The following is a 57,671-nucleotide window of genomic DNA, read 5'->3' as shown; positions in this document are numbered from 1 at the left end:
GCCATGTTCGCCCCCATGACCAGGAACACGTCGGCGTGGTCCAGGTCGTCGTAGCTGCCGGGCGGTCCGTCGGCGCCGAGGGACTGTTTGTAGCCGGTGCCGGCGCTGGCCATGCACAGCCGGGAGTTGGACTCCACCCATTTGGTGCCCAGGTAGCCCTTGGCCAGTTTGGTGGCCAGGTACTGCGCCTCCAGGCTCATCTGCCCGGACAGGTACAGCGCGATGGCGTCCGGGCCGTGCTCGTCGCGGATGGCGCGCAGTCGGGCCGCGGCGGCGCTGATCGCGGTGTTCAGCCCGACGGGGGTGCGCTCGTCGTCGCGGGACACCCGTAGTTCAGCGGTGGTTTGCCGGCCGCCGGATGCCAGCATGTCGGCGGTGGTCGCGCCCTTGGTGCACAGCCGCCCCCGGTTGGCCGGGTGATCGGCGCGTCCCGTGGAGCTCACGACGCGGCCGTCGGCGACCCGCAGGGTCAGGCCGCAGCCCACCCCGCAGTACCCGCACACCGTGTCGACGTCCACGTGTTCACGGTGGCCAGTGGGTGTTTCACGGTGCGCCCGTCGGTGTTACGGGCAGATGACCAGGTGCGCGCCGGCCGAGGCGGGTGGCGGTGAGATCGTTTCAGTCCCGCGGGTCCCAGTCCAGGTAGAGGGCGTCCCCGGCGTCAGAGCCGTCTTCGAAGCCGCCGTCCTCGTCGAACAGGCCGTCCTCCTCGAACAGGGCGTCCTCGCCGGGTCGGCTCGTCGGTTCGTGCAAGGTGGATCCGACCAGTTGCCGCACCGCGATGGCGGCCGGGTCCGGCATCGGCAGGCCTTCGACGTGTGCCAGCCGCTCAGCGGACAGGTAGGCCAGCCGGACGGCCTGGATGACCAGCACCCGGCGCAGACCCTCGGAGACCTCGCCGCGCTCGCGGGCCACCGCCGCCAGCCGCGAGATGTTCTCGGCGCGGCGGGCGATGCGAATATCGGGGTGCCCGCGCTCCTTGCGGACTTCGCTGTCGAGGATCGGCCGGCGCAGCGACGGCGGCAACTCGACGGGTTCGGCGCGCGGCGGGATCTTCTCGTTGAGGATCGCGCCGAACCGGGAGCCTTCGATGGCCTGCGCGTACGCGGTGTGCTCGCAGGCGTCCAGCCGGGCCCGAGCGGCGGCGAAGCCCGGGTGGCCGCGGCCCACACCCTCCAGGTCCCACAGCGGCCACACCTGCACCTCGGCGACCTCGAAGGGATCCAGGATGCGCATCGCCACCACGTCGGTGCGCTGGTTGGTGAGATGGCGGCCGATCCGCACGCTGAGCCGCTCATTGGTCTGCCCGACGTAAATCGGTTCGCCGTCATAGTCGTAGAACGCGTAGACACCCCACTGCGCGCCCGCCCACTTGCGGCCGGCAGCGTCCTTGGCTTCCACGAACTTTCGCAGGCGGCTGCGGAACCGGCGGACGTCGTCGGCGGGCAGCTCGCTCTTCCGCGGCCGCGACGGCGCGGGGTTGATCGAGGCGGCGCCTTTACTGGACACGGGCGGTGAGTTCCTCCGGCGCCGTCAACTCACCGCGCAACAGCGGCATCAAGTAGTTGTCGCCCAGCCAGCGCACCACCGGGACGGCGACCGCGTCGCCGAACCCGAACAGCGCCTGGTTGTTTCGCGCGCCGGACAGCGTGTAGCCGTCGGCGCCCATCAGCCGCGCGTACTCCAGCGGGGTCATCCACCGCACCTGCAGCCGATTGTTGCCGAGGCGCACCACGGCCTGCTTCGAGGAACCGCCGCGGGCGGTGCGCAGGCAACCGGAGATGTCGTCGGGGCGCACCTCCCAGACCGCGACCCCGCCGCGGGTGCGTCGGTAGGCGGTGCGGAACTTGACCCCGCGGGAATGGCGCAGCCGGTCGACGCGGTCGGCCTGAATGGGCGAGAGCGAGGCGGCGAAGGCGGCGGTGCGCTCGGCGTCCCACCACCGGGGGTCGGCCGCGCTCATCTGTTCGACGCAGTCGCCGAGGCCGTCGGTGCGCGGGGCCGGCGGGTCGGGCAGCGCCGCCCGGTGGGTGCGCAGACTCGGGTCGCCGAACACCCACTGCAGGTAGTCCGGCCGTAACGGCCCGCCCTCGTCGGCGACGTCCGGGGGCGGGTTGAGCGCTCCGACGACGAACAGCCGCGGCCGGGACTGCGGCAGGAAGCGGCGGGCGTCCAGGGCGAGCACGTCCACCGAGTAGCCGAGGGTGTTGAACGCGGTGATCGCGGCGGCCAGATCGTCACCACCGTGCGAGGTCGCCAGCCCGGTGACGTTCTCCAGCACGATCACCGGCGGCCGGTTGCCCCCCAACTGGTCCATCAGGGCGACGAAATGCCAGAACGTGCCGGACTCGCGGCCGGCCAGCCCGGCCCGGCCACCGGCCAGCGACAGGTCGGTGCACGGTGAGGATGCCCAGGCCAGCGCCGCGTCGACGGGTAAATCCGCCGCGTCGACGGCGGCGATGTCGCCGAGGGTGAAGGTGTGGTCGTCGGTCTCGCCGAAGTGGCCGAGGTACATATCGCGCTTGTCGGCCTCGTAGTCATTGGCCCAGGCGATCCGGAACCCGGACTGCTGCAATCCGATGCGGGCCAGCCCGATGCCGGCGAAGAACTCGATGGCCTTGGGCCTGGGCCGAGCCTCGCGCAGCGACGTCACTTTCCCCACGGAGAAAGACACTAACTTCCGCGACCGACAGATCCGGAGCGCAACGCGGCCGGACGCCCGTTTGCGCTGGGTAGGCTCGCGAAGGTGGCCGAATCCTGGGCGTCCAGCGAGCACACCCGCCGCGCCATGCAGGGCAATCGCAGCCGGGACACCGCCCCGGAGCTGGCGGTGCGCCGCCGGGTGCACGCGATGGGACTGCGCTATCGGGTCAACGCCCGCCCGCTGCCGCAGCTGCGCCGCACCGCCGATCTGGTCTTCCCCCGACGCAAGGTGGCGGTGTTCATCGACGGCTGTTTCTGGCACGGATGTCCCGAACACCATCGACGGCCGACCGCCAACTCCGAGTACTGGACGGCCAAGGTGGCCCGTAACAAGGCCCGCGACAGCGCCACCGACGAGGCGCTCACCGCGGCCGGGTGGACGGTGCTGCGGTTCTGGGCGCACCAACCGCCCGAGCAGGTCGCCGACGCGGTGCGCGCGACCGTGACCGGCGCGCCGCGCGGACCCGATCCGACGATCAACACGGCGCCGGTGGACTAGATTCGCCAACCATGTGCACCCGAGTGCTGTGGCCCGACGCCAACGGATCCGTTCTGACCGGACGCAATATGGACTTCCGGTTCGATCTGCAAACCAACCTGTGGGCGCTGCCCCGCGGAGTCAAGCGCGACGACGGCGTGGCGGGCGAGCTCAGCTGGTCCGCCAAGTACGGCAGCGTGGTGGCCACCGCGATGGACATCTTCTCGGCCGACGGCATCAACGAGGCCGGCCTGTCCGGGCACATCCTGTGGCTGGCGGAGTCGAACTACGGCGCGCGCGACGAATCCCGTCCGGTGCTGTCCCAGGCGGTCTGGCTGCAGTACATCCTGGACAACTTCGCCACGGTGGCCGAGGCGGTGGACTGGATGAACCAGACCCAGGTTCAGATCGCGCCGATGGTCGACCCCACCTCCGGCGTGGAACCCGCGTTGCACCTGGCGCTGGATGACGCCACCGGCGACTCGGCGATCATCGAGTACATCGACGGCAAACTGAACGCGCACCACGACCGCAGCTACACCGTGATGACCAACTCGCCGCCGTTCGACCAGCAGTTGGAGCTGCTCAAGGGCTACGAGGGATTCGGCGGCGACAAGCCGATCCCGGGGTCGACGGTGGCGTCGGACCGGTTCGTCCGGGCCGCCCACTACGCCGCCCGGCTGCCGGAGCCCAGCACCCAGTTGCAGGGCATCGCCGCGATCCTGTCGGTGATGCGCAACGCCGCGCAACCCTTTCGCACCCCGGATGAGGGCAAACCCGATGCCTCGCAGACCATTTGGCAGGTGGTCGCCGACCTCACCAACAAGCGCTACGTCTACGAGTCGACGACGCGGCCCAATATCGTCTGGGTGGACCTGACCGACCTGGACTTGCGCGAAGGCGCCCCGCAGCTCAAGCTCGACCTGCAGAGCAAGCTGGCGCTGCAGGGCGGCATCGCCGGCAACGTCAGCAGCCAGTTCGCCGACAGCGGACCGCTGAACCTGCTGACGATCCCGGTGATGAACGAGTTGCTGGCCGCGGCGAAGAAGAAGTCCTAGCGAGAAACGGATGGGCAATTGTGCCCATATCCACCGCTCGGCGACGCTCATAGGCTCACCGGCATGACTTCCCGACGAGCTTTGACCCCGCTGTTCCTGCTGGCGCCGGCCGTCGCCGCCTGCTCGTTCTCCGTGTCCTCCGGCGGTCCGGACTACGAGAAGTTGGAGTCCGCCATCGCCGACGAGCTGAATGCGAGCTACGAGCCGATCGGCCGCCAGGTCGACAGCGTCGATTGCCCGCGGTTGAAGGACACACCGAAGTCCGGCGACACCTTCATCTGCAAGGCGGATCTGTCCGGCAACCCGGTCCGCGTGCAAGTGACCGTCACCGACGATAAGAACAACGTCGATTTCGCCACCATGGACACCGCATACGACCTGTCCAACCTGTCGCAGCAGCTGGCCAAGGAAATCTCCGCCGACCGCGGCTTCGCGGTCACCGTCACCTGCGGCGAGGGCGTGAAGGTGGTCGAGGCCGGCAAGTCCTTCGAGTGCACCGCCGCCGATCGGCGCGGCGACACCCGGCCGGTGAAGGTGACAGCGGGCGGCGTGGACACCTCCGACCGCTGGGAACTGGTCGGCGTGGACGACGAGTAACGCAGCGGGGGTCGATCCCGCTGCGATACCGTGCCTGCCCATGGCAGGCGTGATCGGGAGAACGCAGCTCCGCGATCGCCTGGGGCGGCATTGGGACGGCGCGCGCAACGGGGCCGGGCGGGTCCTGGTCCTGATCGGAGATCCCGGTATCGGCAAATCCAGCATGCTCAACTGGCTGGGCGCCCGCGCCGGCCGGGCGGCCCGCACGGTCTCGTGCCGGGGCGGTGAGTTCGCCGCTCCGATGTCCACCGCAGCCGACGTCCTCGCCGCTTTGTCCGGGCCGAATGAAGCGAAATCGCTTGCCGCCGAAGTTGATCCGCTGTTGGCCGGTGAAACATTGCGCCGCGCCCTCGAGCAACACGGTCCCGTCGCGCTGCTCATCGACGACATTCACGACGCCGATCCGACCAGCCGTACGGCACTCAATCTGGCGTTGCGTCGCGCCGAGACGACCGACGCGCTGACCGTCATCACCGGGCGGCGGGTCACGGCCACAACGACATTCTCCGAAGGATTCGCCATCGAGGAGATGCGCGGGCTCGACGAGGACTCGGCGATCCGGTTGCTGCGAGGCGCGGCCACCGCGCCGATCACCCCGGAGATTACCCGCCACCTGCTGGACCTCGCCGACGGGAACCCGCTGGCATTGATCAACCTGCCCAAGGTGCTGACCCCGGACGAGTTGTCCGGAGCCCGTCCGCTACCCGATGAGATCCCGCTGAGCTCCGACCTGCGCGCCGTCTTCACCCAGCAGCTCCCGCCGCAGGGTTGCCCGCCGAGAGATCTGCTGAATCTGGCCGCCGTCACCGCCGACGGAGATTGGGCCGTACTGGCCGCCCTACGGCCCGCCGCCGCGGAAGCGCTGCCGGTCTTGGAGCACGACGGGTTGGCGCGGCTCCATCGCGGCCGGCTGCAACTGCAGCATCCGCTGCTGCGCAGCGCGCTGATCGCCGTCATGCCCGCGCCCCAACAACGTGAACTGGACCTGGAACTGGCTGACTGCCCATTGCTGTCCGACGATGTGCGCCTGTTGCATCGGGCCCGCGGCGTCATCGGGCCCGACGAGTCGCTCGTCGACGAGCTGACCGAAACTGCGCGGCTGACCCGAAAGCGCGGAGGCACCGACGCGGCCGCGCTGATCCTGGACCGCGCCGTCGACCTCACCGCCGATGTCGCCCGTCGGCACAGCCTGTTGTTGGAGGCCGCCCAGCTGCTCAGCTCGGCCGGTGATGCCCCTGGCGCCCGTCGCCGCCTGGAGGACTTGCTCGCCGAACCGGAGGCGCGGGATCTGCACGTGTCCGCCATCTTGACCCTGGCCACCCTGGAAGCCACCAACGGCGCGCCCGGGGCAGGGTGGAATCGTTTGCATCAGGCGCTTGAGACGGCGCCGCCGGACGCCCTGGGCGCGGTGTACGCCCGGATGTGTCTGCCGCTCGGCATGCTCGGGTTGGTCACCGTCATCGCCGACAGCGCCGACACCGCGGTTTCGCTGAGCAAACCCGACACTCGCGAATGGGGCGTGGCGCGGGTGATCAATGCCCATGCGGTCAGCGCCCAGGACGAATCCCGGGCCCAACAGCTGGTCGACGAGTTGTCCGGGGGTCCGGACCTCGTCGATCTCGTCGAGTTCGATCCGATGATCGGCCTGCACATCGGTCGGGCGCTCGCCATCGGCGAGCGCTACGACACGGCCGTGGACACCCTCACCGCGCTGGCCGGCCGGCTGCACGGCGAGGGCGCGCGGTCATCGCTGGCGATGACCCTCGGCGCGCTCGGCGAAACATGGATTCGCGCTTCACGTTTCGACGAAGCGCTGAGCTGCCTCGATGAGGCGATCGCATTGAGCATGTCCACCGGCCAGCGGGCGTTCGCGCCGTTTTGGCTGTCGCTGCGCGCCCGGATCCGGGCGGTTCGCGGCGACGACGAGGCGGCCACCGATGATCTCGAGCTGGGGTTCGCGATCTCCGACGAGCAGTCGACGGTCGGGGCGCGTTACTTCCTGCTCGCCAACGCCGGATTCGCGGCGTTGACGGCGCAACGCTACGACGACGCGATCACCGCGTTGGAGGAGTTGTGGAGTTTCGAGCAGATCGGCGGACTGCTGTCTCCGCAACTCGCACGCTGGCACGCCGACCTGGTCGAGGCGTACGTGGCGGTCGGTCGGCCCACCGAGGCAGAGCCCGTCGCCGAGCACCTGGTCGCGGTGGCCGCGACCGGGTCGGCCAGCCGGTGGACCACCGCGACGGCGTTGCGCGCCCAATCGTTGCTGCATCCGGACCCGGACCAGGCCCGGGCGCTGTTGGACCGCGCGCTGAGCGTCTATCACCCGGCGATCGATGGGTTCGACTACGCCCGGACCCTACTGCTGAAGTCGCAGTCCGACGGCTGCGGCGCCACCGCCGCCGCAGCCCGGCATGCGTTCCGGCGGCTCGGCGCCGCGCCGTGGGCGGCCAGGCTTGATCCCGCGGCGGCGGTCGACGGGATGGGGGCGCTGACCGATGCGGAACGCCGCATCCTGGAGCAGGTGGCCAACGGACTGACCAATCGACAGATCGCGAAACGGCTGGGCGTCAGCACCAAGACGGTGGCGAATCACCTGTACCACGCGTATCGCAAGCTGGGCGTCGGATCGCGCACCGAGGCAGCGCGTTTCGTGCTGCTCGGAGAAACACCCGGGCGGAAATAGGAGCGACCGCGCACAGCGTGGCTGCGCGCGGTCGCGGAAGTCGGGATGGGTGGTTAGCGAGCGGTGTGGTGCCGGTGGAACAACCGGAACGGCACCCAGCGGAGGTCGAGCAGCATGGTCATCACCTCGAATCGAGCTAACGCTTCGAGCCTTTTCGGCTCCTGTGATTACCAAAGCTAAACCCCGTCATTAAGGGGTTGACGTATTGAATTTTAATTTATCGCTAAGACTCTGCCGCGTGTCGCCGCGACGACCGGCATAGCCACACGGCGGAGTCGGCCGGCAGCGCCGTCGACTCCCCCGTCGCCGACCCGAGAGCCCCGGTGGTCGAGGACAGCAGCACCTTCGACGACGACGGCAACGACACCGGATGATCCGAGGTGTTCACCCAACACTGCAGGTCACCGCGGGAAAACGCCAGGACGTCCGGCGGCGACGGCAACCACTGCAGCGCCCCAGCGGCCAACCAGTGCTCCCGACGCGACGCCAGCGCGGCCCGGTACAACGCCAGAAACGATTCCGGGTCATCGCGTTGCGCGGCCACCGAGTGCGCGCCCCAATGCGGGGGCTGCGGCAACCAGGTCGCCACCGGCGCCGGGGAAAACCCGTACGGCGCGGCGTGTCCGGACCACGGCAACGGCACCCGGCAACCGTCGCGGCCCACGTCGGCGAAGCCGGATTGGACGAACGTCGGGTCCTGGCGAGCCTCGTCGGGCAGCTCCTCGACCTCCTCCAGACCGAGTTCCTCGCCCTGATAGATGTAGGCGGTGCCGGGCAGCGCCAGCTGCAGCAGCGCGCAGGCCCGGGCGCGGCGCCGGCCCAACTCGTGGTCGGCCTGCTCCTGCGCCCAGCGCCGACGCTCCCAGTCGGCGCCGACCAGGTGCGGCGGCTGGGAGCGGGCGTACCGGGTGACGGTGCGGGTGACGTCGTGGTTGGACAGCACCCAGGTCGGTGGGGCGCCGACGCCGGCCGCCGCGGCCATCGCGTCGTCGAGCACCGCCCGCAGGCTCGACGCCCGCCACGGCGCGCGCAGGAAGTCGAATTGGAACGCGGTGTGCAATTCGTCGGGCCGCAGGTAGCGGGCCAGCCGGTCGTTGTCGGCGACCCACGCCTCGGCGATGAACACCCGTTCGGGCAGGTACTCGCCGGCCACCGCGCGCCAGCCCCGGTAGATGGCGTGCACTCCGTCCTGGTCCCAGGCCGGATGCGCCGCGCCGTCCAGCATCGCCGGGTCGCCCTCGGCGTCGGCTTCTGGCGCCTGATCGGGCAGCCCGGGGGCCTTGACCAGGCCGTGGGCCACATCGATCCGGAACCCATCCACCCCGCGGTCGAACCAGAACCGCAGCACCCGCTCGAATTCGGCGCGCACCTGCGGGTGTTCCCAGTTCAGGTCCGGCTGGGCGGGGGCGAACAGGTGCAGGTACCAGCTGCCGTCGGCGACCCGGCTCCAGGCCGGCCCGCCGAACACGCTCTGCCAACCATTCGGTGGCTGCGACCCGTCGGGACCCCGGCCGGGCCGGAAGTGGTAGCGCTCCCGGGCGCCGGGCGCGTCGGCCAGCGCCGCGGCGAACCAGCGGTGCGCTTCGGAGGTGTGGTTGGGGACGATGTCGAGAATCACCTTGAGTCCGGCGTGGTGCGCGGCGGCCAGAAACTCCTGGGCCTGCTCCAGGGTTCCGTAATCCGGCTCGATGCCGCAGTAATCGGCCACGTCGTAGCCGGCGTCGGCCATCGGCGACGGGTACCACGGGTTGATCCACAGCGCGTCGACGCCGAGGTCGGCCAGGTACGGCAGCCGCGCGGTCAGCCCGGCGATGTCGCCGACGCCGTCGCCGTTGCCGTCGGCGAAGCTGCGGATGTACACCTGATAGACGACCGCGTGCTGCCACCAGCTCATCGGGTCGACACCCGCCGCATCGCCTCCGGGGTCAGGTCGGCCAGGCTGCGGTAGCCGTCGACGGCCATGATGAGGTCCGTCTCGGCCAGCAGGGAGCGCAGCACGTGCACCACGCCGGCGGTGCCGCCGAGGGCCAGGCCGTACACGTAGGGCCGCCCGATGCCCACCGCGGTGGCGCCCAGCGCGAGCGCCTTGACGACGTCGGCGCCGCTGCGGATCCCGGAGTCGAACAGCACCGGCACGTCGCCGGCGGCCTCGCGGACCGCGGGCAGGCAATCCAGCGCGGGCAGTCCGCCGTTGGCCTGCCGGCCGCCGTGGTTGCTGCAGTAGATGGCGTCGGCGCCGTAGTCGATGGCGCGCCGGGCGTCGTCGGGGTGGCAGATGCCCTTGAGGATCAGCGGAAGTTTGGTCAGCTCACGCAGCCACACCAGGTCGTCCCAGGTCAGCGATCGCCCGAAGATGGACGCCCAGAACGGGACCGCGTCGCGCTGGCTGCTGCCCTCGGTGAATCCGGACTTCTCCCGGAACACCGGGTCGGTGGTGTAGTTGATCAGGCAGTGGCCGCGCAGTTGCGGGAAGTTCGCGGTGCGCAGGTCCCGCGGCCGCCAACCCGGGAGCCAGGTGTCCAGGGTGACGACGATGCCGGCGTAGCCGGCCGCCTCCGCGCGGCGCACCAGGCTTTCGGCGATGTCCCGGTCGGTCGGGCAGTAGAGCTGGAAAAAGCCTGGGGTTTCGGTGAATTCGGCGGCGACGGTCTCCAGCGGGTCCTCGGCCAGGGTGGACACGCACATCGGCACACCGGTCTTATCTGCGGCGCGGACGGCCTCCACATCGCCGTGGCCGTCCGGCGCGCACAATCCGGTCACTCCGATGGGGGCCAGGAAAACCGGCGCCGCCCAACGGGTTCCGAACAACTCGACCGACAGGTCGCGTTCGGTGGCGCCGACGAGCATCCGCGGCATCAGCCCCCACCCGGCGAACGCGGCGACATTGGCGTCCTGGGTGCGCTCATCTCCGGCGCCGCAGGCCACGTAGTTCCACACCGACGGTGGCATCGCACTCGACGCCCGGGCCTCCAACTCGGGGTAGGTCATCGGCAGTTCGGGCAACACCCCGGTGAGGCCCTGAAAATAGATCTCGTACTGGTACGCGCCGAAATTGATTGTCACCCATGCTCCCGAGTCAGCGGTCGGATCCACCCTACGTGCGTGCGCGCTACCGGGCGGGGTCCTTGCCCACCGCGACCGGACCGCTCGCCGGCGGGCCGAACAACTGCCCGCGCAGGCCGCCGCCCGCGGTGCGGACCGCCACCAGCAGCCAGGTGCCCAGCAGCACGACGTAGCACCCGACGGCGGCGACCTCGAACGCCGGCAGCCCGGTGTGCGCCGCAAGCTGGGTGGTGCCGGTGACGAAGGTGCCGACCGGGAAGGTCAGGCTCCACCAAGTCAGCGCGAACGGCATTCCGCGGCGCATGGTGCGCACCGTCAGAGACAGCGCCAGCGCGATCCACAGCACCGCGAATCCCCACACCGGGACGCCGAAGAGCACCCCGAACACCGCCATGCCCTGGGCCAGTTCCGGCGACACCACCGCGCCGGCCTGGGCGCCCAGCAGCCCGGCCACCGTGATGGACTGCCCCAGCGGTCCGAGCACGATCCACAGCGTCGGGATCCGGGCGCTGCCGGAGGTGCCGTAGAGCACCAGCCGGCTCCAGATCATGGTGATGATGATCAAGGAGGTCACCAGCGACAGCCCGAACATCGCGTAGCAGCCGTAGAGCATCGTTTCCCGGCCGGTTCCGGGCGCCATGTGCGGGATCAGCAGCGCGCCGCCTGCCGCGGACACCATCGGCGGGACGACGGGCATCAGCCAGCCGCCGAACGCCGCGTCCGGAGTCACGTTGAGCTGGGTGAACATCAGGTACGGGATGCTCACCGCGGTGAACAACCCGCCGATGAGCCCGGCCGTCCACAGCACCCAGGCCAGGTCGATCGCGACCCGCTCGCCGATCAGGTCCGGGCCGACCAGGATCGCGCCGGCGGCCACGGTGCTCAGCGCCATCGGCGCGGCGCCGTAGAAGTGCGCCATCTGCGGGTTGCGGGCGTGGGTGCGGGCGACGGTGGGGTGCCGCAACCAGTGCAGACCCACCACCAGGATCAGCACCACCAGGATCACCGCGGAGATCACCCAGACCACGTCGACGAAGGTCTCCAGGCCGGGGATCCGGACCGGCAGGATCGCCCCCGCGGTCGCCACGATCCCGGTGCCCATCACCAGCGCGAACCAGTTGGGGCCGATCCGTCCGAGCACCTCGACACCGGGCGTCACGGGCGACGGCGTCGCCGGCGCGGGATCATCAGCTGCCATGATCCACCGGAGGCTACTCCGGGCGGGGGTTATCCCCCGGATGATTGTCGGGATAACGCCGTACCGCCGCCGCTCACGCGTCCCTACCGTGGAGGCATGGCTGTCGTCACCGAAACCCGCCCCCGCACCACCATCCGGTTGCCCGCGCAGCTGGGGATCGTCCCGACCGCGTCGATGATCACCGGCGCCGCGCTGGCCCTGGTCTGGTTCTGGATTCCACTGGGGCTCATGGTCATTGCCGTCTCATCGATCCCGTCGGTGATCGGCACGCTGCTGGCCGGCGTCGCGTTCGTCTACGTGATCCGCTGGGTGGATCGGGTCGAGCGGGCGCGCAGCGAGGCGGTGTTCGGTCTCGGCATCCCGGCCGGGTTGCGGCCGCGGACCGACCGGGACGGGTTCGCCGGCTGGGCGCACCAACTGTGGCTGGACCTGTCCAGCGCGTGGTTCTGGAAGGCCTTCGCGCACCACTACCTGCGGATGGGCTACGACATGCTCGCGGTGGGCGTCGCGTTCGCGCTGACCACCTTCGCGTTCCTGGCGCCCGCCGCGGCGATCGCGGTGAGTGGCAGCGACCCGGCCGTCGGGCTGTGGTTCCTGCCGATCTGGCTGGCCTGGTTGCTGGCGCTGGTCGCGCTGGTCCTGGCGGTGGCGATCCTGGTCTACGCGCCGGCGCTGGACATCCGCATCGACCGCCGGCTGTTGGCGCCGTCGGACACCGAAGAATTGCAGCATCGGGTGCACGCGTTGTCGGCCGCCCGGGCGGGCGCGGTGTCCTCGGCCGAAACCGAGCGGTACCGAATCGAACGCGACCTGCATGACAGCGTGCAACCGCGGCTGGTCGCGCTGGCCATGACGATCGGGCTGGCCCAGACCAAGCTGGACACCGATCCCCCGGCCGCGAAGGTGCTCATCGCCGAGGCGCACGAGGACGCGAAGCTGGCGCTGGCCGAATTACGCGACGTGGTGCGCGGCATCGCCCCGACGATTCTGGCCGACCGCGGCCTGGACGCCGCGCTGTCCGCGGTCGCGCAGCGCGCCCAGAGCTCCGGGGTGCCGACCCACCTCGATGTCGACCTGCCCCGGCGGCTGCCCGCCGAGACCGAGGCCGTCGCCTACTTCGTGGTGGCCGAGGCGCTGACCAATGTGGTCCGGCACGCGAAGGCCACCCGGGCGGTAATGACCCTGCGGCTCGACGAGCTCGCCCACCGATTGCATGTGTCGATCTACGACGACGGCCGCGGCGGCGCGGGCGCCCGGGAGGATCCGGACAGCACCGGGCTGCGGGGCCTGGCCGAGCGGGTGCGCGCGGCCGGCGGCGAATTCACCGTGTCCAGCCCCGCCACCGGACCGACCATCGTGACGGCGGTGCTGCCATGCGAATCGTGATCGCCGAGGATTCCGCGCTGCTGCGGGCCGGGGTGGAACGCATCCTGGCCGACGCCGGACACGAGATCGCCGCCGGCGTCGCCGACGCCACCGACCTGCTGCGGGTGGTCAACGACACCCGGCCCGACCTGGTGATCGTCGACGTCCGGATGCCCCCGACGTTCACCGACGAGGGGGTGCGGGCCGCGGCGCTGCTGCGCAGCCAGAACCCGGACTCGGCGGTGCTGGTGCTCTCGCACTACGTGGAGGAGCGGTACGCGGCCGAACTGATCGCCGCCGACACCCGCGGGTTCGGCTACCTGCTCAAGGACCGCGTCGCCGACGTCCCGGAGTTCCTGGACGCGGTGGCCACCGTCGGCGCCGGCGGGACCGTGCTCGACCCGGAGGTGGTCACCCAGATTCTGGTGCGCACCCGCAACCGCGCCCCGCTGGACGCGCTGACCCCGCGGGAACGCGAGGTGCTGCAGCTGATGGCCGAGGGCAAGACGAACTCGGCCATCGCCGGCGCGCTGAACATCTCGACCGGCTCGGCCGAGAAGCACATCGCCTCGATCTTCGCCAAGTTCGACCTCACCCCCGATGACAGCGAGAACCGCCGCGTGCTGGCGGTGCTGCGCTACCTCGATTCCTGACCGGAGAAAACGATGACCGACACCCTGACCGTCACCCCCGACCACCCGCCGGCGCCGCCGGCCCCGACCGGCGGGTCCCGCGGCGCGATCCGGGCCGTGCTGGTTCTGGTCGCCGCGCTGGCCTGCCTGGGCGCCGTCGGCGTGCTCGGCGCCGCGGCGGCCGGGATCGGCAGCAGCCGGGCCGCCGCCGACGACGTCGACCTGCCCGCGGGGCTGCGCGCGCTGACCGTGAACGTCGGCGACCTGCCGATCTCACTGCAGGTCACCGCCGATCCGCAGGCCACCGCACCGCGGGCCGAGGTCCGCTACGTCACCGCGCTGGGCGCCGGCCGGCCGGCGCTGCGGCTCAGCGACGACGGCGCCACGTTGAGCCTGAGCGGTGAACGCGACGGCTGGCTGCGGTGGGCCCGGGCCGGCGAACTGACCCTGGTGTTGCCGCCGGAGACCGCCCGCGCCATGACGCTGACCATCGGTCAGCGCTTCGGCGCCCTGCAGGTCGACGCCGATCTGGACCGGCTCAACGCCCGCAACGACAACGGCGCGGTGCTGCTGCGCGGGTCGGCCAATGCGATGGACATCCGCAATCAGCACGGCGTGGTGCACAGTCGCGGCCCGATCAGCGTGCGCGATTCGTTCACCGCCAACAGCGCCGAGGGAGAGATCGAGGTCGACTTCCGCGGGACGCCGCCGCGCCGGGTGGATGTCAGCACCGGCGCCGGGGAGGTGCAGATCGGATTGCCGGGCGATGGGCCGTTCGCGGTGACCGCGGCCTCCGACCGGGGCAGCACCGAGATCCGGGTGCCGCAGGCGTTCGACCCGGGCGCCGCTCGGGCCAATGTGACCGCGCGGTCCGGCAGCGGCGACGTGACGGTGCAGAGCCGCCCCTGATCAGGCCCCGGCGGTGATCTGTTCGGTTTGCGCCAGGAAACGCCGGTACCGGTCGTCGGCTGAACCCGAGGGTTCGGCGACCGCCGGGGCGCCGTCCTGCGGCAGGGTGACCTCGACACCGGCCATCCGCGCCGCCAGCAGCGCGGCGCCGACCGCGGTGGCGTTGGGGATTGCGCGTCCGGTGACCGGACGGTCGAGGATGTCGGCCAGCAATTGCCGAACGCGGGGGTTCGAGCCGGCGCCGCCGACGAGTTGCACCCCACCACCGGTGTCCGGCAGCGATTCGACCGCTCGCCGGATGCCGAAGAGCACGCCTTCGACGGCGACTGCGGCGAGGATCTCTGGTGTGGTCGAGGAGTTGATCCCGGTCCAGGAGCAGTGCCCGGCGCTGATCGGTGTCGGCACCCGCTCCCCGAATAGGAATGGCAGGAACAGCGGGTCGTCGACGGCCAATTCAAGAAAAGGTGACGCGAATAGCTGCTGCCAGGACATGCCCAGCAGGGTGCGGGCATGCCCGAGCACCAGTCCCCCGTTCAGCGACGCCGCCATCGCGTAGCGTCGCTCGTCGGCGGCCCGATAGGTGTGGAAGCGCACCGGCCGATCCGGCTCGGCGCCCGGCCGGCCGCCCGGCTCCCAGGACAGCGCCTGCGCCCCGGAACCGAGCACGATCGACAGCTCGAACGCCGGGGAATCGACGGCCTCCAGCGTCGCGGCGACGTCTCCGGCGCCGACCGTCACCGGCGCCCCGGCCGGCAATCCCCAGTCGCGGGTGACGCCGGATTCCAACACACCCGCGACCTCCGCGGAGGGCCGAACCTCGGGCAGCAGCCCGTGGTTCAAGCCCAGTTGTCCCACCAACCGGTGATGCCAGTCGTCGTTCACCGCGTTCCACAGCAGCGTCGCCGAGGCGTCCGATGGGTCGCTGACAAACACGCCGGGGATCAGGCGACTGCGCAGCCAGTCTTTGGGGCACAACATTTTTCGCGCGCAGGCGTACCGCTCCGGCCATTCCCGGGCGACCCAGTCCAGCATCGGGCCGGTCATCCCCGCCGCCAATGGGTTGAGCAACTCGCGCAGCGATTGCGCGTCGGGGACCCGCCGCCACCGCTCGAGCAGGCCACTGGCCCGATTGTCGGGCCACAGCAACGCCGGCGCCACCGGTTCCCCGTCGGCGTCGACCAGCACCAGGCCGTGCATCTGACCGTCGACACCGATCGCGAGCACCTCGGCGGGCCCGGCCGCGTCCAGCACCTCGCCGACGGCGCGCCGCGCCGCGCGCAGCCACAGCTCGGGATCGATCTGGGCCCAGCCCGGATGCGGGGATTCGTAGCCGTACTCGGCGGTGGCGACGGCCAGCACGGCGCCGTCGGTTCCAAGCAGCGCGGCCTTCAGCCCGCTGGTGCCCAGATCGATTCCGAGGAAGCACCCGGTCATCGGCGGGCCAGCACGGCATCCGCAGCGTCGAGCACCGCCTTCAGCGTTATGCCTTTGCGGCGCATCACTTCTGCGCCGTCGCCGGAGTGACCGAACCCTTCCACCGACACGACTTCACCGGCTAGACCGACGAACCGGTGCCAGCCTTGGCCGACGCCCGCTTCGACGCTGACCCGCGCCGTGATCTGCGGTGGCAGCACCGTGTCGCGGTACGCGCGCGGCTGCTGATCGAACCATTCCAGGCACGGCATCGACACCACCCGCGTCGGGATGCCCCGGGCGGCGAGAGTGGCGGCGGCCGCCACCGCCAGTTGAACCTCCGAGCCGGTCCCGATCAGGATCAACCGGGGTGGATTGTCGGGCTCGACGAGGACGTAGCCGCCCCGGGCGACCCCGGAATCCACCGCGTCGAGGTTGTCCAGCACCGGCAGCGCCTGCCGGCTCAGCACCATCGCCGTCGGCCCGGAATCGGCGGCGAAGATCTGGCGGTAGGCAGCCACGGTCTCATTGGCGTCGGCGGGGCGGACCACCGCGAGGCCGGGAATCGCGCGGTAGGCCCACAGGTGCTCGACGGGCTGGTGGGTGGGCCCGTCCTCGCCGACGGCCACCGAGTCGTGGGACCAGATGTAGAGCACCGGCAGGTTCATCAGCGCGGCCAGCCGGACCGCCGGTCGCAGATAATCCGAGAAAACGAAGAAGGTGGCGCCGAACACCCGGGTCAGGCCGTTGAGGGCGATCCCGTTGAGCACCGCGCCCATCGCGTGTTCCCGGATGCCGAAGTGCACGATGCGACCGTTCTCGTTCCCGGGCCACTCGGCGCTGACCGTCCCCGGGGGCAGCAGTGAATCGAACCCGGTGTCGGCGGTCCAGCTGCCGTTGGTTTCGGCGAGATCGGCCGACCCTCCCCACAGTTCCTCGACCGCGACGCCCAGCGCGGCGAGCGCCTGCGAGCCGGCCACCCGGGTGGCCAACGCGGTCCCCGGCACGAAGCGCGGCAGCCCCGTGTCCCAGCCCGGCACCAGCCTGCGGGCCCGCAGCCGCTCGAAGAGCTCGGCCCGCTCGGGGTGGGCCGCGCGCCAGTGCTCGAAGCTCCGCTGCCACGGGTCGCGCAGCCGGGCGGCCCGGGCGGCCGCCGCGGCGCGGGTGTGCGCGAGGAGTTCCTCGGGCATCGCGAAGGACTGCTCCGGGTCCAGGCCCAGCGCCCGTTTGACGGCCGCCACCTCCTCGGCCCCCGGGGCGCCGGCGTGCGCCCGGGCGGTGCCACCGAGGGTGGGCATCGGGTGGCCGATCCGGGTGCGAACCCGAACGAACACCGGCCGCTCGTCGAACCCGGACGCTGTGCCGGCGAACGCCGCATCCAGCCCCGCGCGCAGGTCCGGCGCGGACTCCCCATCGTCGATGTCGACGATCCGCCAGCCGTAGGCCGCCATTCGCGCGCTGACATCCTCGCTGGTCGCGATGGCGGTCTGGCCCTCGATGGAGATCCGGTTGTCGTCCCAGATCAGAATGAGGTTGCCCAGCCGTAGGTGGCCGGCCAGCGCGGCCGCCTCGTGGCTGACGCCTTCCTGCAGGTCGCCGTCGGAGGCCAGACAGCACACCCGGTAGTCGAAGGGGCTGGCGCCGGGGGCCGCATCCTGGTCGAGCATCCCGCGGACCCGTCTGGCCGCCATCGCCATCCCGACGGCGTTGCCGATGCCCTGGCCCAATGGCCCGGTGGTGGTCTCCACGCCCGGGGTGTGCCCGAATTCCGGATGACCGGGAGTCAGCGAATCCAGAGTGCGGGCGGCCTTGAGGTCGGCCATCTCCAGGCCGTAACCACGCAGGAACAATTGCAGGTACAGCGACAGGCTGGTGTGCCCGCAGGACAGCACGAAGCGGTCCCGGCCCGGCCAATTCGGGTCCGCGGGGTCGTGCCGCAAATACTCGCCGAACAGCGCACACATCAACGGCGCCAGGCTGACGGCAGTGCCGGCGTGCCCAGAACCCTTGTGCTGCACCACATCCAACGGCAATACCCGCGCATACCGCAGCGCGTCCGCGTCGAGGTCCGCCACCAGGACAGGCTAGCCCGCCGGCAGGCGTCCGCGGGCCAACTCCTGAGCACGGTAATCATCGGCCAGCGCCGTGACCTCGGCCGGCAACGCGCCGGCGGCCACGTCGGCCAGCGACGTCTGCTCCAGCACCGCGCGCATGCTGGCCCGCAGCGCGCGCCACACGTCGGTCAGCACCGCCGTCGGCCCGGTGTAGGGCAGGTCCCCCAGACCCAGGTCACGCACGCTGGCCAGCGGCCCGTCGATACACCGCAGCACGTCGGCGATGCTGATGTCGGTGGCCGCCCGGGCGAGCGTGTAGCCGCCGTCGCGGCCCCGGTGGCTGCGCACCAGCCGGTCCGACCGCAACGCCGCCAGGATGTCGACCAGGAACTGCGGCGGGATCGCCTGTGCCCGGGCCAGGTCGTCGGTCTTGGTCACCGCCCCCGGTTCGGCGGCGGCGAGTTGGACCATCGCCCGCACGGCGTATTCCGCCTTGGCCGACATTCGCATGGCTGCCTCTTCTCGCCGCGGCCGGTCAGTCCCGGGGAAGGTCTTCGATCAGGTCGATCACCAGCCGGGCCTGCTCGTCGACGGTCGAGGCCGGTGTCAACCGCAGGTCCGGATCGGTGGGCTGCTGATACGGGCTGCCGATCCCGGTGAAGTCGCTGATCTGGCCGGAGCGCGCCTTGGCGTAGAGGCCCTTGGGGTCGCGGCTCTCGCAATCGGCCAGCGGCGTGTCGACGAACACCTCGTAGAAGTCGATGCCGGCCCGCTCGTGCACCGCCCGGGCGAGTGCCCGGTGCTCGGCCAGCGGGCTGATCACCGGGGCCAGCACCGTCACGCCCGCGTCGGCCATCAGGGTCGCGACGTGCGCGAGCCGGCGCAGATTCTCGGTCCGGTCCTCGGCGGTGAACCCGAGGTCGGCGTTGAGCCCCTGGCGCAGCGTGTCACCGTCGAGAACGTATGCGGGGCAACCGTGTTCGGCCAGCCGCTCGGCCACCCGGGTGGCGACCGAGGACTTGCCCGCACCGGACAGTCCGGTCAGCCAGACGGTGCGTCCCGCCGCCGACCGCTCCACCGTGGCGTCGTGCGCGCGGTGCGGCGCGACGCTGTTCTGCTCGACGGGCGCGGTGTCGCGGACCATGCCCGCGGCGACGGTGCCATTGGTGACCGGGTCGATCAGGATGAACGAGCCGGCCGCGGGGTTGCGGGAGTACTCGTCGAGCATCAGCGGCGCCTGGGTGCGCAGGCTGACCCGGCCGAGCTCGTTGAGCTGCAGTTCGGTGGCCGCTTTGTCGCGGTGCAGGGTGTTCACGTCGAGGCGGTAGCTCAAACCGGTCACCCGGGCCCGGGTGGTCCGGGTGGTGTGCTTGACGACGTATTCGCGGCCGGGCTCGAGCACGTCGGCGTCCGACATCCAGCAGATGGTGGCGTCGAATTCCGTTGTGACGGCGGGCTGATTGTCCGGCCGGGCCAGCATGTCACCGCGTGAGATGTCGATGTCGTCGGCCAGGCTGACCGACACCGCCATCGGCGGGAACGCCTCGTCGACCGGCCCGGTGGGGCTGTCGATCGCGGTGATGGTGCTGGTCCGGCCGACGGGCAGCACCACCACCTCGTCACCGGGGCGCAGCACGCCGCTGGCCACCGTGCCGGCGTAGCTGCGGTGATCGGCGTGCTCGTGAGTCTGCGGCCGGATCACATACTGCACCGGGAAGCGGGGGTCGGTGAGGTTGACGTCCCCGGCGATGGAGACCTGCTCCAGGTGGGTGAGCAGGGCGGGGCCGTCGTACCACGGCGTCTTGTCGGATTTGCTGACCACGTTGTCGCCGTTGAGCGCCGACAGCGGGATGGCGGTGACGTCGTGGATGTCCAGCCGAGCGGCGAAGGTGTTGAACTCGTCGCGGATCCAGCTGAACCGCTCCTGATCCCAGTCGATCAGGTCCATCTTGTTGACCGCGAGCACGATGTGCTGCACGCCCAGCAGCGACGCCAGGAACGCGTGCCGGCGGGACTGCTCCAGCAGGCCGTGGCGGGCGTCGACCAGCACGATCGCCAGCTGCGCGGTGGACGTCCCGGTCACCATGTTGCGGGTGTACTGGAGGTGGCCGGGCGTGTCGGCGATGATGAATTTTCTTGTGGCGGTGGCGAAGTAGCGGTACGCGACATCGATGGTGATGCCCTGCTCGCGTTCGGCGCGCAGGCCGTCGGTGACCAGCGCCAGGTCGGTGTAGTCGTTGCCGCGTTCCTTGGAGGTGCGTTCGACGGCGGCGAGTTGGTCCTCCATGACGGCCTTGGAGTCATACAGCAGCCGGCCGATCAGGGTGGACTTGCCGTCGTCGACCGACCCGGCGGTGGCAATCCGCAGCAGGGTGGTGGGCGCGGTGGTGGTGGGGGCGCTCATCAGAAGTAGCCCTCTCGTTTGCGGTCTTCCATGCCGGCTTCGGAGATCCGGTCGTCGGCGCGGGTGGCGCCGCGTTCGGTCAGCCGCGACACGGCGGTCTCTGCGATGACTTCCTCGACGGTGGCCGCGGTGGATTCCACGCAGCCGGTGCAGGTGACGTCGCCGACGGTGCGGAAGCGCACCGAGGTCTCGAAGACCCGCTCCCCCTCGCGGGGCTGCAGGTACTCGTGCACGGCCAGCAGCATGCCGTCGCGCTCGAACACCGTGCGGTTGTGCGCGTAGTAGATCGACGGCAGGGTGATGTCCTCCGCGCCGATGTAGGCCCAGATGTCGTATTCGGTCCAGTTCGACAGCGGGAACGCGCGGATGTGCTCGCCCTTGCGGTGCCGGCCGTTGTAGAGGTTCCACAGTTCGGGGCGCTGCGCCTTGGGGTCCCACTGGCCGAACTCGTCGCGGAAGCTGAACACCCGTTCCTTGGCGCGGGCCTTCTCCTCGTCGCGCCGCGCCCCGCCGAACGCGGCGTCGAAGGCGTTCTCGGCGATGCCGCGCAGCAGGGTGACGGTCTGCAGGGGGTTGCGCGACGGGCCGTTGTCGACCACCCGGCCGGCGTCGATGTCGTCCTGCACGCTGGCGACCACGAGGCGGATACCGTGCTGGGCGACCAGCGCGTCGCGGGTGGCGATGACCTCTTCGAAGTTGTGCCCGGTGTCCACGTGCATCACCGGGAACGGCAGCCGGCCCGGCGCGAACGCCTTGATGGCCAGGTGCAGCATGACGATGGAGTCCTTGCCCCCGGAGAACAGCAGGACGGGGCGTTCGAATTCGGCGGCCACCTCCCGGATGATGTGGATGGCTTCGGCTTCCAGGGCGCGCAGGTGGCTCAGTTCACGCGGCTCGGTCTGCGGGGGTGCGGTGGCGGGCGCATTCATGGCGACAATCAATCTCCGACAATGTTGGTCAGATTTACCTGATTAATGATATATGCCCGCTGCGGCCGGTCGGCACGGGGTCCGCGCCGACATCTCCTACCCTGGTCCGGGTGCAGGGATCCGGAGAGGGCGGCCGCCGATGACGCGGTTCCTGCTGCGCCGACTCCTCAACTACCTGTTGCTGCTGGTGCTGGCGTCGTTTCTGACCTATTGCCTGACCTCGCTGACCTTCTCCCCGCTGGACGCGCTGCTGCAGCGCAATCCGCGGCCACCGCAGGACGTCATCGACGCCAAGGCCGCCGAACTGCTGCTGGACCGGCCGATCCCGATGCGCTACCTGCATTGGGTGACCGGGGTGACCCACGGCGACTTCGGCACCACGGTCGCCGGGCACCCGGTGGCCGATGAACTGGGCCGGCGGATCGGGGTGAGCCTGCGGCTGCTGGTCATCGGCAGCGTGCTGGGGACCGTCACCGGGGTGCTGCTGGGCGCGTGGGGCGCGGTGCGCCAGTACCGGCTCTCGGACCGGGTGATCACCATCGTGTCGCTGCTGTTGCTGTCCGCGCCCACCTTCGTCATCGCGAACCTGCTGATCCTGGCCGCGCTGCAGGTGAACTCGGTGGCCGGCGTGCAGATCTTCGAGTACATCGGCGAGACCTCCCCGACGGTCGGCGGTGGCTGGTGGCCGCAGTTCGTGGACCGGGCGCAGCACCTGGTGCTGCCGTCGCTGACCCTGGCGCTGGTGGCGGCCGCCGGTTACAGCCGCTATCAGCGCAACGCGATGCTCGACGTGCTAGGCCAGGACTTCATCCGCACCGCGCGCGCCAAGGGCCTGACCCGGCGTCAGGCGCTGTTCAAGCATGGGCTGCGCACCGCGCTGATCCCGATGGCCACGCTGTTCGCCTACAGCGTCGGCGGCCTGGTCACCGGCGCGGTGTTCGTCGAGAAGATCTTCGGCTGGCACGGCATGGGCGAATGGGTGGTGCAGGGCGTGGCCACCCAGGACACCAACATCATCGCGGCGATCACGGTCTTCTCCGGCGCGGCCATCCTGGCCGCCGGGCTGCTGTCCGACATCGTCTACGCCGCGCTGGATCCCCGGGTGCGGGTGCGATGACCGTCACCGAACCCGCCGAGGAGGGCTTCACCTCCCGCCGCGCGCTGGTGCGCCGCCGGTTCCTGCGCAACCGGCCGGCGGTGGTGTCGCTGGTGCTGCTGGTCGCGATGTTCATCGCCTGCTACGCGCTGCCGTCGGTGCTGCCCTACAGCCACACCGACCTGGACTACTACAACCTGCAGCAACCACCGAGCGCGACGCACTGGTTCGGCACCAACGCCCTCGGCCAGGACATCCTGGCGCTGACGCTGCGCGGCATGCAGAAATCGATGCTGATCGGGTTGTGCGTGGCGGTCATCTCCACCGTCATCGCCGCCACCGTCGGCGCGATCGCCGGCTATTTCGGCGGCTGGCGGGACCGCACGCTGATGTGGATCGTGGACCTGCTGCTGGTGGTGCCGAGCTTCATCCTGATCGCCATCGTCACACCCCGGATCCACGGCGGTTCGACCATGCTCGCGCTGATCGTGCTGTTGTCGGCGTTCAGCTGGATGATCAGTTCGCGGATGGTCCGCGGGATGACGATGAGCCTGCGGGAGCGCGAATTCGTCACCGCCGCCCGCTATCTGGGGGTGCCGAACCGGCAGATCATCGTGCGTCACATCCTGCCCAACGTCGCCTCCATCCTGATCATCGACACCGCGCTGAACGTCGGACTGGCGATCCTGGCCGAAACCGGGCTGAGCTATCTCGGCTTCGGCATCCAACCGCCCGACATCTCGCTGGGCACGCTGATCGCCGACGGCACCCGATCGGCCACCACCTTCCCGTGGGTGTTCCTCTTCCCGGCCGGGGTGCTGGTGGCGATCGTGCTGTGCGCCAATCTGATCGGCGACGGGCTGCGCGACGCCGTCGACCCGGGATCGCAGCAGCTGCGCCGGGCCCGCGCGGGAGGCCGCCGGTGAGCCTGCTGGATGTCCGGGACTTGGCGGTCACCTTCCCGACCGACGGCGCCGCGGTGGCGGCGGTGCGCGGGGTGGACCTGAGCGTGGCCCCCGGCGAGGTGGTGGCCGTGGTCGGTGAATCCGGGTCGGGGAAATCCGCGTCGGCGATGGCGGTGATCGGCCTACTGCCGGAGTACGCCGAGGTCAGCGGCTCGGTCCGGCTGCGCGGCGAGGAGTTGCTTGGGCTCGACGACGCCGCCATGTCGGCGATTCGCGGCAAGGCCATCGGCACCGTGTTCCAGGATCCGATGTCGGCGCTGACGCCGGTCTACCCGGTCGGCGAGCAGATCGCCGAGGCCATCTGGACCCATAGCGATCTGCCCCGCCGGGAGTCGCGGCGGGCGGCCCGGCGGCGCGCGGTGGAACTGCTGGAGCTGGTCGGCATCAACGATCCGGAGCGGCGCGCCCGGGCCTTCCCGCACGAGCTCTCCGGCGGTGAGCGGCAGCGGGTGGTGATCGCCATCGCCATCGCCAACGACCCCGACCTGCTGATCTGCGACGAGCCGACCACCGCGCTCGACGTCACCGTGCAGGCCCAGATCCTCGACGTGCTCAAGACCGCGCGCGATGTCACCGGCGCCGGGGTGCTGATCATCACCCACGACCTGGGCGTGGTCTCCGAATTCGCCGACCGGGCGGTGGTGATGTACGCCGGGCGCGCGGTGGAGACCGCCCCGGTGGCCGAGCTCTACCCCACCCGGCGGATGCCCTACACCGCCGGACTGCTCGGGTCCGCGCCACGGCTGGACGCCCCGCAGGGCACCCGGTTGGTGCCCATCCCCGGGGCGCCGCCGAACCTGTCCGAGCCGCTGATCGGCTGCCCGTTCGAGCCGCGCTGCCCGCTGGCGATCGACGACTGCCGCAGCGCTGAACCTGACCTTCTGCCGGTGGGCCCCGACCACGGCGCCGCGTGCATCCGCACCGAGGAGGTCGCCGGCCGCAGCGCCGCCGATATCTACGGGGTGGCGACCGCGCCCGACGACCGCCCGGTCACCGCCGAACACGACGTCGTCATCGAGGTGGCCGACCTGGTGAAGTCCTATCCGGTGACCAAGGGCGCCGTGCTGCGCCGCACCGTCGGGGAGGTCCGCGCCGTCGACGGCATCAGCTTCGCGTTGCGCCGCGGCCGCACGCTCGGCATCGTCGGCGAATCCGGGTCCGGCAAGTCGACGACCCTGCACCAGATCCTGGAACTGCAAGCGCCACAATCGGGTTCCATCACGGTGCTCGGCCACGATGTCGCGGAACTGACCAACGCCGGCCGCCGCGCGCTGCGCAAGGATATCCAAGTGGTGTTCCAGGACCCGGTGGCGGCGCTGGACCCGCGGCTGCCGGTCTCCGACGTGCTGGCCGAACCGCTGGCGGCGCACGGCTATTCGAAGGCCGACACGGTCTATCGGGTGGCCGAGCTGCTGGAGCTGGTGGGTCTGAATCGCCGCGACGCCGGGCGCTACCCGGCCGAATTCTCCGGCGGCCAGAAGCAGCGGATCGGCATCGCGCGGGCGTTGGCGCTGCAGCCGCAGATCCTGGTGCTCGACGAGCCGGTGTCGGCGCTGGACGTGTCGATCCAGGCTGGCATCCTGAATCTGCTGCTGGATCTGCAGCACCGCCTGGGGCTGTCGTATCTGTTTGTCTCGCACGATCTTTCGGTGGTCAAGCACCTCGCCCACGATGTGGTGGTGATGCATCGCGGGGTGATCGTCGAGCAGGGCCCGGCCGAGCGGGTCTACGCCGACCCCCAGCACGACTACACCCGCAAGCTGCTGGCGGCGGTGCCGGGCGGCGAGCGCGGTCAGCCTTCGTAGCGGACCTCGGCGGCCGGTTTGTCCGGGCGCAGGCCGCGCCAGCTGGAGTGCCGCAACCGGCCATCGGCGGTGCGCTCGCCGTAGCGCACCTCCCCGACCAGCGTCGGCGTCACGAACGTCACCCCGACCGCCTCGGGTCCGGTGAGCTCGGTGCTGAACGGGTTCTCCTGGGCGCTCAGCGGGTCCAGCAGTTCGGAGAGCCGGCTCAGGTCCTTCTCGGTGAACCCGGTGCCCACCCGTCCGGCGTAGGCCAGTCCTTCGTCGTCCGGGATGCCCATCAGCAGCGCGCCGATCCGCCCGGCCCGGCCGTTGTCGCCCACCCGCCAGCCACCGATCACCACGTCCTGGGTCTTCCAGTTCTTGTCCTTGAGCCAGGACGCCGACCGCCGGCCCGGCTGATACGTCGAATCCCACTTCTTGGCGATGACGCCTTCCCAACCGCGGTCCCGGGACACCTCCAGCGCCTGCGCCCCGTCCCCGTCGAGTTGCGGGGGCACAACCAGAGTCGTGCCCTGGGTCAGGGTTTCCAGCAGCTTTCGGCGGTCCCGCAGTTTCGCTTTCAGCAGCGATCGTCCGTCCAGGTAGAGAATGTCGAAGGCCCAGAACGCGATTGGTGTCGCGGCGGTCCGGTTCTGCAGCGCGCCCAGCGACGGTGTCCCGTCGTCGCCCAGAGCCACCACCTCACCGTCGAGCAGCACGTGGTGCTCGGTCAGGTCGGCGGCCAGGTCCCGCAGCTGGGGGAATTCGGCGGTGACCATCCGGCCGGTGCGCGACCGCAATGTCACCGTGCCGTGGTCGGCGTCCACCAGCATCCGGTGGCCGTCCCACTTGCCTTCGAAAGCCCACTGTGCCGCTTTGAGTTTGGCCACCGAGCCGGGGGTGGCGAGCATCGGCGCGAGGTCGGCGGGCGCGGGTTGCGGCTGGTCCTTGGTGCGGTGCGCCAGCCAGTTCTTGCCGCCGGTTTGAATCAGCGCGTAGCGCCCGGTGACCTTCGAGCCGTGCAGGTTGACGATCACCTCCCCGCCCTCGCCGTCGTCGCGGAACTTCTCGGTGTCATAGGTTCCGGAGTCCCAGATGATCACCTTCCCGGCGCCGTACTCGCCCTTGGGGATGTCGCCTTCGAAGCCGCCGTACTCCAGCGGGTGGTCCTCGGTGTGCACCGCCAGGTGGTTGACCGCCGGGGTCATCGGCAGATTCTTCGGGATGGCCCAGCTCACCAGCACCCCGTCGCGCTCCAGCCGGAAATCGAAGTGCAGCCGGCGGGCGTGGTGTTCGTGGATGACGAAGCTGTTCCCCGCGCCCGGGGTGGGTGGCTGCTGCGGAACCGGTTCTGGGGTGCGGGTCCCGTCGCGCATGGAACGGTAGACGCTGAGCCGGTCGCCTTGAATGTCGCTGTCCAGGCCCTCCAGCAGGTCTCCGTCGCGGGCCACGCGTTCGAGCACCTCGTCGAAACGCAACTGCCGCAGGCCCGGATCGTCGAGTTCGTCCCAGGTGCGCGGGGCCGCGACGGTCGGGGTGGGCCGACCGCGCAGCGAGTACGGCGCGACGGTGGTTTTCGATCCGCTGTTCTGGCTCCAGTCCAGGAACACCTTGCCGGCCCGCTGACTCTTGGCCATCACCGCGGTGACCTGCGACGGCATATCGGATTCCAATTGCTGGGCAATGCGTTTGGCCAGCACCGTCGCGCCGTGTGAGCTGACCGGTTCGGCGAACGGCGCGTAGAGGTGCAGGCCCTTGCTGCCGCTGGTCACCGGGTAGGCGGTCAATCCGATATCGGACAACATCGCCCGCACCGCGCGGGCGACCGTCGCCAACTGCGCCATGTCGACGTCCTCGCCCGGGTCCAGGTCGAACACCAGCCGGGTCGCCGGCCCGTGCACGGTGTCGACGAATCTCCATTGCGGCACATGGACTTCCAGCGCTGCCTGCTGAGCGATCCACGCCAGCGCGTCGACGCTGTCGATGATCGGGTACACCGTCACACCGCTGCGATGGTTCAGCGACCCGCGATGCAGCCAGGCCGGCGCCGAGGAGGCCAGCTGCTTCTCGAAGAACGCCGGATGATCGACGCCGTTGGGCCAGCGTTTGCGGGTGGCGGGCCGGCCGGCGATGTGCGGCAGCATCACCTCGGCGACGGTCGTGTAATAGCGGTAGACCGCGGCCTTATCGGCGCCGGTCTCCGGATACAGCACCTTCTCGGCGTTGGTCAGCGTGACCTTCGGCTCCTGTGAACCCATTGCGATCAAACCTATACCTCCCCTCTCCGCTGCAATACTGGTGTTATGCGGTCCATTTGGAAGGGCTCGATCGCCTTCGGCCTGGTCAACGTGCCGGTGAAGGTGTACTCGGCGACCGAGGACCACGACCTGAAGTTCCACCAGGTGCACGGCAAGGACAACGGCCGCATCCGCTACAAGCGGGTCTGCGAGGAATGCGGCGAGGTGGTCGAGTTCCGCGACATCGCGCGCGCCTACACCGCCGAGGACGGCCAGTCGGTGGTGATCACCGACGAGGATCTGGCGAACCTGCCCGAGGAGCGCAGCCGCGAGATCGAGGTGCTGGAGTTCGTGCCGGCCAGCCAGATCGACCCGATCCTCTATGACCGCAGCTACTTCCTGGAGCCCGACAGCAAGTCGACGAAGTCCTACACGCTGCTGGCCCGGACGCTGGCCGAGGCCGAGCGGGTGGCGATCGTGCATTTCTCGCTGCGCAACAAGACCCGGTTGGCGGCGCTGCGGGTGATGGACTTCTCCAAGCGCGAGGTGATGGTGGTGCACACCTTGCTGTGGCCCGACGAGATCCGCGACCCGGACTTCCCGGCGCTGGACACGCCGCCGGAGGTCAAACCCGCGGAGCTGAAGATGGCCGGTCAGGTGGTCGACTCGATGGCCGCGGACTTCGAGCCGGAGCAGTTCCACGACGACTATCAGGAGCAACTGCGTGAGCTGGTGGCCGCCAAGCTTTCCAGCGGCGAATCGTTCACCATCGAGGAGCACACCACCGACCTCGACGAGAGCGACGACGTGTCGGATCTGCTGGCGAAACTGGAGGCGAGCGTCAAGAAGCGGGGCGCGAAGTAACATCGGGTGCCATGTGGCTACGACGGGGGTTGTACGCGATTGTCCTCAGCTCGCTGGTGCTGACCGGGTGCTCGGGCGGCTCGACCGACCCGTTGTCGGCCGGCGGGACCGCCGAGGTGGGCAGCACCGGCGACATCAACCCGCACGAGGTGTCCGAGTTGGCCCCCGGCGGCCAACTGCGGCTCGCGCTGACCGGATACCCGGAGAACTTCAACACCCTGCAGCTCGACGGCAACAACGCCGATGTCAACAAGATTCTGCGGCCCACCATGCCGCGGGCGTTCCGGCTCGGCCCGGACGGGTCCGCCGAGGTCGACACCAACTACTTCACCAGCGTCGAGCTGACCAGCACCGACCCGCAGGTGGTCACTTACACGATCAACCCGAAGGCGGTCTGGTCCGACGACACGCCGATCACCTGGGAAGACATCAAATCCCAGGTCGAGGCGACCAGCGGGAAGAACAAGGCGTTCAACATCGCCAGCACCAACGGCAACGAGCGGGTCGCCACCGTCACCCGGGGCGTCGACGACCGCCAGGCCGTCATCACCTTCGCCAGCCACCATTCCGACTGGCGCGGCATGTTCGCCGGCAACTCCTCGCTGCTGCCCAAATCGGCGACCTCGGACCCGGAAGTGTTCAACACCGGGTTCCTGACCAAGCCGCCGGTGTCGGCCGGGCCGTTCATCGTCTCCGGCATCGATCAGACCGCTCAGCGGATCACCTTGACCCGCAACCCGAAGTGGTGGGGACCGCAGCCGGTGCTGGAGTCCATCACCTATCTGGTCCTCGATGACGCGGCGCGGCTGCCGGCGCTGCAGAACAACACCATCGACGCGACCGGCCTCGGCGACCTCGATGAGATGACCATCGCCCGCAACACCGCGGGCGTCGCGATCCGCCGGGCCCCGGCGCCGCAGTGGTACCACCTGACCTTCAACGGCGCGCCCGGGTCGATCCTGGCCGACAGGGCGCTGCGATTGGCCGTCTCCAAGGGCATCGACCGCACCCTGATCGCCAATGTCACCCAGCGCGGGCTCACCGACGACCCGCAGCCGTTGAACAACCACGTCTTCGTCCGCGGCCAGGAGGGCTATCAGGACAACAGCGAGGTGGCGGCGTTCAACCCGGAGCAGGCCCGCGCCGAACTCGACGCGCTCGGCTGGATGCTCAACGGCCAGTTCCGGGAGAAGGACGGCAAGCAGCTGGTGTTGCGCAACGTCATCTACGACGCCCAGGGCCCCAAGAACGTCGCACAGATCGTGCAGAACAGCCTGGCCCAGATCGGGGTGAAGGTCGAATTGCGGCCCAAACCGGGCAACGGCTTCTTCTCCAAGTTCGTCATCCCCGGCGACTTCGACCTGGCCCAGTTCAGTTGGGTGGGTGACGCGTTCCCGTACGCCAGCCTGAACCAGATCTTCGCCGCGGGTGGCGAGTCCAACTTCGGCAAGATCGGCAGCCCGGCGATCGACGCCAAGATCGAGGAGATCCTCGACGAGCTGGATCCCGCCAAGGCGCGGGTGCTGGCCAACGAGCTCGACCAGCTGATCTGGGCCGAAGGATTCAGCCTGCCGCTGACCCAGACGCCCGGGAACATGGCCGTCCGGGACAACCTGGCCAACTACGGCCCGGCCGGCCTGGGCGACCTGGACTACACCAAGATCGGCTTCCTCAAGTAGTCCGCGTCCTCGGCGTCGGGATGGCGCTCCGGCGTCAAGTCGATCCGGTGCGCGGCGGCGATGCCCGCGAACCGCTCCGGTGAGCAGGTCAGCACGATCACCTGGCCGTCGGCGCCCACCAGATCGAAGACCTCGGCCATCCGCGCCAGTCGGCCCGGATCGCTGAATCCCAACGCGTCGTCGATGAGGACCGGCACGGTGTCGTCGGCGGCGACCAGCGCGGCCACCGCCAGCCGGGCGATGATCCCGAGCTGTTCCTTCGCGCCGCCGGACAGCGACTCGTAGCCGACGGTGCGCCCGTCCAGGGTGCGGCTGCGGATCCGCAGGTCGCTGTCCACCTCGACCTCGAAGGATTCGCCGAACACTCCGCGGCCCAACCGCTGCACCTCGGCGCGGAAGGGCTCCACGTAGCGCGCCCGGGTGTTGTCCCGGTGTCTGCCCATCACCGACCGCAACGTCTGCACGGCCAGCGCCCGGTCCCGGGTGCGGGCATGCGCGGAGCGGGCATGCGCGGCGGCGGTCGCCGCCTCGTCCAGCCGGCTGGTGCGGCCCTCCCCACCGAACACGGCGAGTTCGACGGTGATGTCGCGCAGCGCCTGCCGCAGCTCGGCGATCCGGCGGTCCAGCCCGTCGACCGCGTCGCGCGCGGTCCGCAGTTCCTCGGCGACCCGCGCCGGGCCCGCCTCGGCCAGCTGCTGCTGTAGCGCGGTGACGCGCGCCGCGGCGCGCTGCGACTCCGACGCGGCGGCGGCTGCGGCCGCGGCCAGTTGTTCGTCGGCCGTCGTGGACCGGGCGGCGGCCAATCGGGCGGCGGCCGCGTCGCGTTCGTCGCGGGCGGCGGTGCGGCGCTCCTGGGTGGTGGCGCTGCGCTGCTCACACGCGGCGCGCCCCGCCACGGCCTGATCGGCCGCCCGGCGGGCGGTGTCGACGGCCCGGTTCGCCGCGGCCAGCGCGTCGGCGGCGGCGGTCTCGGCGGCGCGGGCGGCCGCCAGGCTCAGGTCGTCGTGAGACGCCGCGCACTCGGCGTCCAGCTCGGCGCGCCGTCGGCGCAGCTCATCGACGTGATCGCCGGACCGCAACCCGTCCAGGGTCGCGCGCAGCGCGTCGGCGCGGGCGCGGCACTCCCGGCGGCGGGCGTCCAGCTCGGTGGCCGCCGCCAGGTCGGCGACTCCGGCCGTGCTCAGCAGTTCGGCCAGCCGGGCTTGCGCGGCGAGCAGTTCGGCGTGGCTGTCGGCGGCCGAACCGCCGGGGATGATCCGGGCGGTCAGCACACCGGGCGCCCGCAGGTCGGCGGCGTCGGCGACCGCGAACTCGCGGGTCTCACCGGCCGTCAGCCGCGCCGGCTGCCCGGCGATCAGCAACTCGATGTCGGCTTCGGCGCTCACCTGCACGACGGTGGCGGCCAGGTCGGCGGCGGCGCGCGCGATCCGGACCTCGGCGTCGGCGTCGCGAATCCGGCGGACATCGGAGTCGGTCAGTGTGATGGCCGACAGTTCGGCGGTGACGGCGGCCAGGTCGGCCTCGGCGGCGTCGATCCGGCGCAGCCGCTCGGTCAGCCGACGGTGCTCGTCGCGCCGGCGTAGCGCCTCGGTGACCGCGCGGGCCGATTCGGCGGCGGCGGTCGCGGCGATCCGGGACTGCTCGGCGGATTCGAGGTCCGCCAGGGCGGCTTCGGCGGCCGCCCGGGCGGGTGCGGTCAGCGCCGCGGCTTCGGCCACGGCGGCCTCGGCGGCGGCCACCGCGGCTTCCCGGCGGGTCAGCTCGTCCCGCAGCGCGGCGCGCTCGGCGGCCGCGGCTGCGGCGGTCGCCGCGGTCAGCCGCGCGTCCTTGGCCTCGCGCTCGGCGGTGTCGAGCCCGTCGACGATTTCGGCGACCTGTTCGGCGGCGGCCTGCGCCGCGGCGGCTCGCCGCTCGGCGGCGGGCCGGGCGGCCTCCAGTTCGGCGAGTTGCGCGCTGCGCTCGGTGTGGGTGTCCAGGCGTTGCTCGACCTCGTCGACGGCGGCCCGACAGCGGGCCTCCTGCTGCTCGGCGTCGGCCAGCGCGCTGATCGCGGCGGCCCATTCGCCGGTGGGCCGGCCGGTGCCGGTGAAGTAGCGGCGGTACTCGGCGTCGATCTGCTCGATCAGCGCCGGATTCACCGTCGATGATTGCCCGTCGTCGCCGCGGCCCGCCGCCAGGTCGAGTGCCCGGGACAGCGCGTCGCAGTCCGACAGGTCCACCGGGGTGGTCGAGGTCGCCTGCAGCACCCGCTGCGCCCGCCACAGTCCGGTGTCCATGGTCTGGGCGAGCATGGTCTGCACCCGCTCGTGCGCCTCGTCGCCGGTGAGCTGCTCACGCGCCGGCTCCAGCACGGTCAGCACGGTTTCGGGTTTCTTGTGGAACCGCTTGCGGTACACGAAACGGTAAGGGCCGGTGCTGATTTCGGCTTCGACCTGGGCGCCGACGTCGGCGTGGGTGGGCTTGACGGCCTTGACGTCCTTGCTCGCCGAGCGGTCCTTGTACTCCAGCAGCAGGTCCAGCGCCTCGATCAGCGAGGACTTGCCGACCTCGTTGGCGCCGGTCACCACGGTGACGCCACGGTCGGCGAACTCGATGTCGCGGTGGTCGACGCCGCGGTAGTCGGTCAGGGTCAGTCGGTGGAGTCTCATCGGGGGGCCCTCACGCCGCGCCCTTGGCCAGCCGGAGCAGCAGCGCCAACGCGCCCTGGGCGGTGTGCGCGGCCGCCGGGTCACCGGAGCGCGCGGTGGCGACCAGCTCATCGACCGCGTCAACCGCGAACCCGCCGAATCCGAGGTCGGAGAACTCCCCGTCGGCCGGCAGCACCGCCAGATCGCAGTGCGTGTCCCACAGGTCCAACCAGGCGAACAACCGACCGCGGCGGTACACCAGATCGTCGAGGTCGGCGCGCTCGCTGACACCGAGGGTGCCGGTCAGCTCCAGGCGCACCACCGTACGTTCCTTGTCCGCCAGATTGTCGAGCTCGATGCCGAGGTCGGTGATATCGCGGACACCGTCCATCTCGCGGCGCAGGGTGATGAACCGCCACGATCCCACCCGGTGGTTGGTCACCGCCACCGGATGAGCCGGATCGTCGTCATCGACATCGACCAGCAGCACGTGCCCGGGATCGGGTTCGATGTCGTCGAAGTTGGTCACCTCGGGGGCGCCCGAGTACCAAACCCGGCCACTGTCACCGACCCGAGTGCGGGAGTGCTTGTCCCCCAACGCAACGTAGTGGATGTCGCCGCGGGACAGCGCGTCTTCGAGCGGGCCGAGCCGGATCAGCGCCGGGTTGTTCGGATCGGGGTCGAGCCGGTCCACCCCACCGTGGGCCACCAGGATCCGCACCGCCGGCTCGTCGGGCAGACCGGCCAGCGCCGCGGCGGCTAGGTCCGCGGTGGGGCGCTTGGAGCGCCACGGCGCGGCGACGATCTGCAGGCCCGGCCGCACCTCGAACACCCCGCTGCGGTCCAGAACGGTGACATTGTCCGGGCGTTCGGCGCTGAACAGCCCGCTGGTGTACACCGACGCGGCGTCCAGCGGATCGTGGTTGCCGGGCAGCAGATACACCGGCACGCCGATGCCGCGGATAGCCTCCAACGACTTGCTCACCACGCTCGCGTCGAGCTGGTTGGACTCGAACACGTCGCCGGAGACGACGATGAACTCGGCGCCGGTCTGCGCGGCCAGCGCGCCCAGTCCGGCGACCACGTCGCGGCGGGCCGCGGAGTACCGGGGCTGCGCCTCTCCGGCCAGGAAATGCCTGGTCATGCCGAGTTGCCAGTCGGCGGTGTGCAGAAACCGCGTCACGTGCCGTCCCTCCCCTGGCTGATCTGTTTCACTTGCCTGGCGAGTCTAAAACTCCATACCGACAAGTCCCGGGTGCCGCGCCCCGGCGCCGTCTACCCTGACCGGGTGAGCGACCAACAACGCACCCTCGTCCTGCTGCGGCACGCCAAGTCGGACTACCCGATCGGGGTGCCCGACCACCAGCGGCCGCTGGCCGCGCGGGGGATCCGGGAAGCCGGACTGGCCGGCGATTGGCTGCGCTCGCCCGCCGGACCGCACCCGCCGGTTCAGGGCGTGCTCTGTTCGACGGCCACCCGAACGCGGCAGACGCTGGAACGAACCGGCGTCGCCGCTCCGGTGGAGTTCGTCGACGAGCTCTACGGCGCCGGCCCCGGCGCGGTGATCCAGGTGATCAATGAACTCGACGCCGACGCCCTCGGCGGTGACCCGCAGACCCTGCTGGTCGTCGGGCACGAACCAGCGATGAGCTCAGTGGCGCTGATCCTGTCCGGCGCTCCCGGCACCAGCGCGGCGGCGGTCGACCGGATCACGGTGAAGTACCCGACCTCGGCCATGGCGGTGCTGCGCTTCACCGGTGAATGGTCCGCCCTGGAGCCGCACTCGGCCGCCCTGGTCGGCTTCCACATCCCCCGCTGAGGCCTCCTGAATCGGCAGAAGCCGGCCGGAGGGTCGTCGGCGCATCGCCGGCGCATCGAGTGAGAACCTGTGGCGGCTTGTGAGAGCTGGTGGCGGGGTGGTTCATCGAGTGAGGCGTCAGGTAGGCGTTTGAGAACTGAGGTAGCTCGGTGAGACGTGAGGGCGGTGAGCTTCATTGAGTGAGACATACGGGTGGGGGTTACTCGAACAACGTGTCCCTAGATTCTCACTCGATGCAGAACGCCGCCCTGGTGTCTCACTCGCATCCCTGACGTCTCACTGACGTACCTGGTTCCTCACTCGATGAGCGCCCCCGCCCTCACGTCTCACTGACGTCCAAGAGGTCTCACTCAATGCGGTGACCCTCGACCAGGAACGCGTCGCGCGCTCGTTCCTCGCTTGCTCGTCGAGTCAGGCGGTGCTGACGCGCCTGACCTCTTCCTCGCCTCGTTCCTCGGCTCGTCGAGTCAGGCGGTGCTGACGCGCCTGACCTCTTCCTCGCCTCGTTCCTCGGCTCGTCGAGTCAGGCGGAGGTCTGGAGGGTGAGCTCCATCAGCTTGAGCGCCTGCGCGCACGCGTCCACGCCCGGCGCCTGCGGGCTGACCCACCAGCCGACCACGCCGCCGGCGTCGCTGGCGACACCGCAGGAACCATTGGGGTCATTGGGGCGCATGACGATCGAGGCGACCCCGGCCACCGAACGCGATTCGACCTGATAGTTCAGGAAGTCGGCGACGTCCTGCTCGTGGTCCAGGTTGCCCTGCTCGAACCAGAACCGGGTGATGTCGATCAGCACGCCGCTGTTGTTCAGCGCCTGCCAGCGGCAGATCGCGCCGACGAAGGTGCTCATGATGTTCAGCGGGTCGGCTTCGACCGAGGTGGCCAGCACGTCGGAGGTCAGCACATCGCACTCTTTGAGCAGGTTCGGGTAGGTCTCCTCGGCGGTGTTGTTCCGCGGCCCGGCGCCTGCCTTGTTCGCGGTTCCGTCCACCGCGCGGGTGCAGCCGGTGACCAGGGCGGCGGCCGACAGCACGACGGCCGCCCCGACGGCGATCTTCTTGCCCGCGCTCGGGCGGGTCGTCTGCGAGGCGCTCATTGCGAGTTCCGAATCGATTGTGCGGTCAGTTCTTTCGCCACTTCGCAGGGGTCGGGGAATGGTTCGGCGGCGAAGCTGACCGACCACTCGATGAAGTCGTCGTCGAACTGGATGCCGATCTCGCACAGGCTGGTGCCGCCGATCGCGATGAACCCGTCGTAGCCCTCGATGGTGATGTCTTCGACGCTGTCGCGCGACAGTTCTTCGGTCTTGCGTTCCCGCCCGATCGGGCTGTTGCGGAACCAGCTGAAGGAGAAGTGCGGGCCGAGGATGCCGCCGCCCTGCAGCCACTGGCAGCCGACGGAGGTCTTGGCGGTGTTGACCAGGCCGGCCACCTCGGTGAGCTGCCCGACGGTCTCGTCGCTGACGCCGCCGCATTCGGGGAACATCGGACCGGACTGCATCTCGGTTTGTTCCTCGGCCGGCCCGGATCCGGGGTCCTCACCGCCGGAATTGTCCGGCGAGCACGCCGCGATCATCGGCAGCACGGCCAGCGCCGCGACGGCCAGCGCCTTCCCGACGGTCACCGCGGGTGTCCAGTGGTCAGCACGCGCTGCGGCCTTGATGCGTTGGTCACAGCAGTCACTGTAGCCGCAGCCCCGGTGCGCAACCAGCAGAAGTCCCACTGACCAGCCACGTTGCCGTGTCGAATCAGGCGGTCCGCTCTGGCGCGGCGACGTCGCCGCCGCCCACCCCCTGGCGGCGCACCCGGTGCAGCCGCGTTTCGCCCCGGATGCCCTTGAGCTTGCGGTGTCCGACGTAGGTCCAGGCGTAGTCCTGCAGATGCGCGAGCCGGTCCCGCAGTGTCTCGGCCACCAGCACCGATCCGGGCCGGGCCACCGCGGTGACGCGACTGGCCAGATTGACCGGACTGCCGAACCAGTCCCCCGAGCGGCCGACCGCCGGCCCCCAGGCCATCCCGACCCGCAACTGCGGCAACTCGGGTTCGGCCTCGGCCCGTTCGACGAACTCCATCAATACGTGCAGCAGGGCCTCGGGATCGGGGCTGACCAGCATCACCGCGTCCCCGATGGTCTTGACCAGCCGGACCGGCGGTTCGATGACCTCGCGGACCAGATCCGCCAGGCGCAGCGCGATCTGCTCGACATCCTCCGGCGATCGGGCCTCCCCGAACCGGGTGAAGTCGACGAGGTCGGCGAAGGCGACCGCGATCTCCCGCGCCCCCGGCCGGGCGCCCTGGGCGCGTTCGGCCTCGGTGACGGCCTCGATCTCCAGGGAGTGCCGCAGCTTCAGCATGACCAGGCCGGTGATCATCGGGCCGAGGGTGGGTTCGGCCGCCTGCATGGTCTGCCGGCCGCGCTGCGCGATATCCAGTTCGGTGGCGCCCGGGTGCATGATCAGTCCCAGCGAGGCATTGCGCATCTGCTCGGCGACCGCGGTCAGCGCCTCGGACAGCACCCGGGTGATCCGCACCAACTCGTCGGGGTCGTAGCCCGAATCGAGATAGAAGCGCACGATGGCGGTGGTTTCGCCGTCGGCGCGCAGATACGCCTTCGCATCCGGGTCCAGCGCGTGCGGCAGGCCCATCGCCCGCATCATCCGCTCCTGGAACTCCATGTCCAGGCCGGTGGATTCGGCGAGCTCGCGCAGACTGACCCGTTGCCCGTCGTCGCCGATCACCCGGCGCGCCGGCAGCAGCACCGGCGACGCGGTCGCGCCGATCGACTCGATGGTCTCGCCGTTGTCCAGCAGCCAGCTGATCAACTCGGCGCGCTCCTCGCGAGCCTTGCCGCTCAACCCGTCGAGCAGCGTTGAGTTCTCGATCCGCGGATCCACCTGCACGTCGCCCAAGTTACCGCCGACGGCGGTCCCACCGGCCGCGAATCAGCTGATCGTCGGCCGTCGGCGCGCCCACGGCCGGTCAGCTTCGATCTCGGCGCTGAGAGACAGCAGGGTGGCTTCGTCGTAGGGCCGGCCGACAAGCTGGATCGACATCGGCAACCCGGCCCGATCCAGACCCCACGGCAACACCGCGGCGGGCTGGCCGGTCACGTTGAACATGGCCTGGAACGGAACGCGCGCGGAGACCATCGCCATCGTGGTGACCGCCCCGAGCCGGCGGTAAGCGCCCACCTTCGACGGTCCGGTGGCGGTTCCGGGTGTGATGACCACATCGACGTCGTCGAAGATCGCGTTGATCCGCGCGGAGATGCGTTCTTCTCCGGCAAGGATTTTCGCCAGCCGGGCGTCGGAGACCAGTCCGCCGATGCGCGCCACCCCGCGGGTCCGGGTGTCCAGCCGCTCGGGGTGCGGCAATGCCTGCACGGCGTCGTAGACGCCTCGGTACATCCGCGGCAGCAGATGCCCGTAGGCGGCGGTCGTCGGGTAGTCGATCTCGCGTTCGATGACCTGGTGGCCGAGTTCGCGCAGCAGGTCGCCGGCCTGACGCACGGCGGCGCGCTGCTCGGGGTCGCGGTGCGCGGTGATCGTCGGCGGCGCCTTGAAGCTCAACGCGATCCGCAGCCGCTGCGGAGGATGCGCGGTGGCAGCCAGGAATCCGCCCTTCGGGCGGGGCATCGCGGTGTCGCCGGTGACGTCGAGGAACAATGCGGCGTCCTCGACGGTCCGGGTCAACGGTCCGAGCGTCGCCAGTCCGCACCAGCCGTCGACCATCGGCGCGGTGGGGACCCGGTCGCGCTGCGGTTTGATGCCGTAGAGCCCACACCAGGTCGCCGGGATCCGGATGGAGCCGGCCCCGTCGGAGCCGAGCGCGAACGGGGCCAGGCCCGCGGCCACCGCGGCTCCGCTGCCGCCGCTGCTGCCGCCGGGGGTGCGGCTGGCGTCCCAGGGGTTGCGGGTGGCGCCGAAGGACACCGATTCGGTGAACGGCCAGACCATCATCTCCGGGACCGCGGTCTTGCCGAGGATGATCGCGCCCGCGGCCCGCAACCGCGTCACCACCTCGGCGTCGGCGGTGACCGCCGGCCCGGCGGCATTGCTGCCGTAGGTGGTGAGCTGTCCCGCGACGTCGGTGTCGTCCTTGATCGCGATGGGCACGCCCAACAGCGGCGCGGTCTCCCCGTCGTCGATCCGCTGCTGCGCCTGCGCGGCGGCGCGTCGGGCTTCGTCGGCCATCACCACCCGGTAGGACCGCAGTTCGGGCTCCAGCCGCGCGATGCGCTCCAGGTACAGCTCGGTCAGCGCCGGCGCGGTGACAGCGCCGCTTCGCAGCAACCGCGCCTGCTCGGCTGCTCCGGCGAATGCCAGGTCGATGGAGTCCACCGTCGCAACTTTAACCGGAGGCTACGGTGAGGCCATGTCGTGTGTGTTCTGCGAGATCGTCGCCGGAGACGCCCCGGCCATCCGGGTGTACGAGGACGACGCCCACCTGGCCTTCCTCGATATCCGTCCGATGGTGCGCGGGCACACCCTGGTCATCCCCAAGGCGCACAGCGTGGACATGACCGACACCCCGGCGCAGACGCTGGCCGGGATGATGGCCATCGGGCAGCGGGTCGCGTTGGCTGCGCGCGCCTCCGGATTGCACGCCGACGGCAGCAACCTCGTCATCAATGACGGCAAGGCGGCGTTTCAGACGGTGTTCCACATCCATCTGCACGTCGCCCCGCGCCGCCGTGGGGACAAGCTGAGCTTCGCCAAGGGCGTGCTGTTACGCCGCGACCCCGATCGCGAACGGCACGGCCGGCTGCTCCGCGAGGCGATCGAGGGTCTCTGAATCCGATTGTCTCACAACAGTTCCTGCGCCAACAGCGCGAGGGTCTGCGTCCGCGCCGGCGCGCTGTCGGCGGGTGTGCCGCGCAGCGCGGAGCCGACCGGGTTGATCATCACCTCGTCGACGCCGAACGTCTCGGCCAGCGCGCGCAGCTGATCGGCGGCTTCGGCCGGTGTGCCGACGACCCCCGCGGCGCCACCGGCCTGGATCGCCGCGCGTTCGGCGGCGCTGATCTCCACCTGTTCGGCGTCTTCGACCAGCAGCAGTTGCGGGATCGGCTTGCCGCCGCGCAGCCAGGCCATCATCAGCCGGTTCGGCAGGGCCAGCCGCTCGGCCTCCGCGCGGGTGGGGGCGACCGAAGCGTTGACGGTCAGGAAGGTCTGCGGCGCCGGGGTGTGCGCGCTGGGTGTGAACTCCTCGCGATAGACCGCCAGCGCCTCCGCGGTGCCCCGGCCCGCGAAGTGATGGGCGAACACGTACGGCAGCCCCTTGGCCGCGGCCAGCCGCGCCGAGTACAGCGAGGACCCGAGCAGCCAGATGCGGGGGCGGCCGTCGGCGACCGGGGTGGCGCGCAGGGTGTAGTCCCGGCCGCCGGTGAGCTCGACGCGGGCGCCGTTCGGGCTCATCAGCGCGTCGACCTCGTCGACGTACTCCGGGAACGCCTCCAGGTGGCGTCGTTCGGCGTGTGCGTCCAGGCTCCACCCGCGCATCGCCGCCGAGGTCACCGGGTCCGAGCCGGGGGGGCGGCCGATGCCGAGGTCGATGCGGCCCGGAGCCGCGGCCTCGAGCAGGGCGAACTGCTCGGCGACGGCCAGCGGGGCGTGGTTGGGCAGCATCACCCCGCCGGACCCCAACCGGATCCGCGACGTCTGGGCGGCCAGGTAGCCGATCAGCACCGGCGGGCTGGTGGCCGCCACCGGCGCCATGTTGTGGTGCTCGGCGAGCCAGTACCGGGTGTAGCCGAGTTCGTCGGCGGCGCGAGCCAGCGTGACGGTGGCCGCCAGCGCGTCGGCGCTGCGCTGATCGGAGCGCACTGGAACCAGGTCGAGGACAGAAAGGCGCATTAGCGGTGCAACGCCGCGGGGGCCGCTGCGCTTCCCGGCTCGCTCACCAGCCGGCGAGTTGTTTGCCGGTGGCGAACACGTCGTCGAGCATGGCGGGGGTGAGCCGGCCGGTGAACATGTTCTGCTGGCTGGGGTGGTAGCAGCCGAGCAGACTCAGCCCCGGATCCAATTCGGCGACGACGCCGTGGCCGAATTTCGGTTTGGGGCCGCTGCGTCGATCGGCCAGCAGGTTCAGCGCGACACCCCAGGCGAATCCGCCGAGGGGCACCACCACCCGCACATCGGCGCTGATCAGCTGCCATTCGGCCGCCAGCCACGGAGCGCAGGTCTGACGCTCGGCCGGCGTCGGCGCGTTCGCCGGCGGCGCGCAGCGCACCGGTGAGCTGATCCGCACGCCATGGGCGGTCAACCCGTCCGCGGCGTCGACGCTGTCCGGCGCGCTGACCAGCCCGGCCCGGTACAGCGCCGCGAACAGTTGGTCCCCGGACCGGTCGCCGGTGAAGATCCGACCGGTCCGGTTGGCGCCGTGCGCGGCCGGGGCCAGCCCGACGACGAAGATCCGGGGCCGCTCGTCGCCCCAGCCCGGAACCGGCCGACCCCAGTACGGCTGGCCGGCGAAGGCCCGGCGTTTCTGCACGGCCACCTGCTCGCGCCAGTCGACCAGGCGCGGACACGCCCGGCAGACGCTGATCCGGGCGTCCAACTCGCCGAGGGTGGCAGGTTTCGCCAATCGGCGCACCGCGGGCGCGGTTGCCGCCACCGGCGTCAGCGCCGTCGCGGGGTCGCCGGGCCAGCCCGCCCCGGCCGGGGCCGGCGAGGCGAACAATTGGCCGGTCCGCGGGTGCGGCAGCATCTCCGTCGTCATCACCGCCGATTCTGCTCCCGGGGCCCCACGGCCATCGGCGGGGGCAGAAAAATCGGTGGCTGCCGGGCGCTCCGCGGACGTACGCTCGACCGGCCATGAACACCTCCCGCCGCCCGATGCTGCTGCTGATGGTGGCCACCCTCACCGCCGGCGCGGGCAACGGCATCTCGATCGTCGCGTTCCCGTGGTTGGCCTTGCAGCACAACGGTTCCGCCTCGGACGCCGCCATCGTCGCCACCGCCGGAACCGTGCCGCTGCTGGTCGCGACGGTGCTCGCCGGCGCGGCGGTGGACTACCTGGGCCGGCGCCGGGTGTCGATGCTCTCCGACGCTCTGTCCGGGCTGTCGGTGGCGATGGTGCCGCTGCTGGCGCTGGGGTTCGGCACCGGGGCGGTGAACGTGTGGACGCTGTCGGTGTTGGCCGCGCTCGGCGCGTTCTTCGATCCGGCCGGCATGACCGCCCGGATCTCCATGGTGCCGGAGGCCGCCGAAGCGACCGGCTGGAGCCTGGACCGCGCCAACAGCCTGTACCAGGCGAACTTCAACCTGGCCTACATCGTCGGGCCGGGCGTCGGCGGTCTGTTGATCGCGACGCTCGGCGGCGTGCAGACCATGTGGGTGACCACCGCCCTCTTCGGAGTGGCGATCGGCGCCGCCGCGCTGATCCGACTCGCCGGCGCCGGGCGCCCCGATCGCGCCGAGCTGCAGGAGAAGGTGTGGCCGGGGATCGTGGAGGGCCTGAAATTCGTCTGGTCCAACCCGGTGCTGCGCACCCTGGCCGTGGTGGACCTGCTGCTCAACGGGCTCTACGTGCCGATCGAATCGGTGCTGTTCCCGAAGTACTTCACCGACCTCGACCAGCCGCAGCAACTGGGCTGGGTGCTGATGGCGCTGTCGGCCGGCGGGTTGCTCGGCGCGCTCGGCTACGCGGTCACGTCGCAATACCTGAACCGGCGCCACACGCTGATCGTCGCGGCCGTCACGCTGGGGGTGACGACGACGGTGATCGCGTTCCTGCCGCCGCTGCCGCTGATCCTGGGGCTGAGTTTCGTCGTCGGCCTGGTGTTCGGGCCGCTCGGCCCGATCTACAACTACGTCATGCAGACCCGCGCGCCGGCGCACCTGCGCGGACGAGTGGTCGGCGTGATGAGTTCGCTGGCCTACGCCGCCGGGCCGGTTGGATTGATCGTGGTCGGGCCGCTGGCCGACGCCGCCGGGCTGACGGTCGCCTTCCTGGCGTTGGGCGCGCCGATGGTGCTGATCGGGCTGGTGTCGATCGGGTTGCCGGCGCTGCGCGACCTGGACCGCACGCCGCAACCGCTGTAGACCGCGGCCCGTAATATCGGAGTTCGTGCCGACCCCGCCGCTGGACGCCCTGATCGCCGAACTGCCCGACGGCGCCGTCGTCACCGACCCGGACATCATCGCCGGCTATCGCCAGGACCGGGCCGCCGACCCGGACGCCGGTATGCCGCTGGCCGTGGTGCGGCCGCAGACCACCGAGCAGGTGCAGGCCACCCTGCGTTGGGCCAGCGCGCACCGGGTGCCGGTGGTGCCCCGCGGCGCGGGCACCAGCCTGTCCGGTGGATCCACCGCCGTCGATGGCGGCATCACGCTGTCCACCGAGCGGATGCGGGAGATCACCGTCGACCCGGTCACCCGCACCGCCGTCGCACAGCCCGGACTGTTCAACGCCGAGGTCAAGGCCGAAGCCGCCAAGCACGGACTCTGGTATCCGCCGGACCCGTCGTCGTTCCAGATCTGCACTATCGGCGGCAATATCGCCACCAACGCCGGCGGGCTGTGCTGCGTGAAATACGGCGTCACCACCGACTATGTGCTGGGCCTGCAGGTGGTGCTGGCCGACGGGACCGCGGTGCGCCTCGGCGGGCCGCGGCTCAAGGACGTCGCCGGGCTGCCGCTGACCAAACTGTTCGTCGGCAGCGAAGGCACGCTCGGTGTGGTCACCGAGGTGACGCTGCGCCTGGTGCCCGCCCAGCCGCCGGCCGCCACCGTGGTGGCGACCTTCGACTCGGTGCGCGCGGCGTGCGATTCGGTGGTGACCATCACCGGCAAGATCCGGCCGTCGCTGATGGAGTTCATGGACCGGGCCTCGATCAACGCCGTCGAGGATCAGCTGCGGATGGGATTGGACCGTTCAGCGGCGGCGATGATGGTCGCCGCCTCCGATGAGCGCGGTGGTTCCGGGACGGCCGACGCGGAGTTCATGGCCGAGGCGTTCACCCGGCACGGCGCCACCGAGGTGTTCTGCACCTCCGACCCCGACGAGGGTGAGGCGTTCGCCGCGGCCCGCCGCTTCGCGATCCCGGCGGTCGAGGCCAAGGGGTCGCTGCTGCTCGAGGACGTCGGCGTGCCGCTGCCACTGCTGGCCGATCTGGTCGCCGGAGTCGAGGATCTGGCCCGGCGCCGCGACCTGATGATCGCGGTGATCGCCCACGCCGGAGACGGCAACACCCACCCGCTGATCGTGTTCGACCCCGACGACGCGGAGATGGCCGCCCGGGCGCAGCGCGCGTTTGGCGAGATCATGGACCTGGCGATCAGCCTGGGCGGCACCATCACCGGGGAGCACGGCGTCGGACGGCTGAAGAGGCCCTGGCTAGCCGCCCAGATCGGCCCGGAGGCGATGGAACTCAACCGCCGAATCAAGGCCGCGCTGGACCCGGACGGGATCCTCAACCCCGGGGTGGCGTACTGAAGGCCGCTCAGGCGGCCCAGTAACCCTGGGCTTTGAGCTGCCCCTTCGGCACGCCGTACTGCTCGCGCAGCACCTTGGCCACCGTGCGGGTGGTGCGGTTGTCGCAGGCCACCCAGGCGAAGTGATCGGCGGCGTCGAAGGCGCTCTCCCGAACCGTGTCGATCAGGCCCTGCCCGCCACCGGTGCGGTCCACCCAGAACAGTTCGCTGTCGCCGGTGATGTTCACCGGCAGCTGCTTGTCGTCGTCGTGGGCGGCCTCCAGGAACACCCAGGCGGGGATCGGGCCGATGGCGTCGAGCAGCGAGTTGATCGCGGGCAGCGACGCGGGGTCGCCGACGATCAGGTAGCCGGCCGGGTCCGGGGTGGGCAGCGTGAAGTTGCTGCCCAGCACCGTCACGCCCAGGATGTCGCCGGGCTGGGCGTTCTCGGCCCAGCGGGTGGCGAGCCCGTCGTGCAGGGCGAAGTCGATGTCGACGGTCCCGGCCGCCGGGTCGGGGTTGACCAGGGTGTATCCCCGCTGGTGGGCCTTGGCGCCGTCCGGGAACCAGCCGCGGACCCACATCGTCGGGTGCACTGGGCGGTCCGCCAGCAGCGTCCCGGCGTCGAAGTGCAGTCGCAGGTAGTGCGGGGTGAGCTCGGTGCGTCCGGTGACGGTGAGCTGGTAATCGGCGCCGCCGAAGAGTTTGACCAGCGTTCCGGTCAGCCCGCGTGACGTGTCGGCCATGTTCCACCTTCCGATCGATGTTAGGTAAGCCTAACTCGACCGAACGGGGTGTTGGGGTGGCCCATCGACTGAGACGTCACGGAGCCGTTTGAGAAATCACGGACGCACGTGAGAGCTCAATCGATGGAGTCAGGCCGAGGCGGGCCGCGCCGCAGGCGCAGCCGTGGCCGGCGGCTCGTCGCGCACCCGGGTGAGTCGGTGCAGCAGCCAGGACACCGGAATCGTCAACACCATGGTCCAGAAGAACAGCTCGATCCCGGAGCCGGAGTACACCGGCTGGTGCATGATCTCGACCATCGCGATTTCCATCAGGATCAGGTGCACCAGGAAGATCTCATAGGAGATCTCGCCGACCCACACCATCGGTCGGCTGCCCATCAGCGTCGCGTACCAACCGCGGTTGCCCAGCGCCAGCGGAGCCAGCAGCAGCACCGCGATGATGGTGTAGAAGATGGTCTTGAACAGCGCCTCGTAGAGCTCCTTGGGCGAAGTCGTCGGCTCCCCGGCGATCGGGGTGGAGACGATGAGGAAGCACAGCACCGCCAGCGGGATGGCCAGGAATCCGTAGGCCCGCTCCCCCATCTGGGCCAGCACCGTCAGCGTCATCCCGCCCAGGAACCAGATCAGGTACGTCGGCGGCCACAGCCGCGCCGAATCCGGCAGCCAGTCCACCGAGTGGAAGAACACGATCCAGGCCGGTGAGACCAGCATCAGCGCGAAAATACCGCCGAGCAGCCGGTACGGCCGCCACTCCCGGCGGCACAGCAGCACCAACAGCAGGTACGCGATCGCCGGCAGCAGGATATAGAAACCGACCTCCACCGCCAGGCTCCACATCTGCGTCAGCCCCTGATGCAGATAGGAGTACATGTAGTTGTCGGTGTAGATCTGGGTCATCGTCAGGTTCCGCAGCAGCCCGACCCAATGGTGGCCGGGGTTGGGCTGCACATCGGTGCGGAAGTGGTAGACGACGTAGGCGGCCAGCACGACGACGACGTAGGCCGGCATGATCCGCCGGAACCGGTGCCAGGCGTAGCGGCGCAGCGACGGCTCGGGGCCGCCGGTGGCCGCCGACTTGACCCACGGCCGAAACAGCAGATACCCGGACAGCGCGAAGAAGATCGGCACGCCGATCTCCATCCGCGACGCCATCAATCCCCAGTAATCCGGGGTGTAGTGGCCCGTCGTGTACGCGGCGTGGGTGGCCACGACGAGCAGCGCGGCCAGCGCCCGGATGCCGGTGAGGGAGGCGGTGCGATTAGGGACGGGCGCGCTCACCAAGACTTCTTCTTAAACGGCTTCTTCGGCCGGGCGCCGCCGCCCTGCGGCCGCTTGCCGCCCCGGTCACCCCGGTCACCGTAGCTCCGGTCACCGTAGCTCCGGTCGCCGTAGGAACCCCGTTCGCCGGATGAGCCGCGGCCACCGGTGTCGAGCCGCAGGTTGATCGGCACACCCTGAATCTTGGTGTGCGACAACGCCTTCATCGTCTCGGCCGGCAGCTTCGGCGGCAGTTCGACCAGCGAGAAGTCCGGCCGGATGCTGATGTGCCCGAAGTCGCTGCGGTGCAGGCCGCCCTCGTTGGCGATGGCCCCGACGATCGCGCCCGGCACCACCTTGTGCTTCTTACCGACGTCGATGCGGTACGTCGCGAAGCCTTCACCCGGCCGGCGGATCGGTCCGCGGTCATCCCGGTCGCGGCGCTCCCGGCGCTCACGGCGGGCGTCCGGCGGCGGCTCGGGCGCCATCAGGAATTCCTCGCCGTCGCGGGTCTGCAGCGCCAGCGCGGCGGCGATGTCGGCCATCGGCACGTCGGCGTCGCGCTCGTAGTCCTCGATCAACCGGCGGAACATCTCCAGCCCGGGTTTGCCCAGCCCGGAGGTGATGGAGTCGCGGAACTTGGCCACCCGCTGGGCGTTGACGTCGTCGACGGTCGGCAGCTCGGCCTCGACCAGCCGCGAGCGGGTGGCCTTCTCGATCGCCTTGAGCAGGTGTCGTTCCCGCGGCGAGACGAACAGCACCGCCGCGCCGGAGCGGCCGGCCCGGCCGGTGCGCCCGATCCGGTGCACGTAGGACTCGGTGTCGTGCGGGATGTCGTAGTTGAGCACGTGGCTGATCCGCTCGACGTCCAGTCCGCGGGCGGCGACGTCGGTGGCGACCAGGATGTCCAGGCCCTTGGCGCCGCCTTCCTTGAGCGCGGCGATGGTGCGTTCCCGCATGCTCTGCGGGATGTCGCCGTTGATGGCGGCGGCGTTGAAGCCGCGGGCCCGCAGCCGCTCGGCGACCTCCTCGGTGGCCTGCTTGGTGCGGACGAAGACGATCATCGCCTCGAACGGCTCGGTCTCCAGGATCCGGGTCAGCGCGTCCATCTTCCGCGGGCCGGCGACCTGGATGTAGCGCTGGGAGATGTTCTCCGCGGTGGCCGTCTTGGCCTTCACGGTGACCTCGACGGGGTCGTGCAGGTACTTCGAGGTCAGCTTGCGGATGCCCGACGGCATGGTCGCCGAGAACAGCGCGACCTGCTTGTACTCCGGGGTGTCGGCCAGGATCCGCTCGACGTCCTCGGCGAAGCCCATCTGCAGCATCTCGTCGGCCTCGTCGAGCACCAGGTAGTCCAGTTTGGACAGGTCCAGGGTGCCGCGCTCCAGGTGGTCGATCACCCGGCCCGGGGTGCCGACGACGACCTGGGCGCCGCGGCGCAGGCCGTTGAGCTGCACGGTGTAGGACGAACCGCCGTAGATCGGCAGCACTGTCAGCCGCGGCAGGTGCGCGCTGTAGCGGCCGAACGCCTCGGCGACCTGCAGCGCCAGCTCCCGCGTCGGGGCCAGCACCAGCGCCTGGGTGGCGGAGTTCGCCGGGTCGATCTTGGACAGGATCGGCAGCGCGAACGCCGCGGTCTTGCCGGTGCCGGTCTGGGCCAGCCCGACCACGTCGGAGCCGTCCATCAGCGCCGGAATGGTCGCGGCCTGGATCGGCGACGGGGTCTCGTAGCCCACCTCGGCCAGTGCGCGCAGCACGTCCGGGTGCACCCCCAGGTCGGCGAACCCGGGCGCGTCCAGGTCAGCCTGCTCGGAGGCGGTGGTGTCAGGGGCGCCGGTCTGCTCCGGCTCGGGCTCGCTCATCAGGGCTGCCAGTCTAATCGGGCGGATCGACGACGCTCGGCCGAACTCGTGGAGGAGGCGCGCCGAGCACCGCAGAAGGCCCACGCGCCCCGGGGCCGGTAGCCTGCGGGCGTGCGCAGATCCCTGATTCCGGCCGCGTTCGCGGTGTTGCTGGCGACGCTGACCGCCTGCGGGTCGGGTGAGTCCACCGTCACCATGACGCCGGACCCTATCTCCGCCGCCACCCCGGCCGCGCCGAACGCGCAGTCCCCGGCGCCGGCCGAGCCGACGCCCGAACCCGACGCCGACGACCCGTGCCCGGTCGATCTGGCCGCCCCCGCGATCGCCCGCGCCGTCTCCGAACTGAAGAAGGACCCGCGCAGTGGGCAGGGCTGGAACCCCGAGCCGCTGGCCGGCAATTACAACGAGTGCGCGCAACTGTCCGCGGTGATCGTGAAGGCCAACACCAACTCGCCGAACCCCAACACCCGAGCGGTGTTGTTCCACCAGGGCAAATACATCTCCAAAGGCGCCCCGGAAACGTTCGGGTTCAACGGCATCGACGCCTCGCAGACCACCGGTGACACCGTCGCGCTGACCTTCACCAGCCAGGCCCCCGGCCTGACCAGCATGGTGAAGTACCGCTGGAACGGCTCGGCGGTCGAGCTGGTCGCCAACACGCCGTGATCGACGCGTCGACGCGGGACGCGCTGGCCGGTGTGGTCGGCGCGCCGTTCGTCAGCACTGACGCCGACGTGCTGGCCGCCCGCAGCGTCGACCACACCGGCCGCTATTCGGGCCGAGCCGGCGCGCTGGTCCGTCCCGCCGACTCCGCCGAGGTGGCCGCGGTGCTGCGGATCTGCCGCGACGCCGGAGCGCACGTCACCGTGCAGGGCGGTCGCACCTCGCTGGTGGCCGGCACCGTCCCGGAACACGACGACGTGCTGCTGTCCACCGAGCGGCTCACCACAATCGGCGAGGTCGACACCGCCGAGCGGCGGGTTCGCGTCGGCGCCGGGGTCACCGCCGCCGCACTGGCCGACGCGGCGCGCGCCGCCGGCCTGGTGTTCGGGGTGGACCTGGCCGCCCGGGACAGCGCCACCGTCGGCGGGATGGCGTCGACCAACGCCGGCGGGCTGCGCACTGTGCGCTACGGCAACATGGGAGAACAGGTGCTGGGCCTGGATCTCGCGCTCCCCGACGGCGCCCTGCTGCGGCGGCATTCCCGGGTGCGACGCGACAACACCGGCTACGACCTGACCGCGCTGTTCGTCGGCGCCGAGGGCACCCTCGGGGTGATCACTGAACTGGACATCCGGTTACACCCCACCCCGCGGCACCGGGTGACCGCCATCGCCGGGTTCGCCCGACTGGCGGACGTGGTGGCCGCCGGCCGGGTGCTGCGCGATGTGGAGACCATCGCCGCCCTCGAACTCGTTGACGCCCGCGGGACCGCGGTCGCCGAGCGGCTCCTGGGCGTCGCCGCGCCGACGACCGCCCGCTGGATGCTGCTCATCGAACTGGCCGGTGACGACGATCAGACCGGACGACTGGCGGAGTTGTTGGACGCGCTGGACCTGGACGGCGAACCCGCGGTCGGGGTGGACCCGGCCGGCCAGCAGCGGCTGTGGCGGGTCCGCGAGTCGGTCAACGAAATCCTCGGCGCGTACGGGCCGCCGCTGAAATTCGATGTGTCACTGCCACTTTCGCAGGTCGAGGATTTCCAGTCCGCGGCCGGCGAGCTGCTGGCGGCGCACGCCCCGGAAGCGATCCCGGTGCTGTTCGGCCACATCGGCGAGGGCAATCTTCACCTGAACGTGCTGCGCTGCGCCCCGGCGGCCGAGCGCGAGTGCTACGCGCAGATGATGTCGCTGATCGCCGAGCACGGCGGCAATGTCAGCTCCGAGCACGGCGTGGGCAGCCGCAAACGCGAGTACCTGTCGATGGCCCGCGAGCCCGCGGACATCGACGCCATGCGCGCGGTCAAGGCCGCGCTGGACCCGACGGGTTACCTCAACGCTGCGGTGCTGTTCGGCTGAGGGCTGGTGCTGTTCGGCTGAGGCCTGGGTGCTGTTCGGCTGAGGCCTGGGTGCTGTTCGGCTGAGGCATGGCCGCGAGCGCCACTTTCTGCACCAGCGCCGGTTTTCGCACACCCCGTCCTGGGCATTCACGTACCAGAAGTGGCGCTCGTGCAAAAAGTGGCGCTCGTGAGGGTCAGCGCGCCTTCGTCAGTCCCACTCGACCTTGTGATGACGCCCAGAACTCTGCGGGTTAGCGAGGCTTGGCGGAGCCTGCGGAGCCAAGTCGAAGCTGGGCCCGCGCGGCAGATCCTGCGGGTTAGCGAGGCTTGGCGGAGCCTGCGGAGCCAAGTCGAAGCTGGGCCCGCGCGGCAGATCCTGCGGGTTAGCGAGGCTTGGCGGAGCCTGCGGAGCCAAGTCGAAGCCGGACTGCTCCGGCAGCGGCCGGGCCTGCTCCGGCTCGGCGCTGCGACGCCCGGCGGCCAGCAGATACTCGATGTAGCCGTCGTCGTCGTCGATCTCGCCGTACTCGGCGACGTAGCGGCCCGGTCCGTGCGGGTCGGGCTCGGGGCCGGGCCGGCCCGCGCCGGCCGGGTCGCGCCAGAACGCGACGGCGTCGTCGAACACCCGCAGCGGCGCCATCTCGTCGGTGTCGTGCCCGACAGGCGCGCCGATCCGCTCGTCGGGCTCGCTGCGCAGCACCTTGATCCCGTCGGCCAGGAACAGCGCGGCCACCACGCCGAACAGCGCGATGAACGCCGGCAACAGCAGCGACTGCGCATAAGCCGCCGCGAACGGCTCGCGCAGCATCTCCGGCAGCTGCTGAGCGCGTCCGTCGCTGGGCATCGGCGGCAGTCCGCGCGGCAGCTCGGCGTGGATGCGCGCGCTGATCAGCGCCGCCATCGCCGCGCTGCCCAGCACCGAGCCCACCTGCCGGGTCGCGTTGTACACACCGGATCCGGCGCCGGCGACGTCCGGCGGGAGCCGACGGGTGGCGGTGGCCGCCAGCGGCGCCCAGATGAACGCCATCCCGGCGCCGAGCAGGATGAACGGCGGCACCAGCCGCCACGGCGGCGTGGTCGCGGTCATCTCGATCGACAGCCAGGTCAGCCCGACGGCCAGCGCCGCGAACCCGAAGCCGATGACCGGCGTCGGGTGGGCGCGGTCGATGATCCGGCCGACCCAGGGCGCCAGCAGGCCGCTGACCACCGCCATCGGCGCGGTCAACAGCGCCGATCCGGTCGGTGACAGGCCGAGCACCTGCTGGGCATAGAAGTACACCGGCAGCACCATCGCCGTCACGGCGAACCCGATGATCGCGACGCCGACCGCCGACAGGCTGAAGTCCGGGTCGCGGAACACCCGCAACGGCATCAACGGCTCGTTCTGATTGATCGACTGCCAGTAGACGAACAGCCCCAGCACCGCGATGCCGCCGAGGATCATCAGCCAGATCACCGGCGACCAGCCCCAGGCCTGGCCTTCCTGCAGACCGAACACCATCAGGAACATGCCCAGCCCACTCAGCAGCACGCCAAGAAGGTCCAGCCGGTGCCGTTCGGTCGGCAACGTCGGGATCAGCCAGAGGCCGACCGCCAGGCCGATCACGCCGATCGGGACGTTGACGAAGAAGATCCAGCTCCAACCGAGGTGGTCGATGATGACCCCGCCGGCCAGCGGACCGACCAGGGTCGCCACCCCGGCGGTCGCGCCCCAGACGCTCATCGCCACCCCGCGTCGGTGCGCCGGGAAGATCTTGGTGATGGTCGACAGGGTCTGCGGGGTCAGCATGGCCGCACCCAGGCCCTGCACGACGCGGGCGGCGATCAGCTCCCCCAGCGAATCGGCCAGACCGCACCACAGCGAGGCGGCGGTGAACACGAACAGTCCCAGCAGGTACAGGTTTTTCGGGCCGTAGCGGTCTCCGAGCCGGCCGGCGACCAGCAGCGGCACCGCGTAGGCCAGCAGGTAGGCGCTGGTCACCCAGATCACCCGGTCGTAGTGGCCCTGCACCCCGAACGACTCCATCAGGGTGTCGTTGGCGACGGCCACGATGGTCGAGTCGACCAGGATCATGAAAAAGCCGACCATCATCGCCCACAGCGCGTACCACGGGTTGTCCGTCGGACGCCGCGGCGCTCTCACAGATGTCGTCATCGCCACACGACTGTAGTCGCGCGGGCCGACAGCGAGCCCGCCGCAAACCTTTACCGGCCGCTGATCGTTGACACCGGGTTAGCCTGGGCAAAAGTCGCAGGAGCGAAACGGATGGAGAACCGCATGGCCGCTGGAACGCCCGCCAACCTGCCGGATCGAAACGCCGACAGTCGCAGCGTGGATCCGGTGAGCAGCGCCGAGAACGCCGGCAGCTCCGCCAAAATTCTGTCCTACCTGCTGGAGACCAGCTCGCGGCTGCAGGGTCCGGCGATCCGCGCCTATGTGGCCCGGGTGCGGCGCAAGCATCCCGAGGCCACCCCGGCCGACGTGATCAAGCGGATGCGGCGGATGTATCTGGCGTCGGTGGTCGGCAGCGGCGCCGCCGTCGGCGCGGCGGCGATCCTCCCCGGCATCGGCACCCTGGCGGCGCTGGCCGCCATCAGTGGCGAGACGCTGGTGTTCCTGGAGGCGACGACGCTGTACGTGCTCGCCGTCGCCGAGGTGCACGGTGTGGAGCCCACCGACCACCGCCGTCGGCGGGCTCTGGTGCTGGCGGTGCTGGCCGGCGGTGAGGACGGCAAGCACGCGGTGGCCAATGTGATCGGGTCCGGGCGCATCCAGGGCGGCTGGCTCTCCGAGGGCGCCGCGGCGATCCCGATGGCCGGCGTCTCCCAGATCAACTCCCGCGCGGTGCGCTACTTCGCCAAGAAATGGGCGGTCAAGCGCACCGCGGTGGCCGCGGGCAAGCTGCTTCCGTTGGGTTTGGGCGCGGTGATCGGCGGGATCGGCAACTGGTTGATCGGCCGGAAGTTCACCCAGAACGCCGAGGACGCCTTCGGGCCCGCCCCGACGCGCTGGCCCGGGACGCTGCGGGCGCTGCCCGAGCTCGAAGCGGCCCACAATTCGCCGGTGAACCGGGCGGAGTGAGCGAACTCCCGCTTGCCACCACCGGGTTGCCGGTTAGGCGCTAGCCTGAGACTCGGCGGTCACGCCGGAACGCGGCAAGCGAGCCCCGATGCGCTTGCCTGAGACCTTTTGACACGAAGCGAGGCGAGCAGCGGCCGTGAGCAGTACGAGTTCACCATTCGGCCAGAACGAGTGGCTGGTCGAGGAGATGTACCGCAAGTTCCGCGAGGACCCCAAGTCGGTCGACCCGAGCTGGCATGAGTTCCTGGTCGATTACAACCCCGGGAAGCTGAGCGAAGGCATCGTCGACAACGGCCAGCAGGCCGAGAAGCCGGCGGCCCAGAAGCCGGCCCCCGAATCGAAGCCGGCGCCCGCGGAAACCAAGCCGTCGCCGGAGGCCGCGTTGCCCGCCAAGACCCCGCCGACCAGCACCGGCGCCTCGGCGCCCGATATGGCGCCGCCGGCGACCAAGCCCGCGCCGGCGCCGAAGGCCGCGTCGGACTCCCCCGCCGGCGAAGAGCAGACCCAGGTGCTGCGCGGTGTCGCCGCCGCCGTCGTCAAGAACATGAACACCTCGCTGGAGGTGCCGACGGCGACCAGTGTCCGGGCCATCCCGGCCAAGCTGATGATCGACAACCGGACGGTCATCAACAATCACCTCAAGCGCACCCGCGGCGGCAAGATCAGCTTCACCCACCTGCTGGGGTACGCGATCGTGCAGGGCGTCAAGGCGTTCCCGAACATGAACCGGCACTTCGCCGAGATCGACGGCAAGCCGAATGCGGTCACCCCGGCGCACACCAACCTGGGCCTGGCCATCGACCTGCCGGGCAAGAACGGCAATCGTTCCCTGGTCGTCGCGGCGATCAAGGGCTGCGAGACGATGAAGTTCGGCGAGTTCATCGCCGCCTACGAAGACATCGTGCGGCGCGCCCGCGACGGCAAGCTGACCGCTGAGGACTTCGCCGGTGTGACCATCTCGCTGACCAACCCGGGCACGCTGGGCACCGTGCACTCGGTGCCCCGGCTGATGGCCGGCCAGGGCGCGATCATCGGCGCCGGGGCCATGGAGTACCCGGCGGAGTTCCAGGGCGCCAGTGAGGAGCGGATCGCCGAGCTGGGTATCGGCAAGCTGATCACCCTGACCTCGACGTATGACCACCGCATCATCCAGGGCGCGGAGTCCGGGGACTTCCTGCGCACCGTCCACCGGCACCTGCTCGACGACGGCTTCTGGGACGAGATCTTCTTCGAACTCGGCATCCCCTATGAGCCGGTGCGCTGGCGGATCGACAACCCCGATTCGATCGAGCAGAAGAACGCCCGCGTCATCGAGCTGATCGCGGCCTACCGCAACCGCGGCCACCTGATGGCCGACATCGACCCGCTGCGCCTGGACGCCACCCGGTTCCGCAGCCACCCGGACCTGGACGTCAACACCCACGGCCTGACGCTGTGGGATCTGGACCGGGTCTTCCGGGTCGACGGGTTCGCCGGCCAGCAGCACAAGAAGTTGCGCGACGTGCTCTCGGTGCTGCGCGACGCCTACTGCCGGCACGTCGGCGTGGAGTACACCCACATCCTGGAGCCCGAGCAGCAGAAGTGGCTGCAGGAGCGCATCGAGGTGCGTCACGACAAGCCGACGGTCGCGCAGCAGAAGTACATCCTGAGCCGGCTCAACGCCGCCGAGGCGTTCGAGACGTTCCTGCAGACCAAGTACGTCGGACAGAAGCGGTTCTCCCTGGAGGGCGCGGAGACCATCATCCCGATGATGGACGCGGCCATCGACCAGGCCGCCGAGCACGGCCTGGACGAGGTCGTCATCGCCATGCCGCACCGCGGCCGGCTCAACGTGCTGGCCAATATCGTCGGCAAGCCGTACGCGCAGATCTTCACCGAATTCGAGGGCAACCTGAACCCGTCGCAGGCGCACGGCTCCGGTGACGTGAAGTACCACCTGGGCGCCTCCGGCAACTACCTGCAGATGTTCGGCGACAACGAGATCGAGGTGTCGCTGACGGCCAACCCGAGCCACCTGGAGGCCGTCGACCCGGTGCTGGAGGGCATCGTCCGCGCCAAGCAGGACCTGCTGAACAAGGGCGACGGGCCCGACGGGTTCACCGTGATGCCGCTGATGCTGCACGGCGACGCGGCGTTCGCCGGCCAGGGCGTGGTGGCCGAGACGCTGAACCTGGCGATGCTGCGCGGCTACCGCGTCGGCGGCACCATCCACATGGTGGTGAACAACCAGATCGGCTTCACCACCTCGCCGGAGAACTCGCGGTCCAGCGAGTACTGCACCGACGTGGCGAAGATGATCGGCGCGCCGATCTTCCACGTCAACGGCGACGACCCGGAGGCCTGCGACTGGGTGTCCCGGCTCGCGGTGGACTTCAGGCAGAAGTTCAAGAAGGACGTCGTCATCGACATGCTGTGCTACCGCCGCCGCGGGCACAACGAGGGCGATGACCCGTCGATGACCCAGCCGGCGATGTACGACGTGATCGATCACAAGCGCGGCGTCCGCAAGACCTACACCGAGGCGCTGATCGGCCGCGGCGACATCTCGATCCAGGAGGCCGAGGCCGCGCTGCGCGACTTCCAGGGCCAGCTGGAGCAGGTGTTCAACGAGGTCCGCGAGCTGGAGAAGTTCGTTCCGGAGCCCAGCGAGTCGGTGGAGACCGAGCAGACCATCACCCACGGGCTGAACACCGCCGTGGACAAGGCCATGCTGGCCCGGATCGGCGACGCGCACCTGGCGGTGCCGGAGGGCTTCTCCGTGCACCCGCGGGTCAAGCCGGTGCTGGACAAGCGTCGCGAGATGGCCTACGAGGGCAAGGTCGACTGGGCTTTCGGCGAGCTGCTGGCGCTGGGGTCGCTGATCGCCGACGGCAAGCTGATCCGGTTCTCCGGCCAGGACACCCGCCGCGGCACGTTCACCCAGCGGCACGCGGTGATCATCGACCGCAAGACCGGCGAGGAGTTCACCCCGCTGCAGCTGCTGGCGGCCAATGAGGACGGCACCTCCACCGGTGGGAAGTTCCTGATCTACAACTCGGCGCTGAGCGAGTTCGCCGCGGTTGGGTTCGAGTACGGCTACGCCGTCGGCAACCGCGAGGCCGTGGTGCTGTGGGAGGCGCAGTTCGGCGACTTCGTCAACGGCGCGCAGTCGGTGATCGACGAGTTCGTCAGCTCTGGCGAGGCCAAGTGGGGCCAAACCTCCGATGTGGTGCTGCTGCTGCCGCACGGCCACGAGGGCCAGGGTCCCGACCACACCTCCGGGCGCATCGAGCGATTCCTGCAGCTGTGCGCGGAAGGGTCGATGACCGTCGCCCAGCCGTCGACCCCGGCGAACTACTTCCACCTGCTGCGGCGGCACGCGCTCGGTGGCATCCACCGGCCGCTGATCGTCTTCACCCCGAAGTCGATGCTGCGGAACAAGGCGGCGGTCAGCGACGTGAAGGACTTCACCGAGGTGAAGTTCCGCTCGGTGCTGGAGGAGCCGACCTACGAGGACGGCATCGGCGACCGCAGCAAGGTCACCCGGGTGCTGATGTGCTCCGGCAAGATCTACTACGACCTGGCGGCGCGCAAGGCCAAGGAGAAGCGCGAGGACGTCGCGATCGTGCGGATCGAGCAGCTCTACCCGCTGCCGCCGCGCCGCCTCGGCCGCACCCTGGACCAGTACCCGAACGCCCGGGAGTTCTTCTGGGTGCAGGACGAGCCGGCCAACCAGGGGCCGTGGCCGACGTTCGGCCTGGAGCTTCCCGAACTGCTGCCGGACAAGCTGTCCGGTATCAAGCGGATCTCGCGCCGCGCGATGAGCGCGCCGTCCTCGGGTTCGTCGAAGGTGCATGCCGTCGAACAGCAGGAGATTCTCGACGCCGCGTTCGGCTGAGTCGTCGCCGCCGCCCCGGGTACACCCGCGTACCCGGGGCGGCGGGCTGCGACGGGCCTGATTTACGCTTCTTGACACACGTCCAATGTGAGGAGCAGCCATGCGAGGTTTCGAGGGCAAAGTCGCGGTGGTCACCGGCGCGGGATCGGGCATCGGCCGGGCCCTGGCGCTGGAGCTGGGCCGGTCCGGCGCGCTGTTGGCCATCAGTGACGTCGACGTCCAGGGCCTCGCCGAGACCGAGGCCCAGCTGAAGCAGATCGGCGCCCCGGTGAAGGCGGATCGCCTCGACGTCGCCGAGCGCGAGGCCTTCCTGCTCTACGCCGACGCGGTGCAGGCGCACTTCGGCATCGTCCACCAGATCTACAACAACGCCGGCATCGCGTTCACCGGCGACGTCGAGGACATGGCCTTCAAGGACATCGAGAAGGTGATGGACGTCGACTACTGGGGCGTGGTCAACGGCACCAAGGCATTCCTGCCGTATCTGATCGCCTCCGGCGACGGACACGTGATCAACGTGTCGAGCCTGTTCGGCCTGCTGGCGGTGCCGGGTCAGTCGGCGTACAACTCGGCCAAGTTCGCCGTCCGCGGCTTCACCGAGGCGCTGCGCCAGGAGATGCTGACCAAGCAGCGCCCGGTCGCGGTGACCTGCGTGCATCCCGGCGGCATCAAGACCGCGATCGCACGCAACGCCACCGCGGTGGAGGGCCTGGACCCCAAGGAACTGGCCAAGCAGTTCGACAGCAAGCTGGCCAACACCACCGCCGAGCGGGCCGCGGAGATCATCCTGACCGGGGTGCAGAAGAAGCACGCCCGAGTTCTCGTCGGCGCCGACGCCAAGATCCTCGATCTCATCGTGCGGATCACCGGCTC

45 protein-coding genes (2 of these 45 running past the window's edge) are annotated in these 57,671 nt (G+C 70.3%); 21 read left to right on the top strand and 24 right to left on the bottom strand.

What is annotated here, in order from left to right:
- The 3 genes from L2Z93_RS04855 to L2Z93_RS04845 all read right to left on the bottom strand — a co-directional run.
- Nucleotides 1-518, bottom strand: partial view of a bifunctional nitrate reductase/sulfite reductase flavoprotein subunit alpha gene (locus tag L2Z93_RS04855; RefSeq protein ID WP_090586841.1) — the start only. 3,460 nt of this gene lie to the left of the window's left edge; 518 of the gene's 3,978 nt are visible here — the first part of the coding sequence; it begins with the start codon at nucleotides 516-518; the stop codon falls past the left edge of the window.
- Nucleotides 519-618: 100 nt separating this feature from the next.
- Nucleotides 619-1,509: a GIY-YIG nuclease family protein gene (locus L2Z93_RS04850; RefSeq protein ID WP_202971895.1), complete on the bottom strand. Its 891-nt coding sequence runs from the start codon at nucleotides 1,507-1,509 to the stop codon at nucleotides 619-621.
- On the bottom strand, nucleotides 1,499-2,662 hold the full coding sequence (locus L2Z93_RS04845) for a DNA cytosine methyltransferase (RefSeq protein ID WP_090586844.1): 1,164 nt from the start codon (nucleotides 2,660-2,662) through the stop codon (nucleotides 1,499-1,501). Before L2Z93_RS04845 ends, L2Z93_RS04850 begins: the two co-directional genes overlap by 11 nt.
- An 84-nt stretch (nucleotides 2,663-2,746) precedes the next feature.
- On the opposite strand from L2Z93_RS04845, the gene L2Z93_RS04840 reads away from it, so the two are divergent.
- From L2Z93_RS04840 to L2Z93_RS04825, 4 genes are all read left to right on the top strand, one after another.
- The gene (locus L2Z93_RS04840) at nucleotides 2,747-3,202 is read left to right on the top strand and encodes a very short patch repair endonuclease (RefSeq protein WP_260575506.1); all 456 of its coding nucleotides are present in this window, start codon (nucleotides 2,747-2,749) and stop codon (nucleotides 3,200-3,202) included.
- 11 nt (nucleotides 3,203-3,213) lie between these two features.
- Nucleotides 3,214-4,239: a bile salt hydrolase gene (locus tag L2Z93_RS04835; RefSeq protein WP_090586848.1), complete on the top strand. Its 1,026-nt coding sequence runs from the start codon at nucleotides 3,214-3,216 to the stop codon at nucleotides 4,237-4,239.
- A 63-nt stretch (nucleotides 4,240-4,302) separates the two neighbouring features.
- Entirely contained in the window at nucleotides 4,303-4,836 is a 534-nt protein-coding gene (locus tag L2Z93_RS04830; protein ID WP_193438906.1) for a DUF4333 domain-containing protein, read from the top strand.
- 40 nt (nucleotides 4,837-4,876) lie between these two features.
- On the top strand, nucleotides 4,877-7,522 hold the full coding sequence (locus L2Z93_RS04825) for a helix-turn-helix transcriptional regulator (protein WP_090586850.1): 2,646 nt from the start codon (nucleotides 4,877-4,879) through the stop codon (nucleotides 7,520-7,522).
- Nucleotides 7,523-7,745: 223 nt separating this feature from the next.
- Here L2Z93_RS04825 and L2Z93_RS04820 read toward each other — a convergent pair whose 3' ends face one another.
- From L2Z93_RS04820 to L2Z93_RS04810, 3 genes are read right to left on the bottom strand one after another with little or no spacing between them, the layout of a single operon-like run.
- Nucleotides 7,746-9,416 (bottom strand): glycoside hydrolase family 13 protein, encoded by a 1,671-nt coding sequence (locus L2Z93_RS04820; RefSeq protein WP_090586851.1) that lies wholly within the window; start codon nucleotides 9,414-9,416, stop codon nucleotides 7,746-7,748.
- Nucleotides 9,413-10,579 carry an alpha-hydroxy-acid oxidizing protein gene (locus L2Z93_RS04815; protein WP_202971896.1) on the bottom strand — a complete coding sequence of 389 codons (1,167 nt, stop codon included), beginning with the start codon at nucleotides 10,577-10,579 and terminating at the stop codon, nucleotides 9,413-9,415. Before L2Z93_RS04815 ends, L2Z93_RS04820 begins: the two co-directional genes overlap by 4 nt.
- Nucleotides 10,580-10,631: 52 nt before the next feature.
- Nucleotides 10,632-11,783, bottom strand: coding sequence for a TDT family transporter (locus tag L2Z93_RS04810; protein WP_090586854.1), 1,152 nt, complete (start codon nucleotides 11,781-11,783; stop codon nucleotides 10,632-10,634).
- Nucleotides 11,784-11,879: 96 nt separating this feature from the next.
- Between L2Z93_RS04810 and L2Z93_RS04805 the strand changes: the two genes are divergently transcribed.
- The 3 genes from L2Z93_RS04805 to L2Z93_RS04795 are packed head-to-tail and all read left to right on the top strand — an operon-like array spanning nucleotide 11,880 to nucleotide 14,689.
- Entirely contained in the window at nucleotides 11,880-13,169 is a 1,290-nt protein-coding gene (locus L2Z93_RS04805; RefSeq protein WP_234786028.1) for a sensor histidine kinase, read from the top strand.
- A complete protein-coding gene (locus L2Z93_RS04800; RefSeq protein WP_090586857.1) occupies nucleotides 13,157-13,801 on the top strand; it encodes a response regulator transcription factor in 645 nt (214 codons plus the stop codon). Before L2Z93_RS04805 ends, L2Z93_RS04800 begins: the two co-directional genes overlap by 13 nt.
- A 12-nt stretch (nucleotides 13,802-13,813) precedes the next feature.
- Nucleotides 13,814-14,689, top strand: a complete 876-nt coding sequence (locus tag L2Z93_RS04795) for a DUF4097 family beta strand repeat-containing protein (protein ID WP_090586859.1) — start codon at nucleotides 13,814-13,816, stop codon at nucleotides 14,687-14,689.
- Here L2Z93_RS04795 and L2Z93_RS04790 read toward each other — a convergent pair whose 3' ends face one another.
- The 5 genes from L2Z93_RS04790 to cysD are packed head-to-tail and all read right to left on the bottom strand — an operon-like array spanning nucleotide 14,690 to nucleotide 21,489.
- On the bottom strand, nucleotides 14,690-16,123 hold the full coding sequence (locus L2Z93_RS04790) for an FGGY family carbohydrate kinase (RefSeq protein ID WP_090586861.1): 1,434 nt from the start codon (nucleotides 16,121-16,123) through the stop codon (nucleotides 14,690-14,692).
- Nucleotides 16,120-18,177, bottom strand: a complete 2,058-nt coding sequence (locus L2Z93_RS04785; protein ID WP_234786029.1) for a transketolase family protein — start codon at nucleotides 18,175-18,177, stop codon at nucleotides 16,120-16,122. Before L2Z93_RS04785 ends, L2Z93_RS04790 begins: the two co-directional genes overlap by 4 nt.
- A 9-nt stretch (nucleotides 18,178-18,186) precedes the next feature.
- Nucleotides 18,187-18,666, bottom strand: coding sequence for an Rrf2 family transcriptional regulator (locus tag L2Z93_RS04780; RefSeq protein ID WP_090586867.1), 480 nt, complete (start codon nucleotides 18,664-18,666; stop codon nucleotides 18,187-18,189).
- Nucleotides 18,667-18,691: 25 nt separating this feature from the next.
- The gene (gene cysC, locus L2Z93_RS04775; RefSeq protein WP_090586869.1) at nucleotides 18,692-20,560 is read right to left on the bottom strand and encodes a sulfate adenylyltransferase subunit CysN; all 1,869 of its coding nucleotides are present in this window, start codon (nucleotides 20,558-20,560) and stop codon (nucleotides 18,692-18,694) included.
- Complete coding sequence (gene cysD, locus L2Z93_RS04770; RefSeq protein WP_090586871.1) at nucleotides 20,560-21,489, bottom strand: sulfate adenylyltransferase subunit CysD; 930 nt, start codon at nucleotides 21,487-21,489, stop codon at nucleotides 20,560-20,562. The genes cysC and cysD overlap by 1 nt, the downstream gene beginning before the upstream one ends.
- A 139-nt stretch (nucleotides 21,490-21,628) precedes the next feature.
- On the opposite strand from cysD, the gene L2Z93_RS04765 reads away from it, so the two are divergent.
- From L2Z93_RS04765 to L2Z93_RS04755, 3 genes are read left to right on the top strand one after another with little or no spacing between them, the layout of a single operon-like run.
- Nucleotides 21,629-22,606, top strand: a complete 978-nt coding sequence (locus L2Z93_RS04765) for an oligopeptide ABC transporter permease OppB (RefSeq protein ID WP_090586874.1) — start codon at nucleotides 21,629-21,631, stop codon at nucleotides 22,604-22,606.
- A complete protein-coding gene (locus tag L2Z93_RS04760; protein ID WP_090586877.1) occupies nucleotides 22,603-23,511 on the top strand; it encodes an oligopeptide ABC transporter permease OppC in 909 nt (302 codons plus the stop codon). The genes L2Z93_RS04765 and L2Z93_RS04760 overlap by 4 nt, the downstream gene beginning before the upstream one ends.
- A complete protein-coding gene (locus L2Z93_RS04755; RefSeq protein WP_090586880.1) occupies nucleotides 23,508-25,355 on the top strand; it encodes an oligopeptide ABC transporter ATP-binding protein OppD in 1,848 nt (615 codons plus the stop codon). The genes L2Z93_RS04760 and L2Z93_RS04755 overlap by 4 nt, the downstream gene beginning before the upstream one ends.
- Here the strand turns inward: L2Z93_RS04755 and L2Z93_RS04750 are convergent.
- Nucleotides 25,343-27,592, bottom strand: a complete 2,250-nt coding sequence (locus L2Z93_RS04750) for an ATP-dependent DNA ligase (RefSeq protein WP_090586884.1) — start codon at nucleotides 27,590-27,592, stop codon at nucleotides 25,343-25,345. The genes L2Z93_RS04755 and L2Z93_RS04750 overlap by 13 nt on opposite strands.
- A gap of 45 nt (nucleotides 27,593-27,637) precedes the next feature.
- Between L2Z93_RS04750 and ku the strand changes: the two genes are divergently transcribed.
- Both ku and L2Z93_RS04740 read left to right on the top strand, forming a co-directional pair.
- Nucleotides 27,638-28,435, top strand: a complete 798-nt coding sequence (gene ku, locus L2Z93_RS04745; RefSeq protein ID WP_090586886.1) for a non-homologous end joining protein Ku — start codon at nucleotides 27,638-27,640, stop codon at nucleotides 28,433-28,435.
- 11 nt (nucleotides 28,436-28,446) lie between these two features.
- On the top strand, nucleotides 28,447-30,114 hold the full coding sequence (locus tag L2Z93_RS04740) for an oligopeptide ABC transporter substrate-binding protein OppA (RefSeq protein ID WP_090586889.1): 1,668 nt from the start codon (nucleotides 28,447-28,449) through the stop codon (nucleotides 30,112-30,114).
- On the opposite strand, the gene L2Z93_RS04735 is transcribed toward L2Z93_RS04740, so the two are convergent.
- Nucleotides 30,087-32,762: an AAA family ATPase gene (locus L2Z93_RS04735; protein ID WP_090586892.1), complete on the bottom strand. Its 2,676-nt coding sequence runs from the start codon at nucleotides 32,760-32,762 to the stop codon at nucleotides 30,087-30,089. The two genes, L2Z93_RS04740 and L2Z93_RS04735, sit on opposite strands and share 28 nt — an antisense overlap.
- A gap of 10 nt (nucleotides 32,763-32,772) precedes the next feature.
- A complete protein-coding gene (locus tag L2Z93_RS04730) occupies nucleotides 32,773-33,924 on the bottom strand; it encodes a metallophosphoesterase family protein (RefSeq protein ID WP_260575505.1) in 1,152 nt (383 codons plus the stop codon).
- A gap of 105 nt (nucleotides 33,925-34,029) precedes the next feature.
- On the opposite strand from L2Z93_RS04730, the gene L2Z93_RS04725 reads away from it, so the two are divergent.
- Nucleotides 34,030-34,560, top strand: coding sequence for a SixA phosphatase family protein (locus L2Z93_RS04725; RefSeq protein WP_090586991.1), 531 nt, complete (start codon nucleotides 34,030-34,032; stop codon nucleotides 34,558-34,560).
- A 523-nt stretch (nucleotides 34,561-35,083) separates the two neighbouring features.
- Here the strand turns inward: L2Z93_RS04725 and L2Z93_RS04720 are convergent.
- From L2Z93_RS04720 to L2Z93_RS04705, 4 genes are all read right to left on the bottom strand, one after another.
- Nucleotides 35,084-35,656 carry a DUF3558 domain-containing protein gene (locus tag L2Z93_RS04720; protein ID WP_090586894.1) on the bottom strand — a complete coding sequence of 191 codons (573 nt, stop codon included), beginning with the start codon at nucleotides 35,654-35,656 and terminating at the stop codon, nucleotides 35,084-35,086.
- Nucleotides 35,653-36,135 (bottom strand): DUF3558 domain-containing protein, encoded by a 483-nt coding sequence (locus L2Z93_RS04715; RefSeq protein ID WP_090586993.1) that lies wholly within the window; start codon nucleotides 36,133-36,135, stop codon nucleotides 35,653-35,655. Before L2Z93_RS04715 ends, L2Z93_RS04720 begins: the two co-directional genes overlap by 4 nt.
- A 172-nt stretch (nucleotides 36,136-36,307) precedes the next feature.
- Nucleotides 36,308-37,459 (bottom strand): adenylate/guanylate cyclase domain-containing protein, encoded by a 1,152-nt coding sequence (locus L2Z93_RS04710; protein ID WP_306439046.1) that lies wholly within the window; start codon nucleotides 37,457-37,459, stop codon nucleotides 36,308-36,310.
- A gap of 42 nt (nucleotides 37,460-37,501) precedes the next feature.
- The gene (locus L2Z93_RS04705; protein WP_090586900.1) at nucleotides 37,502-38,899 is read right to left on the bottom strand and encodes an amidase; all 1,398 of its coding nucleotides are present in this window, start codon (nucleotides 38,897-38,899) and stop codon (nucleotides 37,502-37,504) included.
- A 34-nt stretch (nucleotides 38,900-38,933) separates the two neighbouring features.
- Here L2Z93_RS04705 and L2Z93_RS04700 point away from each other — a divergent pair, with 34 nt between their 5' ends.
- On the top strand, nucleotides 38,934-39,353 hold the full coding sequence (locus L2Z93_RS04700; RefSeq protein ID WP_090586902.1) for an HIT family protein: 420 nt from the start codon (nucleotides 38,934-38,936) through the stop codon (nucleotides 39,351-39,353).
- Nucleotides 39,354-39,364: 11 nt separating this feature from the next.
- On the opposite strand, the gene L2Z93_RS04695 is transcribed toward L2Z93_RS04700, so the two are convergent.
- Nucleotides 39,365-40,414 carry an LLM class flavin-dependent oxidoreductase gene (locus L2Z93_RS04695; RefSeq protein ID WP_090586905.1) on the bottom strand — a complete coding sequence of 350 codons (1,050 nt, stop codon included), beginning with the start codon at nucleotides 40,412-40,414 and terminating at the stop codon, nucleotides 39,365-39,367.
- Between the two features lie 43 nt (nucleotides 40,415-40,457).
- Nucleotides 40,458-41,267: a uracil-DNA glycosylase gene (locus tag L2Z93_RS04690; protein WP_090586996.1), complete on the bottom strand. Its 810-nt coding sequence runs from the start codon at nucleotides 41,265-41,267 to the stop codon at nucleotides 40,458-40,460.
- Nucleotides 41,268-41,374: 107 nt separating this feature from the next.
- Between L2Z93_RS04690 and tap the strand changes: the two genes are divergently transcribed.
- Together tap and L2Z93_RS04680 are read left to right on the top strand one after the other, a co-directional pair.
- Nucleotides 41,375-42,604 carry a multidrug efflux MFS transporter Tap gene (gene tap / locus L2Z93_RS04685; protein WP_090586908.1) on the top strand — a complete coding sequence of 410 codons (1,230 nt, stop codon included), beginning with the start codon at nucleotides 41,375-41,377 and terminating at the stop codon, nucleotides 42,602-42,604.
- A gap of 25 nt (nucleotides 42,605-42,629) precedes the next feature.
- Nucleotides 42,630-43,997, top strand: a complete 1,368-nt coding sequence (locus L2Z93_RS04680) for an FAD-binding oxidoreductase (RefSeq protein ID WP_090586911.1) — start codon at nucleotides 42,630-42,632, stop codon at nucleotides 43,995-43,997.
- 7 nt (nucleotides 43,998-44,004) lie between these two features.
- Here the strand turns inward: L2Z93_RS04680 and L2Z93_RS04675 are convergent, their stop codons facing one another.
- The 3 genes from L2Z93_RS04675 to L2Z93_RS04665 form a co-directional block, all read right to left on the bottom strand.
- A complete protein-coding gene (locus tag L2Z93_RS04675) occupies nucleotides 44,005-44,721 on the bottom strand; it encodes a siderophore-interacting protein (protein WP_090586913.1) in 717 nt (238 codons plus the stop codon).
- A 129-nt stretch (nucleotides 44,722-44,850) separates the two neighbouring features.
- Nucleotides 44,851-45,999, bottom strand: a complete 1,149-nt coding sequence (locus tag L2Z93_RS04670; RefSeq protein WP_234786030.1) for an acyltransferase family protein — start codon at nucleotides 45,997-45,999, stop codon at nucleotides 44,851-44,853.
- Entirely contained in the window at nucleotides 45,996-47,840 is a 1,845-nt protein-coding gene (locus L2Z93_RS04665; protein WP_090586919.1) for a DEAD/DEAH box helicase, read from the bottom strand. Before L2Z93_RS04665 ends, L2Z93_RS04670 begins: the two co-directional genes overlap by 4 nt.
- A 111-nt stretch (nucleotides 47,841-47,951) precedes the next feature.
- Between L2Z93_RS04665 and L2Z93_RS04660 the strand changes: the two genes are divergently transcribed.
- Both L2Z93_RS04660 and L2Z93_RS04655 read left to right on the top strand, forming a co-directional pair.
- Nucleotides 47,952-48,506, top strand: a complete 555-nt coding sequence (locus L2Z93_RS04660; RefSeq protein ID WP_234786031.1) for an LppP/LprE family lipoprotein — start codon at nucleotides 47,952-47,954, stop codon at nucleotides 48,504-48,506.
- Nucleotides 48,506-49,858 (top strand): FAD-binding oxidoreductase, encoded by a 1,353-nt coding sequence (locus tag L2Z93_RS04655; RefSeq protein WP_370745845.1) that lies wholly within the window; start codon nucleotides 48,506-48,508, stop codon nucleotides 49,856-49,858. Before L2Z93_RS04660 ends, L2Z93_RS04655 begins: the two co-directional genes overlap by 1 nt.
- 189 nt (nucleotides 49,859-50,047) lie before the next feature.
- Here L2Z93_RS04655 and L2Z93_RS04650 read toward each other — a convergent pair whose 3' ends face one another.
- Nucleotides 50,048-51,994 carry an MFS transporter gene (locus L2Z93_RS04650; RefSeq protein ID WP_090586925.1) on the bottom strand — a complete coding sequence of 649 codons (1,947 nt, stop codon included), beginning with the start codon at nucleotides 51,992-51,994 and terminating at the stop codon, nucleotides 50,048-50,050.
- A 111-nt stretch (nucleotides 51,995-52,105) separates the two neighbouring features.
- Here L2Z93_RS04650 and L2Z93_RS04645 point away from each other — a divergent pair, with 111 nt between their 5' ends.
- From L2Z93_RS04645 to L2Z93_RS04635, 3 genes are all read left to right on the top strand, one after another.
- The gene (locus tag L2Z93_RS04645; protein WP_234786032.1) at nucleotides 52,106-52,921 is read left to right on the top strand and encodes a hypothetical protein; all 816 of its coding nucleotides are present in this window, start codon (nucleotides 52,106-52,108) and stop codon (nucleotides 52,919-52,921) included.
- Nucleotides 52,922-53,057: 136 nt separating this feature from the next.
- The gene (locus tag L2Z93_RS04640) at nucleotides 53,058-56,798 is read left to right on the top strand and encodes a multifunctional oxoglutarate decarboxylase/oxoglutarate dehydrogenase thiamine pyrophosphate-binding subunit/dihydrolipoyllysine-residue succinyltransferase subunit (RefSeq protein ID WP_099541338.1); all 3,741 of its coding nucleotides are present in this window, start codon (nucleotides 53,058-53,060) and stop codon (nucleotides 56,796-56,798) included.
- Between the two features lie 100 nt (nucleotides 56,799-56,898).
- Nucleotides 56,899-57,671 carry the 5' portion of an SDR family NAD(P)-dependent oxidoreductase gene (locus L2Z93_RS04635; protein WP_090586930.1) on the top strand. The gene runs 58 nt beyond the window's last position, so only the first 773 of its 831 coding nucleotides appear in the window; it begins with the start codon at nucleotides 56,899-56,901; the stop codon falls past the right edge of the window.

It is taken from the genome of Mycolicibacterium brumae, assembly GCF_025215495.1.
Classification (GTDB): Bacteria; Actinomycetota; Actinomycetes; order Mycobacteriales; family Mycobacteriaceae; genus Mycobacterium; species Mycobacterium brumae.
The sequence above is the reverse complement of the archived record's forward strand: the minus strand, read 5'-3'. Positions and strand labels throughout refer to the sequence as shown.

What these genes read in the sequence shown, in the direction of transcription:
- L2Z93_RS04750 (WP_090586884.1), bottom strand. Translation starts at nt 27,592, where the DNA reads ATGGGTTCACAGGAGCCGAAGGTCACGCTGACCAACGCCGAGAAGGTG.
- L2Z93_RS04665 (WP_090586919.1), bottom strand. Translation starts at nt 47,840, where the DNA reads ATGAGCGAGCCCGAGCCGGAGCAGACCGGCGCCCCTGACACCACCGCC.
- L2Z93_RS04795 (WP_090586859.1), top strand. Translation starts at nt 13,814, where the DNA reads ATGACCGACACCCTGACCGTCACCCCCGACCACCCGCCGGCGCCGCCG.
- cysD (WP_090586871.1), bottom strand. Translation starts at nt 21,489, where the DNA reads ATGAATGCGCCCGCCACCGCACCCCCGCAGACCGAGCCGCGTGAACTG.
- L2Z93_RS04715 (WP_090586993.1), bottom strand. Translation starts at nt 36,135, where the DNA reads ATGATCGCGGCGTGCTCGCCGGACAATTCCGGCGGTGAGGACCCCGGA.
- L2Z93_RS04690 (WP_090586996.1), bottom strand. Translation starts at nt 41,267, where the DNA reads ATGCTGCCGCACCCGCGGACCGGCCAATTGTTCGCCTCGCCGGCCCCG.
- L2Z93_RS04720 (WP_090586894.1), bottom strand. Translation starts at nt 35,656, where the DNA reads ATGAGCGCCTCGCAGACGACCCGCCCGAGCGCGGGCAAGAAGATCGCC.
- L2Z93_RS04650 (WP_090586925.1), bottom strand. Translation starts at nt 51,994, where the DNA reads ATGACGACATCTGTGAGAGCGCCGCGGCGTCCGACGGACAACCCGTGG.
- L2Z93_RS04780 (WP_090586867.1), bottom strand. Translation starts at nt 18,666, where the DNA reads ATGCGAATGTCGGCCAAGGCGGAATACGCCGTGCGGGCGATGGTCCAA.
- L2Z93_RS04835 (WP_090586848.1), top strand. Translation starts at nt 3,214, where the DNA reads ATGTGCACCCGAGTGCTGTGGCCCGACGCCAACGGATCCGTTCTGACC.
- L2Z93_RS04825 (WP_090586850.1), top strand. Translation starts at nt 4,877, where the DNA reads ATGGCAGGCGTGATCGGGAGAACGCAGCTCCGCGATCGCCTGGGGCGG.
- L2Z93_RS04675 (WP_090586913.1), bottom strand. Translation starts at nt 44,721, where the DNA reads ATGGCCGACACGTCACGCGGGCTGACCGGAACGCTGGTCAAACTCTTC.
- L2Z93_RS04805 (WP_234786028.1), top strand. Translation starts at nt 11,880, where the DNA reads ATGGCTGTCGTCACCGAAACCCGCCCCCGCACCACCATCCGGTTGCCC.
- L2Z93_RS04695 (WP_090586905.1), bottom strand. Translation starts at nt 40,414, where the DNA reads ATGCGCCTTTCTGTCCTCGACCTGGTTCCAGTGCGCTCCGATCAGCGC.
- tap (WP_090586908.1), top strand. Translation starts at nt 41,375, where the DNA reads ATGAACACCTCCCGCCGCCCGATGCTGCTGCTGATGGTGGCCACCCTC.
- L2Z93_RS04790 (WP_090586861.1), bottom strand. Translation starts at nt 16,123, where the DNA reads ATGACCGGGTGCTTCCTCGGAATCGATCTGGGCACCAGCGGGCTGAAG.
- L2Z93_RS04740 (WP_090586889.1), top strand. Translation starts at nt 28,447, where the DNA reads ATGTGGCTACGACGGGGGTTGTACGCGATTGTCCTCAGCTCGCTGGTG.
- L2Z93_RS04645 (WP_234786032.1), top strand. Translation starts at nt 52,106, where the DNA reads ATGGAGAACCGCATGGCCGCTGGAACGCCCGCCAACCTGCCGGATCGA.
- L2Z93_RS04800 (WP_090586857.1), top strand. Translation starts at nt 13,157, where the DNA reads ATGCGAATCGTGATCGCCGAGGATTCCGCGCTGCTGCGGGCCGGGGTG.
- L2Z93_RS04760 (WP_090586877.1), top strand. Translation starts at nt 22,603, where the DNA reads ATGACCGTCACCGAACCCGCCGAGGAGGGCTTCACCTCCCGCCGCGCG.
- L2Z93_RS04820 (WP_090586851.1), bottom strand. Translation starts at nt 9,416, where the DNA reads ATGAGCTGGTGGCAGCACGCGGTCGTCTATCAGGTGTACATCCGCAGC.
- L2Z93_RS04700 (WP_090586902.1), top strand. Translation starts at nt 38,934, where the DNA reads ATGTCGTGTGTGTTCTGCGAGATCGTCGCCGGAGACGCCCCGGCCATC.
- L2Z93_RS04810 (WP_090586854.1), bottom strand. Translation starts at nt 11,783, where the DNA reads ATGGCAGCTGATGATCCCGCGCCGGCGACGCCGTCGCCCGTGACGCCC.
- L2Z93_RS04735 (WP_090586892.1), bottom strand. Translation starts at nt 32,762, where the DNA reads ATGAGACTCCACCGACTGACCCTGACCGACTACCGCGGCGTCGACCAC.
- L2Z93_RS04765 (WP_090586874.1), top strand. Translation starts at nt 21,629, where the DNA reads ATGACGCGGTTCCTGCTGCGCCGACTCCTCAACTACCTGTTGCTGCTG.
- ku (WP_090586886.1), top strand. Translation starts at nt 27,638, where the DNA reads ATGCGGTCCATTTGGAAGGGCTCGATCGCCTTCGGCCTGGTCAACGTG.
- cysC (WP_090586869.1), bottom strand. Translation starts at nt 20,560, where the DNA reads ATGAGCGCCCCCACCACCACCGCGCCCACCACCCTGCTGCGGATTGCC.
- L2Z93_RS04830 (WP_193438906.1), top strand. Translation starts at nt 4,303, where the DNA reads ATGACTTCCCGACGAGCTTTGACCCCGCTGTTCCTGCTGGCGCCGGCC.